Here is a 57,180-nt window from a genome sequence, read left to right on the forward strand (position 1 = left end):
TATTCTCTTATTTGTGCTATTGGCATTTGGGTTTGTTTTAACTTCATTACAAACTGTAACCATCTAATATGTGATTCATCGTATAATCTATTTCCATTTGCATTACGATTTGCAACTAATATTTTTTCCTTTTCATAATATCGTAATGTATGTGTGCTTACTCCTAATAATTTAGCTACCTCACTAATCGTGTACATAATAACCTCCGCATCTAATTCAGTACTATACATTTATTAAGATTATAAAAAACATTTGACTTAGAGTACACTCTAACTAATACAATCTAATCGTAGTACATTTACTAATAAAATGGTTTGAATTCAGGGGGAATGTATATGAAGTATACTGTTATTACTGGCGCTAGTTCAGGAATTGGTTATGAAGCCGCTCTAGCTTTTGCAGCTCGTGGGAAAAACTTAATACTTGTAGCTCGAAGAAAAGAAGCATTAGAGGAGCTAAAATTAAAAATCACCAAAATGAATCCTGATTTAGATGTTGTAATTCGAAAAACTGACTTATCTGTTACTGAAAATGTTTATAAACTTTACGAAAGCCTTCAAGATTTTCAGATTGAAACATGGATTAACAACGCAGGCTTTGGCAATTTCGACTCAATTGCTGAACAAAATTTGAATAAAATAGAAACAATGCTGCATTTAAATATTGAAGCACTAACAATACTGTCATCTCTTTTTGTCCGCGATTATTCAATGGTTGATGGAACACAACTCATCAACGTTTCATCGGGTGGCGGATATACTATTATTGCAAATGCTATTACTTACTGTGCGACTAAATTCTATGTGAGTGCATTTACAGAAGGACTTGCTCATGAACTTAAAGAACAAGGCGCAAAATTACAAGCAAAAGTTTTAGCTCCTGGTGCAACTGAAACAGAATTTGCAAAACGTTCTCTTGATATCGAAGAGTTTCAATATGATGGTGCTGTACCAAAGTTTCACACCGCAAAGCAAATGGCAGAATTTATGCTCGAACTTTATGATAATGATAAAGTTGTAGGGATTGTAGATGGATCTACGTATAAGTATGAACTTAAAGATCCTATTTTTAATTTTGGAGTAAGAAAAAATAGTTCAAATTCCTAAATGAAAACTCATTCCAGCAACCTCTATAATTTTATAAAGCCCCTTCAAATTCCTAAGGGGCTCTTTGCTTATTTTTAGATTATATTTCAAAATTCATTTTACTTGTTTTTCCTTATTTCGCTAAGCTTTCTGCCAACTGGTTTTCTTTCCACAAGACTGTAATACCGAGACCAATCATCATAATAACAGCAGAGAAAAGGTAAGGATAGTGAATATTTACATCAAATAAAATCCCTCCCATAGCCGGTCCGACGATATTTCCTAAACTCGTATAAGTTGAGTTCATGCCAGCAACAAATCCTTGCTCTTTGCCAGCTGCCTTTGATAAAAATGTCGTTAATGCCGGACGAAGCAAATCAAATGCAAGAAAGATAAACGAAGTTACAGCCAGTACGGCCCAAAAATTAGAGATTAATGTAGAAACTACTGCTAATATCGCTCCTGTAATTAAACATATTTGAATTAACATTTTTTCACCTAGTATATCTACTAACTTTCCAAACATAAATATCTGCACAATCACACCAAAGATTGAGCTGATTGTAATAATAGTGGCAATATCCTTCGGTGTGAACCCAAATTTATGATCAGAAAACAGGCTAAAAACAGTTTCATATGCTGATAAACCAAAAGCAAGCACAAACACAATAATAAATGCGATAAAGTAAAGCGGATTTAATGATTTTTTAAAATCTCCAATAAAGCTTGTTTGCTTTGTATTAGCCGAAATTTCTGCAAGTTCTTCTGTTGTTAACGGCTCTTTCAGAATAAATATGGAAGAAATACACGCTAGAAAAGCAATAACTGCCGCAAAAAAGAAAGGTACACGTATACCATATTCTGCAACAAATCCGCCGATACCGGGACCAATAATAAAACCAGTACTGATGGCAGCAGAAAGATATCCCATCGCTTTTGGTCGTTCCTGAACTGATGTAATATCTGCAACATATGCTGTAACGCCAGGCATAATAAAGGCCGCACTCATTCCCCCTAGCATCCTTGATAGATATAGCATTGATACATCCGTTCCTAAACCAAAAATAAGTTCTGAAGTACCAAAGAGGAATAAGCCAATTATGATAATTTTCTTCCTGCCATAACGGTCAACCCATCTTCCTGTAAGTGGTGACATAAGTAGTTGTGCCACTGCAAAGACGGAAACAAGATAACCCATCGTTTTTCCTGATAAGTGCATCATATCCATAAATGACGGCATAACCGGAATGATAAGACCAATTCCGAGAAACGCAATGAATATATTACTTAGAAGAATAATTAATACTGCCTTTTGTTCTTTTATTGATTTCTTCATTGATTAACACCTCTTCCTGTATAAATCATTGATGCAAAACTCCTCTCAAAAATAATCCCCAAGAGCTTTTTTATTTATCCTTTAATTCTTTGTTCATCATTGCAATACAACAAGCTCTACATATATTCGAATTGGCTAACGAAGCTAATGAATGATGAGATTGATTCATGCTACCTTAAAATGACTGACTATCATTCATTATAGGGTAGCATGAACCCATCTCTTTACTAGTATGGATTCACCTAACTGTTTATTCCCGAATGTCCAATGCATGTGTTAAAAAGTCTAGTACTTCAGCTTTCTGAAGATCGGCCTGATCATCTTTTTTATGATCATATAAATAAACCTGCTCCGCTGCGGATTCAACAAGAGCAATAAATAACTTTGCTGTTCTTTCAGCGTGAATAGAATTACGAATTGCACCTGCATCTTTTGCTTCATTTAAGAATTGACTTAACCACATATAAAGGGGTTGATATACAGTTTCCCATTCTTTTATATGCTCAGTTGATGCAAGACCAGCATACATTAATGCTTGTATTTCACGGTATTCCGCTATAAAGTCAAAAACCGCATCGATCACTTGCATAACTTTCTTTGAAAAAGGTTCATTATTTTGTACTCGTTCTTTTACTGTATGTATCATCTTTTCAACCATCACTTCTGCTATTGCAGGCATAACAGATAATTTAGAAGGAAAATACAGATAAAAAGTTCCTTGAGCAATACCAGCCAATTTTACGATATCAGAGATCTTTGTTTTTTCAACGCCTTTTTCCTGAAACACTTCAATAGCTGCATAGACAATTTTCTCTTTTTTATTCATGATCTGAGTCCTTTCACACGCGTATTGAATGACCGTCACTCATTCTATATGAAAAATTATTGTACTGTCAACAATGGAGTACTAGTTAACGGGAATTTTTCTAACCTACTTATTTGTTCAAATCACCATTAGCAACTTCCATATTTCTGGATGATAAAAGAGATAGGTACTCTACATAATCCTATCTTTATTTTCCGTATATATATCCATTTTAATTTTCCGGCATATAAGTCGCGGCTATGAAGAACAAAAAGTGACCGCTACTTATTTTCTCTTTTTGTTTTCACTTGGCATGGGGTAGGAAGAGGATCTGACCGCTTCTATGCATCGGCGGATCCTCTTTCCCCCCCAAAAAGAAAGGGGTTCTGCCAGGTTTCAATTTGAATTTATATAGAAAAACCCCCTAATAGAACATTAGGAGATTACATCACAATATATTCTTCCTTATTTGTAATAAACTTTTCCTATCTTTAAGAAAGAGCCTTTAATCCTGTCACTCCGCATACAATAAGAGCCACACTCATCATACGTGCCTTACTTTTTGATTCTCCAAATAGGAACATATTTAACAAAACAGCTCCGGCTGTTCCTATACCAATCCAAACCGCATAAGCTACACTTACCTGTAAAAATAGGAAAGATGTATATAAAAATGCGAAGGACATACCCAATCCACCTATATAAATAGCTCCATTTTTTATTGTTTTATCCTTACTATACATTTTAAGACCTACTACACCAACTATTTCACAAATTGCGGCACAAAGGACAAAAATCCATCCCATCCTTAAATAGCTCCTTTCATAACTTCTTCTACTTCTTTGTTATCAGCTAACTTTAGGCCAATAACGCCAGCGACTATCATAACTATGAAAAATAATTTCCCTAGACTAAAACTTCCACCAAAAAGAAAAACGTCCATTAAGAAAGTTCCCACAGTTCCTGCTCCAGCAAAAACGGCATATACTGTTCCTGTCGCAAGATGTTCACACGCTTTAGAAAGTATATGAAAATCAACAACAATAATCCCTACAATGATTGCCCAATGCCACCATGTGTGAGCAGTATTAAAACCAAACACCCAAAAAACTTCAAAAATACATGTTAATATTACATATAACCAAGCTTTGTTCTTCATATATTTCCACCTTTTATGACTGACTGTCATTCATTTTTAGCCTAAATTTATCTATCTTGCTATAATCAACGAATGAACATTTATTTTCTTATCTCTAATGCATATGTTAAAAAATCCAAAACTTCAGCCTTTTGTAAATCAGCTTGCTCTTCTTTTACATGATCATATAAATATGTTTGTTCTGCTGCCGATTCAACTAAAGCGATAAAAAGTTTGGAAGTTCTTTCAACATGAATAGAATTCCGTATGACATTAGCATTCTTAGCTTCTTCTAAAAAGCGTTTTATCCAAATGTAAAGAGGCTGATATAGACTCTCCCATTTTTTTATATGTTCGCTTGATGCTAAACCGACATATATTAATGCCTGTATTTCGTGGTGTTCCTTTGTAAAATCAAAAATTGCATCTACAATTTGCGAAAATGTATCTAAGAAAGAAGTGCTAGTTTGTACTTTTTCTTCAACTGCACATATCATCTTCTCAACCATAATTTCTGCAATAGCAGGCACTACGGATAGTTTTGAAGAAAAATATAAATAGAAGGTTCCTTGAGCAATACCAGCTGATTTCACAATATCCGAAATCTTTGTTTTTTCAATCCCTTTTTCCCTAAAACATTCGATAGCAGCGTATACAATTTTTTCTTTTTTACTCATTATCTACATCCTTCCACGAAATAAAATGACTGAATGTCATTCATTTATATTGTATGTGAATGATTTATAAAATGTCAATCCCTCATTTTCATTTTTCATAATTGCTCTTGTTCATACATACATTTAAAAATTTCATAAAGTGAAACTTTAATCAGTGGAGTTTTCTTCATCTTCACTGACTATTAGCCCACACCAATCGGGCTTTTACGGGCAGTTAATCTCCACATTACTTCTTTAGAAAAACGGAAGCGGCTCGCTCAGAATCGCAGGACGTTGGAGCCCCGACAGAGAGGCGCTTTTTGCCTCGTCCGAGGATGCGAAACGACCGGAGATTCTAGCCGCTAGAGCTGGACATTGCTTTCACCGAATCTTGAGGTGGGAGTATTGCTTCTCGCGGATAGTCAGATAAATAAAGGCTCATAATAATAAGTTCGCCTTTTTTTCCTATTTTGCGTACGCCTTCATCAATGAATCCACATTTTTTATATAGCGACTGTGCAGTAATGTTTTTCATATTTACCGCTAATACAATTTCACTAATATGTGGATATTTTTTGCGAACAAAGTCAGGCAGTAACAATAATGATTGTTTCGCATACCCTTTTCCTTGATAATAATAATCCGTTGAAAATGCTCGTAATAAGATAGATTTGGGATTTTCAGAGTAAGGTTTTACACCTTCATTTTCGTGAAGAACGAAGAATGTCACAAGCTCATTATTTACAAAAAACAATATAGAATGTCTATCAGCATCGGCTTTTGATAATTCTACACATTTCTTTGGTATACCTGTAAATTGTAACTGTTCCTCAGATAATACATAGCTTTCTACTTGCTTTTCAAATCGTTCTTCATACTCAAATAATTCCATAATGCCCCCCCCATTAATTCTACCCGTTTGTTAAATAGCTCTATCCCAAACATTATACCTTTATATGGAAAAAGTTGATACCCTCGTCTTTGAGAATATTGACTTTCATTTTTAACTATACCTCATGTAACATACCGAATCATCGCAACTTCATCGCAACAATCAAATTTCGGACAATGCCGACAATCAACCCACACTTTTTCAGGCAGCGATTCCTTATCAACAAAATCAAATCCACACTTCTGAAAAAACGTAGTTTGATACGTTAAAGAAATGACCCTTCTTACCTTTATTTTAGAAGCCTCACTTATTACATGATTGACTAGTATACGTCCTATCCCTTTACCTGTATATGTATCCGGTACGACTAATGATCGTATTTCGGCAAGATCTTCACCTAAAACATGTAAACCAGCAACTCCAAAAATTTCCTCTTCCTCTTTCACAACATACAAACACTGTAAGTACTGGTAAAGGGACAAAAGTGAACGCGGTAGAACGACTCCCTTTTTCGAATATGTTTCTATTAAGTTATATATTTCTTTCACATCACTTGTAATTGCATTTGAAATTTGCATGATTTATCTCCTTACATGAAATATTTATAACTTTAAATGTATATTAATTCATAAATTTATATAATAATACACCCACTCCTTAAACACGTCAATTATTATTCTGAATTTTACATATACTCATCCCCAAAAAAACAAGTCGATGCTATGAAAATAAAAGAAGACCTCCTCTCCTTTTCTCCCTTTGTTTTCACATGGCATGGGGCTAAGAAAGGCCCTGACCGCTTCTCCGCACGATCGGACCCTCTCTCCCATATAAAAAATGATTTTATATTTCACTCAGTACTTTGTTTCGAATCCCGTATTGGTAATACTGTAGAATATTTAATTTCACGCAGCGCTAAACTTGTCTGTATTCGTGTAATTCCTAGCTTATTTAGCTTCCTAATAAAACGCTCCAGTTCCTTTCGATCACGGTTCGCAACTTTTAATAAATAATCGTACTCCCCTGTTAAACAATGACATTCTAATACTTCTGGCATAGATTCTAATTCTCTTTCTAACACTTCAAGTTTTTCAGATTGATGAATATTCGTACTCATAAAAATAAAACATAATAAATCAAATCCAAGTTTTTCTTGATTCAAAATTGCAACTTGCTTATCAATAAAGCCCTCACTTTCTAGCCTCTTGATGCGCGCGTGCATAGCAGGTGGCGACAAATTGACGCGACGAGCAAGTTCTGCATTGCTTACCTGCGATTCCTTTTGCAGAATATCTAAAATTTGGACGTCTAAATCATCTAACACTTTAATAACGGATGATTCCATAAAACCTCTCCTTTCCTTTACTGACGATTCTTCGAAAAAATGCATAATACTCCTTATGAAATCGAATAAAATTCTATACTTATACTAACTGAAAGAATATTATTTCTAATTTTATTCATTATACAAAATAATATATTAGATAACTGAGAAAAATGCTAAAATTATTTACAATTCATATTATGTAAATCCATTTGAATTTTCAACATATAAGTCGATGCTATGAAAAACAAAAGGAGACCTGCACTCATTTTCTCTTTTTGTTTTCACTTGGCATGGGGCAGGAAAAGGATCTGACCGCTTCTATGCATCGGCGGATCCTCTCTCCCCCCAAAAAGAAAGGGGTTATGTCGAGTTTAAATTTGGATTTATATACTAATAAAAGGGGTTCCAAACTATGCCTTATTTTTATGTCTTTTTATTATTGTTAACAAGCTTATTATGGGGAGGAAACTTTGTCATTGGAAAATCACTTGTCAATCATGCTTCGCCGATGACGCTGACAAGTTTAAGATGGATCATTGCGATTGTTTGTCTATTCCCGATTGTTTGGTTTAAGGAAAAGAAGATTTTCCCGCCGCGTGCTGCCATCCTTCCTTTACTACTCATGGGGATTACTGGCGTTGTTCTCTTTAATATTTTTCAGTTTTTAGCACTTGAACAAACATCAGCAACGAATGTAGGTCTTATTTCCACATTGAATGCTATTTCAATCACATTATTTTCATCTTTATTCTTAAAAGAAAAAGTAAATGTACTTCAAATTCTTTCTATGATTCTTTCCTTTTTTGGCGTTATTCTCGTCCTTTCAAAAGGAAATATCGCACTTTTATTTTCGTTACATTTTAATAGCGGAGATTTATGGATGATCGCTGCAGTTTGTATTTGGGGTATCTATTCTGTTTGCAGCAAATGGGCAACTAAAACAACAACGCCGATGATGGCAACCTTATACTCAGGAATTTTCGGTGTGATCCTATTGCTTCCATTTAACGTATCTACCTTTACTGTTTCTAATATCAATACTTCATTTATTACTTCCTTACTATACACAGGGCTCATTTCAACTGTAGTCTGTATGGTATTTTGGAATATTGGTGTTCAAAAGTTAGGAGCTACTACATCAGGAATCTTCCTAAATTTCAATCCAATTTTCACCGCTATTTTAGCCTTCCTTTTCTTAGGTGAAGAACTAACATGGATTCAAATTTTAGGTACGATCGTCGTTGTGACTGGCTGTTACTTATTTTCTCATTTTAAAACGGTTGTCACTCAGGCACGTACATCATTTGTACAGAATCACTAAAAAAATCGCCGTTATTTTACGGCGATTTTTTTACCCCTCTTGAATAAGCTGAAATTTCCGTCCTGCTCCTACATAAAATAATAAAGGCACATCCTCTTCTACAACCATTCCAATTACATTCACTTTTTCATTTTCCGGTAAATCATTGATCGCTATTTGTATTTCTCCTGCATATCTACCATACAATTCGTTATCAATTGTAATGCTTCCTATTTTTCTTTGAATGGTATTTATAGGTGGTAACATAACCGTATTTCCTTCTCTTGATTCCACGGAACGAATGACATCACGCGCTGGATCAAGCCGATTCGTATGTACTCTCTCCACTTTTTCTAGTACTTCTCTTTCATTAATAAGTGGTTTATAACGGATTGGAATTACTCCTTTCCGCGCACTAGAAATTTCTTTTACACTTTGCATACTCCCACTTATATCCCCAATCAATACTTTATCGACAAAACAGTCTTGAACGAGTTCCAAATATGCTTCAAGGGGGCGCATATATCGATGTTTTTCTAGAGTTGGAAGCCCTTCATATAACGGTCCTCTTTTTTCATCATCACCCGGAATAAAAGCCATCGTTTTTATTCCGCACGTATGTAAATATTGATTTTGTTTTTGTAAAAATGATTTCGAAAGTCCCGTTTCAGGCCTTGGATAAAAATTATGCCATGCTTCTACACAATCTACTTTTACATTTTCCTGAAGTAATTCCTTCCAACAGGATTCCGTAATTGTACTCGCATTTAACGCGATCTTCATTTTATGTGATATACGTGCAATTTGCTTTGGCTCTATACCGTAGTCTATGCGTAAGCCCGTAATCCCCCACCCTACTAACTGTTCCACATTTTCATATGTAATCCCTAAATACTCTAAAGACTTTGGAGAAACATCCACCATAAGTTCCATCTCATATTTTTCCGCTTGCTTCCCAAGTATTTGTATTAACTCTTTATAAGTTGTAGGATCGTCTTCTGGAATATGAAGGGAAGTAAAAATAGACGTAAAGCCGTTTTCGCTTGCCGTTTTCAACCATTTTTCTTGCTCCTCTACTCGATCTTTTGAAAGATATATTGAAACTCCTATCATAGTAATCTCTCCTTCTACTTATCATGAAAAAAAGAGAAAGGAATCCCTTTCTCTATATGTTCTCTGCCATTTCCTCTTTAAATCCGAAGAAATACGTAAAGATAAAACCAGATACATAAGCAATGACAAGACCAAGAAAATATAATAAATATTTATTATCAGCGATTAACGGAATTAACGATAATCCTGATACACCAATTCCAAGTGAAGCCGTTTTCATAACTGCTTGAAATGCACCGCCAACCGCTGCTCCTAAACAAGCAGTAATAAACGGTTTTCCAAGTGGTAAAGTTACACCATATAATAAAGGTTCACCAATTCCTAAAAATCCAACTGGTAATCCACCTTTAATAACATTGCGAAGTCGTTTATTTTTTGTTTTTACATAAATGGCAATTGCCGCTCCTACTTGCCCAGCTCCTGCCATTGCTAACACCGGTAATAACGGTGTTACATGCGTTTGATTAATGAATTCCATATGAATCGGTGTTAAACCATGATGTAATCCTAACATAACGAGAGGTAAAAATGTTCCCGCAAGCACAGCTCCTGCAAATGCTCCGCCAACATCTAAAATTGCATTAATACCACTTGTAATTCCATCAGTTAATACACCAGCTACTGGCTGAATTGCTAACATCGTTACTAAACTCACAACTAATACCGTAATAAGTGGTGTCACAATAATATCAACTGCATTTGGCACTGCTTTTCGCACTTGTCTTTCGACTACAACCATAAGCCACGCTGCAAAAATAACAGCAAACAAGCCGCCCCGTCCCGGTACTAACGCCTCACCAAATAATTTCACATTCGCCATCGCCGGGTTAAAAATTAAAATACCAGCAATTGCTCCAAGTACTGGTGTCCCGCCAAATTCTTTCGCTGTATTCCAGCCGACTAAAATTCCTAAAAACGTAAATATACCGCCGCCGATTAAAAGTAACATTTGCAGCCATGTTGCATTCGGATCTGCACCCGCATTTTTCGCAAAGTTCGCAACCCCATTTATAATTCCTGATGCAACAAGCCCAGGGATTAATGGAATAAAAATACTCCCTATTTTTCGTAAAAAGTTTTTCACTGGTGTATTATTTTTCTTCTTCATTGCTGATTTCATTTCTTGGCCAAGGTCCTCGAGATGGTAATCAGCAACATCGCCAATTCGTAAGCCCGTTAAAGTTTCCATTTCTGCAGCTACTTTATTCACAGTCCCCGGACCAACTACGACTTGTAGCGTTTCATCTTCAATAACGCCCATTACACCCTCGACTTTTTTCAAAAGTTCCATGTTTACTTTACTTTCATCATGAAGTGTTAGACGTAATCTTGTCATACAATGTGCGATACCACGAATATTTTTTACTCCCCCAAGTTGCTCTGTAATTTCATTCGCCATCCGCTGTTCTTTCGTCATTTTAAAATCCCCCTCCCCATTCTTTATAGCGCCTTTTTCACAAACCCTTCCCCATCTGTTAATTTTTCAAGTGCTTCCCCATATTCGCACTGCAGTAATATCATGACAATCGCAGCCTTCACATTATGATTTGCTTTCACATAATATGTCGCTGCTTCCTTATACTCTACTCCTGTTGCTTCTATAATAATTCGTTTAGAACGTTCAACTAACTTTTCATTTGTCGATTGAACATCAACCATTAAATTTTTATAAACTTTCCCTATTCCAATCATAGAGGACGTTGAAATCATATTTAGTACTAATTTTTGTGCCGTTCCCGCCTTTAAGCGTGTAGACCCTGTTAGCACTTCGGCACCTGTTTCTACTTCCACGCTAATTTTTGCAAATTTACTAATTTCTGCTCCCTTATTACAAGAGATGCTAGCTGTATTTGCTCCAACGGAATTTGCATATTTCAATCCACCAATCACATAAGGAGTTCTGCCACTTGCCGCAATTCCAATGACAGTATCTTTATCATTTAATTGAATGCTTTTTAAATCTAGTACAGCCAAGTCTTCTCGATCTTCGGCGCCTTCTATCGCTTTAGTAATCGCTTTCATTCCTCCTGCTATAAATCCTTGCACCTGTTTCTCATCCGTCCCAAATGTAGGCGGACACTCAGCAGCGTCCAAAATTCCTAAACGGCCGCTTGTACCAGCTCCAATATAAATTAATCGGCCGCCATTTTTGAAAGACAAAATGACATCTTGCACAATTTTTTCAATTTGTTCAATCTCTTTTTCTACTGCTATAGCAACTTTCTGATCTTCTTGATTCATAGTTTGTAAAATCTCTTTTATACTCATCTCATCTAAATTCATCGTATTTTCATTTCGGTGTTCTGTAGATAAATTTTCTAACATAATTTCACCTTCTTTGAAATTTAATTTCATACTTTTATTATAACTTTGAGAAATTTAAAATCAACGTCTCTTTATTATTTTATGAAATTTAATTTCTTTTTATAACAAATTTGTGTCTATACGTGCAAAAAAAAAGATGAGCTCCCCCATCTTTTTCCTTACTTTAATTTGCGTAATCGTACTGCTTCTGCTCTCGTTTCCATAAATTGATCCAAAACTTGATTACCAATCTGATTAAATGTAATGACATACAAAGCATCAATCATATTTAATTGCGTCATTCTTGACGCAATACTTGCTATACGATAATCCTGCTCTACATCTGGCATACAAAGACGGATACATGATTCTTTATATAGCTGAGATGATTGATCTAACTTTGTAATCGCAATAACAGTTGCTCCTCGTTTCTTCGCATACCGCGCGAGTTCCAATACATCCTTCGTACGACCAGAAGTTGAAATCGCGACAAATATATCTCCTTCTCTTAAGTTTGTCACGAGCGGCAACATCATATGAAAATCAGGGAGCATGATTGCGGTAAAGCCAAGACGAGTAAATTTATATGCTCCATCCATTGCTGGTGCAGAGGAACCGCCCACTCCATAAAATAATATTTTTCCTGCATGCAAAATTGCGTCGGCTGCTTTTTCTAATTCTTTTTTATCAATTGCCGTAACGCTTGCCTCAATTGCAGCTTTATTTACATATGTAACTTTATTGAATAAATCAAACGGACTATCTTCTGTGTTCATCACCGAAAAATCATTAATATTATAATCAGCAATTGTTAATTCCCTAACAAGTGCTAGCTTAAATGCTTTAAAACTTCCTATACCAATCGTTTTACAAAAGCGCACGACACTTGCTTCACTGGATCCCGCATTGCTAGATACTTCTTTTGTTGTTAAATTTGGAACAATCTCTGCGTTTTCCATTATGTACCTGGCAACCTTTTTTTCAGCTGGTGAAAATTGATCCATATAATTTTCAATTTTAAATAGTAATGTTGAAGCTTTCACCATCCAACCTCCATTTCTTGCGGTTGCTTTTATTTTTCATATCTTAATTCCATATCTTTTGAATCACAAAGATAAAAGACATCTTCACCGGGAGGATGAAAAACATTTACAGTTCGATCCCCTTTTTGATAGACCGTTCTTTCTCCTTCCGACCACTTCTTTTCCCATCCATTTATCCAAATTGCAAAGTCAGGTAACAAGGAAGTGTATCTATACCCTTCCGAATCATCCCCTGCAACATAAGAAGAAAAAACAGAAACAGGGAAGTCTTTCACTTTTGATTCTTTCCACAATGTAAAAGGTAGGCACATTACGAGAATTACAACGACACATATAACTTTTTTCCATGTAATCTTCATGTATTGCTCTCCTTTTCGTCCTATCACATACATAGATTTTAACATAATTACTCCTACTAATATCGCTTTTTAATATTATATAGGTGTCTCATATAACAACAAAACAGAAGCTGTCAGGCTCCTGTTTTTTTTCGTTATACAAAATACTTCTTCAATAATGGTGGCGTAATAATGGTTGTCAATATAACAACAATTACAATGGCTGTAAAATTCTCTTTCGCTAATAAATTCGCAGTTAGCCCATTTGCTGCAATAATAAGTGCAACTTCCCCGCGCGATACCATACCAGCCCCTATACTAATTGAAGATTTTAAATTAAATCCTGTTAACCTTGCTCCTAAGCCAGACCCCACTAACTTTGTGAGAATCGCAATGATGGTCATGATCACAATAAACCACATTTGACTTCCAATCCCGTGAAAGGTGATCTCCATCCCAATGCTAACAAAAAAGACTGGTACGAAAATAGCATAAGCAATCGGTTCAATTTTATGTTCCACTTCATGCTTATATTCTGTTTGAGAAATTGCAATTCCCGCCGCAAAAGCTCCGATAATACCGGCAATCCCCATTTTTTCACTATAGTAAGCAAAGGAAAAGCAAATAATAAGTGCTGCGCTAATTAACGCCTCTGACACACGGAGCGGCACCAACATTCTCATAATCCACGGAACAACTTTCCAACCAATGAAAACAATACTTACGAAAAAGATGATTTTCTTAGCAATGACAAGCGTAATATTCACATCTTGCGTACCTAGAAAGCTCATAACAAAAGCTAACAAAATAACAACGATAACATCATCGAACACAGCTGCTCCGAGAATCGTCGTACTTTCTCGCGTGTTCATTTTCCCTAAATCCCGCAATGTTTGTACAGAAATACTCACCGATGTTGCACAAAGTAATAACCCTAAAAAAATGGCATTTGATTGTACCATTCCAAAAGCGAGACCTGCTAAGTATCCACCAAAGAAAGGAAAAATAATTCCTCCCATCGCTACTGCAAATGAAGATTTTAAATTACGATTTAATTCTTCTAAATCCGTTTCTAACCCTGCCATAAACATGAGCAGCAAAACACCAATCGCACTTAGTTCATCGATAAGTTCAGAACTATCAATAATTCCAAAGACAGCGGGGCCAATAATAATTCCAATCATTAATTTACCTAATACCGATGGTTGTCCAAGTCTAACACTAATATCGCCCGCTAACTTCGTACAAAGCAAAATAACGACCAGTTCAAAATAAAACAGCATAGCATCTTCTCCTGCTTTACAAAATACGTATATTTTTAATGATAGTCTCTCCTTACAAACAAGATTTTATTTGTTACATTTTTATTTGACAAAATATTCTGAATTATAATAAAATTACTACAGCCATTCTATATTTTTCATACAGCGAAACTTTAATTAGTGGGTTTTCTCCATCCCCCGCTGATTATTGATTTTCACCAATCGAGCTTTTACGGATAGTTTATTTCCCATCTAGCTTCTAATTTTGAGGCAGGAGCGTTACTGTCCGCAAATCGCGAGAGAAAAATACACAACTGTACCTCCATTTACGTATGAACTATTTTCCAGTGGGCTCGCATTCTATTCGCAGTTGTGAAGATTGAAGTATGAGAGGAGAGTCCAAGTGAAGTCATTATTAAGAAAGAAACCACTTACTACTGAATCACCTAGGCAATTACAAAGAACATTAACTGCACTAGATTTAACTTTTTTAGGAATCGGTGCCGTCATTGGGACAGGCATTTTCGTCTTAACAGGAATTGTGGCAGCTAAACATTCTGGCCCGGGCATTATGCTATCTTTTCTTATCGCCGCATTTACTTGTGCTTGCGTCGCCTTCTGTTACGCCGAATTCGCTTCTTCTATCCCTATTTCAGGAAGTGTTTATACGTATGCGTATATGACGGTCGGAGAAATCGTTGCCTTCATCGTAGGCTGGTGTTTAATGCTAGAATACTTGCTGGCAGTCGCGGCTGTCGCTGTAGGATGGTCAGGGTATTTACAATCATTACTTCAAGGATTTAATATTCATCTTCCCGCCATCATCGCCTCAGCCCCTGGCATGGGAAAAGGCGGATTAATCGATTTACCAGCTGTATGTATTTTACTTTTTATCACACTATTACTTAGCTTTGGTATACGTGAAAGTGCTCGTATTAATAATATTATGGTGTTAATCAAATTAGCGGTTATCATTGCCTTCATTGTAGCAGGTGCGAAATACGTAAAACCTGAAAACTGGACACCGTTTTTACCATTTGGATACGATGGTATCATTACTGGTGCAGCAACAGTATTTTTTGCCTTTCTAGGATTTGACGCAATCGCGACAGCGGCCGAAGAAACAAAAAAACCGCAGCGAGATTTACCAATTGGAATCATTGGTTCTCTTCTTATTTGTACCGTATTGTATATGCTTGTGTCCTTTGTTTTAACGGGGATGGTTCCTTACACACAATTAGATGTTTCTGATCCCGTTGCTTTTGCACTGCATTTCGTTGGTGAAGACACAATTGCTAGTTTATTAGCTGTCGGTGCAATGACAGGAATGACAACTGTTCTTTTAGTCGTTATGTATGGGCAAGTCCGTGTTTCTTATGCAATGAGCCGTGATGGTCTACTTCCAAAAGCATTAGCTCGCGTCAGTCAAAAGGCGAAAATTCCTTTATTAAACACATGGATTACTGGGATATTAGCCGCTTTATTAGCAGGAGTACTCGATCTACACCTACTCGCAAATTTAGTGAACATCGGTACACTAACTGCCTTTACTTTTGTTTGTTTTGCTGTACTTATTTTACGTAAAACACATCCTGATTTAAAAAGAGGCTTCCGTGCACCATTTGTCCCGATATTACCAATCGTTACGATTTGCTGTTGTTTATATTTAATGATCAACCTTTCGGCAACAACATGGATGGGCTTCGCTGTTTGGCTTGTTATTGGACTATGTGTATATTTCTTCTACTCTAGACGTAATAGCCACCTACTTACAGACAAAAATAGCGATGCGAAAAAAGAAGCATAAGAAAACAGCTCGCCACTAAAGCGAGCTGTTTTCATTCTCTCATATGCTTTTTCGTTAACGTCTGTAGAATGAGAAATGCACCGATGCAAGCCGTAAACCATGCCCAATCTCCTAACGGTGAAGAATAGTTGATGATGCCAACTATAACAACGATCACCATTACAACCAACTGATACACAAGCTTCCACTTTTGCATATCTATCCTCCTCGGCTATTTTGTGTCTTTCTTTTTCTTTTTCCACGCAGTTACACTATCAAAGAAAAAGTTAATAAATAACGTTCCTAATCCTGCTAATAAAAAAGTCAGTAAAAATAGCATCCATTTGCTTTTATCTTTGAATACGTAATATCCAACAAGGAGCACAACCACGATCCATACATATTCCAAAATTCTCTTTAGCTTTTTCTCTTCCAAATCATTCGCTCCCTTACCCTATCTTTCTATTATTAGTATAACAAAAAAGAAGCTTGTCATCACAAGTTGTTGTTTATTTACACTCTTTTCAACAAGTTACCTCGCATATTCAATACGCCGCTACAGTTCATGCCCCGCTGATTATTAGTTGAACCAATCGGGCTTTTACGGGCAGTTTATCTCCCACCTTACTTCTTTGCTTTCACCTAATTTTTGGGTGGGAGTATTACTGCCCGTTAATGCGGGATAAATCCATTTTCATTTTTCAACATCTAAATCCCTGCTATGCAGAATAAAAAGTAACCTACACTCGTTTGCTCTTTCTGTTCGTACTTCGCATGTGGCAGAAACAGGCCCTGACCGCTTCTATGCATGGCTAGATCCTCTCTCCCATCTAAAAAGAGGGGGTTTTTGTCGGTTTTTTAATTGATGTATATATATCATTTTGCAAGAGACACTTGTCCATGTAATGAACTACCTCCATAGGCCTTACTATATAAATCCATTTTCATTTTTTGACATCTACATCCCTGCTATGCAGAATAAACAGTAACCTACACTCGTCTGCTCTTTCTGTTTTTACTTCGCATGGGGCAGAAACAGGCACTGTCCGCTTCTATGTATGGCTAGATCCTCTCTCCCACCTAAAAAGGGGGGGATGTCGGTTTTTCAACTTGTATTTATACAGACTCCGTTTTATTTCTTTCTTTCATAATCTTATAGATTACAATCCCGATCACAGCAAAACAAACGATTCCTAATATCGGCAACATATACGGTTCAAGAACTTCGCCCGCTTTTTTCCAGTGAGGCCCTAACTTCATTCCTACATATATGTATAACGCCGTTAATGGCAGCATTGCCACAAATGTATATATACTAAATTGCCAAATATTCATTTTCGCCATACCGCACGGAACTGAAATAAGCGTCCGAATTCCAGGGATAAATCGTCCAGCAAAAGCCACAACGGGTCCGTATTTCTCAAAGAAATGATCCGCTTTTTGAATCTGTTCTTCCTTTATGAAAAAGTATTTACCATATTTCATTAGCAATGGTCGACCACCATAATAACCAAGTGCATACAAAGTTAATGGTCCTGTCGTTCCCCCAATTGTTCCAGCCAATACCGCTAACCAAAAATTCACATCTCCTTCATACACCCAGTAGCCAACAAGCGGTAAAACGATTTCGGCTGGAATAAACTCAAATGTTAGAGCTGCAATAACCCCAAAATAAGAAAATTGCTTTAAATATTCAATGATATCCAAAATAAGCTGCTCCATATTTTTAACCTCTATCCTTTATTTAAGTCATATTTTTCTTGTAAATGCGGTGGCGCCATTTTTACAATGCGTTGCAAAATAAATATTGCGACAGCAACATCATCTAACACGCCAAAAGCAAACAGAAAGTCAGGAATGAGATCAAATGGAAATACAACATATCCAATTAAAAAACCAATGGATAATATCTTTTTCTGCATAGGAACTTCTTTTGATGTAAAAAAGTCATATAAAAATGGAATGAAACGTCGAAAATGAAGCATAAATCGAAATCTGTTTATAAATTTTTTCATTTATCATCTCTCCTTTTTTGTATACAAAAAGGACCTTTACCAAATATGATAAAGGTCCTAAAAAAGACAATAAGGGGCCTTTACCATTGCTGGTAAAGGTCTCACTAACAACTAGAACGTTGCCAATAAAGCCGAGGGTTTCTCCCTGTAATGACGACTTTATTGTAATAAGTTACTCCCCTTTATATACACAATTTTATAAAATCACCTTAAAATATTTGACGAAACTTGTCAACTTTTTTATTTTGGTAATGACTGATACATACTTGCTATTGCTTTTATTTCAGAGTCTGGTGCCGGAGATAACTGATAATATCCTCTCTTCACCATATACTGCCAAATGTCATAAGCATGACGACTACTGTTTAAAAAAGCATTTTCTAACAAAGTTCTTAAATGTGGATTGGCACATTCTAATAAAGAACCTGCATAGTTGAATGCAGCAGATTTTTGATTAAGTAGATAGCCAATCGCAATTGCTCGATCAGAAGGAGGTTGTCCAGTCATACTTGGTGTAACTGGCAAATACTCTTTTGAAGGTGCTTGTATATAAGAGGATAGCACTGGATTTAGTTTAGCTAGTTGACATTTTGAGACATTTGGAATGGAATCATTTTGTACAAATTCTAATTTCAAATTATAATCCTGTACGTGAAGGGGCAAATGTTCTTGTAATATTTGTTTTAAATCCGGATCTTGTGCTTGTTTTATATATGTAGACATTGTATTAATCGTATTGTAACAACCCATAATCAGTTCACTTAAATCACGTAACTCATGTGTTGCTAACTGCATGTATGAATCCTCCTTCTTTAAGCGTCTGTTTAGTTTCTCCCAAAACGTAAAAAATAAAAGAAATGTACATGAATTTTCTTAACGCCATATACCTATCCACCTTCTTTTTATAAACGAACAAAAAGCCACATAATGCGGCTTTGTACCTGCTCCTATAGAGGGTTACATTTTGGTATCTCTAGTCCAGATGCTCTCTCCCACCTAAAAAGAGGGATTTTATGTCGTTTTTTTAATTGATGTATATATATCACATGAATAGACAGTAACCCCCTCATTAATTATGCTCATTACTTTCAATTTGAAGTGTATGTTGGTCTGGATCATGAACGATAATCACTTCACCTTCATCACAATACTCTATTCGATAGAATTCTAACTTTTTCTTTACCTTTTCTATATCAGAAATCGAAAAGGTAATCCTTTTATATGAAGGTAAATCTTCCGTAACCTCCCCCTTTCGATTTTTGTTTACTATAAAACAAATCCTTGTCGAACCAATGTCATACCATACACCCGTAACATCTAATTGCGGTCTTTGTGAACTAGGATATAACCCTAAAATGCCTTCATAAAAATATAATGTTTCTTTTAAATTTCTTACTTCTAATACAATAGAGTCTGTAATATGCTTCACATGCATTTCCCCCCCTGTACCTATTAGTTTTTCTATATGTGTCATAAAAGGTGATTATGTCTGAATACAGTATGTAGTGATGAGGTTTTTAGTTTTATATAAGGAGGTTCTGTCATGAATAAGTATATGAAATCGTATACGCCATACCATGGTCCAAAAGATCCTTGTCCTCCTATTGGGAAGAAATACTATTCTACCCCTCCTAATCTATATTTAGGATTTCAACCGCCAAATTTACCACAGTTCTCCCCAAAAGAAGCTTTAAGAAAAGGCACTTTATGGCCTGTCTTTTATGATTATTACGAAAATCCATACAAAAAAGGGCGGTGAACATAATCGTGGCTCAATCATTACCAGAAGAATATTATCAATGGATGGAAGAACTGCAAGAACTCGACTTTGTATTAGTTGAACTAACACTGTATTTAGATACACACCCTGATGATGTTACATCTATTAATCAATTTAATGATTTTTCTTATAAACGACGATTGTTACGGCAAAAAATCGAAGAGAAATATGGACCCCTTCAGCAATTTGGGAATAGCTATTCTAAGGCTCCGTGGGAATGGAGTAAAGGTCCGTGGCCATGGCAAATTTAAAGGAGAAAAACTATGTGGATATATGAAAAAAAATTACAATATCCTGTAAAAGTAAGTATGTGCAATCCAGCACTCGCCAAATTGTTAATTGAACAATACGGTGGTGCAGATGGAGAGTTAGCCGCTGCACTTCGCTATTTAAATCAACGTTATAGCATTCCTGATAAAGTAATTGGTTTACTCACAGACATCGGTACCGAAGAATTTGCCCACCTTGAAATGATTGCGACAATGGTCTACAAACTAACAAAAGATGCGACGCCTGAGCAAATGAAAGCAGCCGGACTTGATCCTCATTATGCCGACCATGATAGCGCCCTACATTATCATAATGCAGCTGGTACACCATTTACAGTCACATATATACAAGCAAAAGGTGATCCTATTGCTGATTTATATGAAGACATTGCTGCTGAAGAAAAAGCAAGAGCGACATATCAATGGCTCATCAACTTATCAGATGATCCTGATATAAATGATAGCTTACGTTTTTTACGAGAACGTGAAATCGTTCATTCCCAACGTTTCCGCGAGGCAGTCGAAATTCTAAAAGAAGAACGTGATCGCAAAATTTATTTTTAATTCCACTACATACACATATCATATCGGTATGTGTATTTTTTATCCTCATTACCTCTCTTTCTTTCAAGAGTAACATCCTCTCTATTCAAACTATAAATAGTATAATTATTCGATTTGACGCATTAATTTCTATTTTTTCAAAATTCCCTATTGCTTTATAGTCATCAGACCTTTAAAATAAAAACAGTTACTCGACAAATTGTTCGAATTTTCTACAAAATACTTCTTAGGAGGATTTTTTTTATATGCGCAACACTTTAAAGCCATCGCAAATTCTTTCCATTAGTTTATTGCTATTTGCGGTTTTTTTCGGCGCTGGTAATATGATTTTCCCGCCACTTCTCGGACTTTCTTCAGGAGAAAATATGTGGGTTTCTATTTCAGGGTTTATTATTACAGATGTAGGTTTATCCCTATTAGCAATAGTTGCTGTTGCTCTTGCAGGTGGTAGCTTTAAAAATTTAGCGAGCCGTGTTCATCCAAAATTCGCAGCAGTACTAGCCATTATTATTTATCTTTCAATCGGTCCACTATTTGTTATTCCACGAACGGGATCTGTTTCTTATGAAGTTGGAATCGCACCACTTTTCCAAGATCATTGGTATTCCATGTTAATTTTCACCTTTATTTTCTTTACGATCGTCTACTTTTTATCATTAAATCCGTCTAAATTAGTTGATCATATCGGAAAAATATTAACACCGATTTTACTTGGAATTATTGCTGTTATGGCAACGAAAGCAATCCTTTCACCTACGGGATCATTTGTAAATCCTGTCGGCGACTATAAAGAAATTCCGTTTTTTAAGGGGTTTTTAGAAGGATTCTTAACATTAGATGCAATTGGTGCTCTCGTTTTATCAACAATCGTCGTAAATGCAATTCGCCAAAACGGTGTACAAGAAAAGGCATCCATTGCTAAATATACAATTATTTGTGGAAGTATTGCGGCTTTTTTCTTAACAATTGTCTATTTCTTACTTGGATATATCGGTGCATCAAATGGAAGCCTAGGGCAATTTGAAAACGGCGGCCAACTATTAGCAACTATTATGTATCGATTATTTGGGACAAGCGGTAACATCATGCTAGGCATTGCCATTGTATTCGCTTGTTTAACAACAGCAATCGGTGTTGTTAGTGCTTTCGCAAACTATTTCACAACTATATTAACAAATGTTTCTTATAAGAAACTTGTATTATCTGTTTGTATCTTTAGCTTTATCATTTCAAACTTAGGTTTAAGTTTACTAATTAAAATTACATTACCTGTGTTAATTATTCTGTATCCAATTACAATCATTTTAATTTTTGTATCATTCATCGATAAATACACGAAGCGTAAACCTTCTGTATACATCGGTGCCATGATTGCCGCATTTATTATTAGCTGTATTCATGCACTTGATAATGTGGGAATGATCCCAACTGCCATTGCATCCATCGTAAGTACCATTCCTTTTTACAAATTAGGAATCGGCTGGATTGTTCCGGCAATTGTTGGCGGTATCGTAGGATACTTTATTCCTCAGACGCAAACAGCGGGTGAAGTTTCTACTAAATAAAAAAGAAGCAAGCATTTATACAGAAATGCTTGCTTCTTTTATTTTCTATCGCTTAATACAACTAGTTGAGAGCTTGTTTGTAGAAGTTATAAAGACCGGACAAGACGGAATCCTAGATCATCTATGCAAAATGACGGATGGCTGCGACGACGACACGAAGCCCCACAGCCTCTGTCCTCCTCAGCCCAGCTACCTCCCCGAAAAATTCGGTAGGAGCCATACACTTGTTCGTCATATAAATCCCAACACCACTCCCAAACATTTCCTAACATATCATACAGACCCCATGCATTCGGTTCTTTTCTTCCTACTTCATGGATTTTGCCGCCTGAATTTTCATTATACCAGGCAATCTTATCCAGCTCTCCGTATCTATAACCAGTAGTTCCTGCTTTACATGCATATTGCCACTCTGCTTCTGAAGGAAGTCGATAACCGTCTGATTCCCAATCACAAATAATATTTTCACCATCATTACTTATAGAATAGCACTCTTTCAGTCCCGCTTTCTGTGAAAGTAGATTACAAAAAGAAACTGCTTCATTCCAAGAAATATTCACAATTGGCTTTAGATCTCCGTCAAAAGAATGAGGTGATTGATTTGTAATCGCGTAGTATAGCCCTCTAGTTACAGGATATCGAGCAAAAAGAACCGATCTTATCTCAACTTTCCATTTTCTGTTTATTCTATCGTCTCTTAATTCTATTTCTCCCCCTGGAATTTTTACCATTGGATAGTCAATGTAACTCTTTATTTCACTTGACACTCTACCTTCCTCCTAACGATCTTCATTTTCACCGCTTCTAGAATCAGTAAATCTATACAAAAATTACGTTGTTTTTGCAGATAACTGCCCGTTAGTCATTCATGCAGTGCAAGCACTGCACCATAGGAGATGAAAATGGATAGAACCGGTTCGTACTATTATGGCTGAGAAAGGAAGATCGATTATATAAATCCATTTTATTTTTTCAACATCTAAATCCCTGCTATGCAGAATAAAAAATAACTTACACTCGTTTGCTCTTTCTGTTTTTACTTCGCACGGGGCAGAAACAGGCCCTAACCGCTTCTATGCACGGACAGGTACTCTCTCCCACCCAAAAAGAGGGGGTTTTTAATTAATGTATATATAAGAAAAACATTTTTTAGATTATATGATTTATAATTTCTCAACATCTAAATCCCTGTTATGCAGAATAAAAGGTAACTTACACTCGTTTACTCTTTCTGTTTTTACTTCGCATGGGGCAGAAACAGGCCCTGACCGCTTCTATGTATGGCTAGATGCTCTCTACCACCCAAAAAGAGGGGGTTTTTAATTGATTGCCTTAGAACCTAGTTTCCTAGGCTCTTTACATTGTATGCTTAAATGTAAACAATTCTTCTTTCGAATGCGAAACGAGCTGTACCTCTTCGACATCCTCTTTCTTTTTATTTTCTCCTAACCTTACTTTCGTTATGGCATCTTCTATACTTCTTACTATCATATTTCCTGAAAAAATAGTAAGTCCAAAAAAAGTAATTGGTACAAGCGGAATCCATGGATGCACTGTTAAAGAACGGAAATATACGCCAATTAAACCTGACCATTCATGTGTATAGGAGTCTATTTCTTTGACCAATCCACCGAATTGTACCGTTCCCCCAAAAAACACTTCAAGCAATCCTAAATGAAGAAAAATAATAAGCGTTTGAATAAACTGCTGCATTAATACAAGTACAAACGTCATATATAAGTGCGGAAACACGTGTTTAACCACAATATGTCGTTTACTTCCTCCTAGTATACGGGCAGCATCAATAAATTCTTCCCTTTGTAATTTCCGAACCTCGTTCGCAACGTAAAGGGAAATGGTTGGAATCGCAAGTACAATAAGCAATATGACTTGAAATGAAGCTCTCTCAAAAAAAGTTGATGTTTCTTGCCCATTTGCAAATCTATTTGCAAACTGCAGTAAAAAATAAGCAATCATTACTGTTGGAATCACTGTAAAGCTATCAAAAAATGCTTCAATCTTTGTGAATCCCCTTTTTATATATGTTCCTAATACTACACCAAAAAATACCCCTATTATCATACGCATGACTGCGATAAAAGCAGATATACCAATAGTCCATTTTGCTCCCTCAATAACTAGGTTTAAAAGATCATAACCTTTTCGATCTGTTCCAAGTAAAAATTGCGATGAAGGCGGGAAGGGTGGAACTTCTGGATTTCCTTGTGCATCATATTGCAAAGATACTTCACGAATATGTCCATCATTCCATATCGTATTTCCAATGCTTACAACAACTAATCCGATAAGAAATAAACTACTCAGCCAAAATCGTTTATCACGCTTTACATATTTCCACATCTTATTGCCTCTCTTTCATCGCATCTGGAACGAAATAATGAAATGATTTAAATAGGATGAAGATTGGAATATAAATAAGTAATACACTTATTGTAAAAACCTCAATCGCTTGATACCCTTTAATGAATATAAAAATGCCATGTGTATTAAACATCCATTCGATAATATACAAATTTGATAACATAAACCAAATGTTCGTTTTTGCAAAAAATAACGTACTAAGCAATACATTGCGGAAAACGTGATGATTTAAAATATGAAAACGATCCAATCCTTTTGCCTTTGCAAATAAAACATAATCTTTTTCTAATTCTGTTTCAAAGCGAAGCAGTAATAACTTCACAAACATAATAGTAGTTGGGACACTTAAACAAATAATGGGCAAACCCCGAATTGAGTCTGTTCCTAGTGCAGCGATTTTTACAGGTAAAAACCCTGTCTTTTGAAAAATCCATACAACAAAAATTTGTGATCCAAGAATAAGAAGAATGTCTGGAATAGACTCAAGAAAAAGAAGAAATGATTTTATACGACGTTGTATGCGCGGACGACTTCTAATTATGATGTAAACGATGCAAAAAGCTATAAATAGCGAAATAAAAAATGAAGCTAAAAAAATAACCATTGTTTCTTTATAATGAACAAATAGTTGCGGAAATAAAGGTTTATTCCCTGCATATGTTAAACTTGAAACATCTATCAATTTCATAAACAACATCTTTAAAGCCTGTACATATTTCGAAAAGTCAATATGTAACCCTTCAAATAGCTTTGGAAGAGCGCCTAAACAAATAATTCCTACAATTGAAAGCATAAACTGTATAACAACCTCTATACCATTTGAAATAACCTTTCTTGCCATCTTCCCCCTTCTCTCTATACAAGATTCCATTCTATTTATACTTCGCTCTATTTTATAAACAATTTTCAGAATTGTAAATATTTTCTACAAAAAAAGAATCGCTGGATTATGATCCTAGCGATTCTTTATGCATACGATTTTCATTTCTAGAAAATGGTATATACAAAAGTAAGCATCCAATAAACGCAATGATTTCTAATGAAATGATGTAGTATGGGTGAGGGCCTAACAGATCAAGTAATGAAGCCGTTTCTGGTTTATGTGCTAAAAACATATAGTTTCCCCCTGTTTTATAATTTACGAACGAAACAATCGGAACCAATATGTTTAAAAACAGCATCGTACGCTTAATGGATTGAAAAGTTGGTCTGTATCCTTCCACCCATGTCATAAATAATGGTGCCCAGATGAGTAATATATGTGCGATGAAAAATTCTATGAAGCGAAAATGCGGAAAAGCATACTGTAAGTTTGGTGTTAAAATCGCTTGTGATGCCCCAATAATTCCTGTAAAAAAGACAATTTCATATAGCTTATAGCTTTTCGTTACAATCATAATTGTTGCTAATAGTAAGCTAATCGTACATAGCTCAAATGGCAATGAAGTACTTAATTGAAAAATCCCCGCCTTTATTTGCCATACATCAAGCCCAATTTCGCTGCCAATAAATAAAAAAGCAATTGTATATCGAATCATCACATTCCATTGCTCTTGGCGAAGTAAATCCTGATATTGATACAGACAATAAATCCCTACACCGATAATAAGAAGTATAATAACATGTTGTTTTGAGTATGGAACAAACGGATCTAATGGAGCCGCTCGAAAATAAGCTTCCATGTTCCTCCCTCCTTTCCTTCATACAATATTATTGTAAGAAAGAAAAGGTTCGTCAACCAATTTGCTCTCTTCTTAAATCTCCTCTGCCTAATTTATCTCAATATGTATACCTTACAAAATTGTAAGATTATTGTAAGCTAAAACGATTTGTCACATTCTTTCACTCTTCTATACTTAAAACAGATACAAAAACGAGCGAAAAGGTGATAAATAAATGAAGAAGAAAAATAAAGTGTTAATTACTAGTGTAGTAGCAATTGGAATTGCGGCAGGTTCATACTTTGCTTTTGCTGGCGGCGGATCTAACGTAGCTATGGCATACAGCGGTTATAAAGTAACAGAAAAACAAATTGAAAATGCACAAAAATTCGGTGGTGAAGTCATTCCAAATGGAATTGAAACAATTCCATTCGATCCATCAAAGGGCACGTATGAACTAGCTGTAAAAAAAGGAGATGAAGTCAAAAAAGGACAAATTCTCTTTAAATACAATGATCCTACTATGAAGCTAGGTGTTACCGAAGCAGAAATGCAAAAGAATTTAGCCGATAAAGAGGTAACATTATTAAAGAAACAAATTGATACAGCAAAACAAAAATTACAAAAAAATAAAGATGCTGGTGCACCACAGGAAATGTTAAAAGCATCAGAAACCGATATCCAACAACTTGAAGCTCAGCTTGAAATGAAAAAGTTTGAGGTTGAAAAAGCAGCGCAAATGATTCAAGCAAACAAAGAAAAACTAAATACTCTTTCTGTAACAAGTCCAGCTGACGGCACAATTGAAGATATTGTAAAGAATGCTGATGCAAAAACAAGTATTAGCGGTATTACGCTTCGTACTGCTGGCCCTCTAAAAGTAAAAGGACAATTATCAGAATACGAACTAGCTCATGTAAAAGTTGGGCAAGAAGTGACCGTTACATCTAAAACAGTCCCAGGGAAAAATTGGTCAGGTACAGTGACAGAAATCGGCACAACTCCAGTAAAAACTATGGATGAAAATAAAACAACCTCTAACTATCAATTTACCGTTACATTAAATAATAGTGAAGGATTGCAAAATGGATTCCATGTATATGTAACAAGCAAGTCCGGTGAAGCAACTGGTACAGTGATTCCAAAAAGCAGTATTGTGAAAAAAGGAGATAAAAATGTTGTATTCATCGTGAAAGATGGGAAAGCAAAAGAACAACCAGTGACTGTTGAATTCGAAACAGATAGCGAAGCAAAAGTTTCTGGCGTGAACAAAGGAGAACAGATCATCTCTAAACCAGAAAAAGATTTAAAAGATGGCATGGAGGTTACTGTTCAATGATTGACTTAAGAGGCATCACGAAATCCTTTCAAAACGGTGAAGAAACAGTTCAAGTATTGCATGGTATCGATGTAACGCTTAACCAAGGTGAATTTACTTCCATTATGGGACCATCTGGTTCTGGTAAATCCACATTAATGAATATCATCGGTTGTTTAGATAAGCCAACCGCAGGTACTTATTCATTAGCTGGACAGAACATTTCAAATATGTCTGAAACGGAACTAGCTCATATTCGTAATAAAGAAATCGGATTTGTATTCCAAAACTTCATGCTGCTCCCTCGTCTTACAGCATTACAAAATGTAGAATTACCTTTAATTTATGCTGGAGTAGATAAAAAAGAACGTCGCGAACGTGCACTAGCGGCATTAACAAAAGTAAGTTTAGCAGACCGTGCCACGCATTTGCCAAATGAATTATCTGGCGGACAAAAACAGCGTGTTGCTGTTGCGCGTGCAATCGTGAATAATCCAAAATTCATTTTAGCTGATGAACCAACTGGTGCACTCGATACAAAAACAAGTCAACAAATTATGGACCTCTTTTACGAATTAAACAAACAAGGCTCGACAATCATTATGATTACCCATGATCGTGAAATTGGGGAAGCGGCAGCACGCCAAATTGTAATTCGTGACGGAAATATCGTCCAAGATTGGAGAGGTTAATTTTGAACTTAAATGAAAATATACGTATGGCCCTTTCCTCTATCTTCGCTCATAAAATGCGTTCCGTTTTAACGATGCTGGGGATTATTATTGGGGTTAGTGCCATTATCACCATTATCTCAATCGGAGACGGAACAAATGCAAAGTTCCGTGAACAAATAGGAAAAGAAAAGAAAGATCAGTTTTCGGTAAATTACAGAACAGAAGATTATTCGGATATGGATGGGAAAATATCTGCAAGCATGTATGACAATATCTCAAAAATTTCTGGTGTTCAAGAAGTATATCCAGACGTTAGGGGAAAAGAAAAAGTATATGCAGGAAAAAAGGAATTGGATATTGATGTAATTGGTGCGAAAGGAGATTTTTTTGAGGATACCTCTAGATTTCAACTTGAACACGGCCGATTTTTAACAGCTGCCGATCTAGATAAACCAGAACATACAATTGTATTAAATAAAGAAGCATTCAATAAATTGTTCTCTTCATGGGAGCCAAACTTATATATAGATATGAAAGGTACACCTTACAAAGTAGTCGGTGTATATTCCACCAAAGCAATGATGGGTAGTATGAAATTTAAAGAAGGTATCATCTCCGCAGAAAACTGGCCTGCTTTATTTGGTAAAAACAACTATGATAGTATGACAGTAAAAATTGCTCCTGGTCAAGATAAGCAAGCTGTGCAAGATGCAGTTGTAAAATCATTAAATGATGCGAAAAAGCCAGAGCACATAGGGAAATTCAAAGTACCAGATCCACAAGAAGACTTAAAAGAGATTGATAACTTTACTGGTATCTTAAAAGGTGTATTTGGTGGTATTGCCGCTATTTCACTATTAGTTGGTGGTATCGGCGTTATGAATATCATGCTTGTATCAGTAACAGAGCGTACACGTGAAATCGGAGTCCGTAAAGCACTCGGTGCAACGCGCGGAAAAGTATTAACGCAATTCCTAATTGAGTCTTGTATTTTAACAGCATTAGGCGGATCCATTGGATTTATGCTCGGCATTTTCTTCGCCTGGATTGTCGCTATGTTTGCTGGATGGCCACTTGTTGTCTCAGTAAAACTAGGGCTTATCTCTGTCGCACTTTCTATGCTGATCGGTATTCTATTTGGTTTACTGCCAGCTAATAAAGCTGCGAAGCTCGATCCAATTGAATGTTTACGATATGAATAAAAAAACTGCCCCCCGTTTATGGAGTATCCATGAACGGGGGGTTACTTTTATTTCGCCCCAAAATTGTTATACGATTCCAATTCAACTTTCTTGACTGTTACATTGACCACTACATATACTCGAAAGAACAGAGAAAAAATTATATAGGGGATGAATATATGGGAGAAGCAATACTCGTAAAACGAGAACCATTATGGACAAAAGAGTTTGTTGCGCTCATTCTAGCAAACTTATGTATGTTTTTAGGCTTTCAAATGTTAATTCCAACTTTGCCTGTTTACGTGAAAGAAATTGGCGGCACGAGTTCAAATATTGGGTTTGTTGTTGGCGTGTTTACTGTTGCAGCACTTTTTATTCGACCATTAACAGGAAATGCACTACAGAAGTTTAATAAAAAAATCATTTTAATGACCGGAACTGCTGTTTGTTTACTTGCTATGGGCAGTTATCTTTTTGCTTCAACTGTCTTCCTTCTACTTGCCGTCCGTATTTTACACGGAACAGGTTTCGGTATCACAACTACGACATATGGTACAATCGTCTCTGACTTAATTCCGCCTGCCCGCCGTGGTGAAGGAATGGGCTACTTCGGTCTCTCTGGAACAATGGCCATGGCACTTGGTCCCCTCATCGGATTATGGCTTATGCAAACTTATAACTTTACCATTCTTTTTTTATGTGCCCTATCTTGCACAGTTATTTCGTTAATATTAACAAAACTACTGAAAATCAAAGTAACGAAGCAACCACCTTCGCAAAAACATGAAACGTTTTTAGATGGCTTCATTGAGAAAAAAGCTTTACTTCCTTCATTATTAATATTATGTATTACACTTATGTATGGTGGCATCGGTAGCTTCATCACGTTATTCGCTACACAAGTCGGAATTACTGATATTAGTCTTTTCTTCTTATTTAATGCACTTGCAATCGCTGTAACTCGTCCATTTTCTGGAAAATTATACGATACAAAAGGTCATACATTTGTTATTATTCCCGGTGTTCTTTTAACATTTTCAGGAATTATCCTTTTATCCTATACAACAACAATACCAAGTTTAATTATCGCTGCTAGCTGTTATGGCAGTGGATTCGGGGCGATTCAACCTGCCTTACAAGCATGGATGATTGACCGGGTATCCCCGCATAGACGCGGCGTTGCTACAGCAACATTCTTCTCTGCATTCGATCTTGGAATCGGTGCTGGAGCAATCATCTTTGGATTTATTGCCCACTTTACAGATTATGCAACCGTATATCGTTATTCCTCTGTGTTATTGATCGCTTTCCTTTTTATTTACATTACAAATGTACGAAAGCAAAAACAGATGGACAAAAAACATGAAAAAGCTGCTGGATAATCCAGCAGCTTTTCTTATTGTTCTTCCTTCTTTTCCTTCGCTATTTTTTAAACATCATTTATTTTTTTACTGTTACATAAAGTGTTACTTTTTCACAAAAACATACTACATAATCCATTAAAACCAATTAAATCCAGGGGTTTCTTTAAATAAATGTAAACTTTTTATCATTTTGTAAATTTAGTGTAAATTCTATCGAGAATTCGTTTACAGTTACTCAAAGTTCAGTTAATAATTACACAGTACATGAAATTTAAGGAGTGGAATGCGTGGAATTTAATGTTCAAGACATGATCTTCCAGTTTATTGGTGGATTAGGTATTTTCTTATTCGGGATTAAATATATGGGAGATGGACTGCAACAAGCAGCCGGAGATCGTCTTCGCGATATTCTCGATCGCTTCACAACCAACCCACTTATGGGTGTACTAGCTGGTATATTAGTTACCGTACTTATTCAATCTAGTTCAGGAACAACAGCTTTAACAGTCGGACTTGTCAGTGCTGGATTTATGACACTAAGACAAGCAATTGGTGTTATTATGGGTGCAAACATTGGAACGACCGTTACAGCATTTATTATCGGAATTAAAGTTGGAGAATATGCTCTTCCAATTATGGCAGTTGGAGCAATCCTATTATTCTTCTTTAAAAATAAAAAAGTACAATCTGTAGGACAAGTTGTATTCGGATTTGGTATGTTATTCTTCGGTTTAGAATTAATGAGCACAGGTATGAAGCCATTACGTTCTCTAGAATCATTCCAAGAATTAACAGTTAGTATGAGTAATAGCCCTTTCCTAGGAGTTATTGTAGGTACAGTATTTACTTTAATTGTACAAAGTTCAAGTGCAACAATTGGGATCTTACAAGAATTATTCGGTCAAGGTGTAATCGATTTACAAGCTGCACTTCCTGTATTATTTGGTGATAATATCGGAACAACAATTACTGCTGTATTAGCAGCAATCGGTACTTCTATTGCAGCAAGACGAGCAGCATTAGTTCACGTTATCTTTAACATCGTTGGTACAATCATCTTTACTATTTTAATAGTACCGTTTACAAATTTGATTCAATATTTGCAGGACTCATTACATTTAAATCCAGAAATGACAATTGCTTTTGCACATGGAACATTCAATGTAACAAATACAATCATTCAGTTCCCATTTATTGCAGTGCTAGCGTGGATTGTAACAAAAATCATTCGCGGAGAAGATGCTGCTATTGATTTTAAACCGAAGCACTTAAATCCAATCTTTATTGAACAATCTCCTGCCATCGCCTTAACAGAAGCACAAAAAGAGATTATTCGTATGGCAGAGTTCTCACTACAAGGCCTAAAAGAAGCAAATCAATTTTTAAATACGAAAGAAAAGAAACATGCTGATATGGCAACACAATTAGAGGGCGCTATTAACAATTTAGATAAAAAAATTACTGAGTATTTAGTATTGCTTTCTGAAAAACCACTTTCACCAATGGATTCCGAAAAACATTCTGCCTTAGCATCTGTTGTCGGAGATATTGAACGCGTTGGAGACCATGTAGAAAACGTTGTAGAGCTTGTAGACTACCAAATTTCTAATCGCGTCAAGTTATCAGATGAAGCAATGGCGGAACTAAATGAAATGCTTGAATTAACAATTTCAACATTACAAGATGCAATTGGCGCCTTAACAAACTTTGATACTAAACTGGCACAAACAGTCATTACAAAAGAACGTAAAATTGATCAAATGGAGCGCGTATTGCGTAAGCGCCACGTCATTCGTCTAAATGAACGCAGCTGCTCAGGAGATGCAAGCATTATCTTTGTCGATATGGTAAGCAACTTAGAACGTATCGGTGATCATGCTGTAAATATTGCAGATGGTGTTTTAGGCGAACAAGGAAAATTCGCATTAAAACAAACATTATAATAGAAAAGAGACGCTTTTATAAGGCGTCTCTTTTCTATTGACGTAAGCCATTTAAACATCTTCTTATATGATTTTTCGACATCTAAATCCCTACTATGCAGAGTAAAAAGTAACCTACACTCGTTTGCTCTTTCTGTTTTTACTTCGCATGTGGTAGAAAAAGGCCCTGACCGCTTCTATGCATGGCCAGATGCTCTCTCCCGCCTAAAAAGAGGGGTTTTATGTCTGTTTTTTAATTGATGTATAACATATTTCAACAAATTTTACTTCTCTATTATTTTTATTTTCATTTCTAGCAAAACAAATTATACTTGGTTAGCATCCTAAAAATACTATTAATAAATCTGACTTTTTATATAATAAATTGAATTTTGGCGAAATGTAAATGATTTGTAATGTTCTTTTTCACCAAATTTCATTATAATTAGTTGATATGAGTGTCGTATTTCAATCCAAATGAAGGAGTATATGAAATGGATCAAAACCGATCTTTGCAAGAAAATACACGAAGTACAAAGAAAAAAGTGAAGAAAAAAACAAAAATTATTATAAGTGTCCTTGTATTAGTTTTACTAATAGGAGGCGGTTATACTTGGTTTTTAGTAAATAAAGCATCTTCTGCTGTTCGAAATGCCGCTCACGATTTAGAGCGCGGTGATAAATCAGATTTACGTGATAAAGCAGTAAAACCTATTTCTAATAACGTATCTGTACTAATAATGGGCGTTGATGAAAGCGATACCCGCGGTAAAGAATACGGTGCTGCGATACGGACCGATGCACTGTTACTTGCAACTTTTAATAAAGATAGTAAAACTGTAAAACTTTTAAGTATTCCACGAGACACATATACTTATATTCCAATAGAAAAGAAAAGCGATAAAATTACACATGCACATGCATATGGCTCTGCTAAAAACGGAAAAAATGGTGGACCACAGGCAAGTATTGATGCAGTTGAAAAATTAATGAATGTACCTGTAGACTACTTTGTAAAATTCAACTTCAAATCATTTATAAAAATTGTTGACGATTTAGGTGGTATTGAAGTAGATGTACCTATTGAATTTACGGAACAAGATAGCAGCGATAATGCCGAGGCTATCCATCTGGAAAAAGGCGTACAAAAGTTAAATGGTGAAGAAGCTCTTGCACTTGCTAGAACACGCCATATTGACAGTGATGCAATGCGCGGACAACGCCAACAACTTGTTATTGAAGCGATTCTGAAAAAGCTAACAAGCCTTAACTCTGTAACAAAAGTAGGTAATATTATCGATGATATTAACGGACAATTCGTTACAAACTTAACATTTGATGATATGTTATCATTCTATAAATACGGTGCAGACTCTTCAATTGAAAAATTACAAATTGAAGGTTCGGACTGTTACATGGCAAAAGGCGACGATACATGCAGTCGTTCTGCTGGTGATGGACGTACGTATTACTACATGCCAGATGAAAAAGAATTAACAAACTTAACAAATCAACTTCGTACCCATCTTGGACTACCTGAATATAAAAAAGTTGACTCAGACAAGAAAAAAACAGGTTCGGAAAAAACAGATTCAGAAAAAACAAGTTCAGAAAAAACACAACACTCTAAATCTGATAGCCAAAACAAAAATAAATCGGATAATAAAAAACAGAACGATAGCAGTAACAAAGAAGATACAGAAACAAACTCTAATGATAATTAATAAGAAACCCAGTTCTATGGAGGTAGAGCTGGGTTTCTTATTTATATATACATCAATTAAAAAACCAACATAGAATCTCTCTTTTTAGATGGGAGAGAGCATCTGGCCATGCATAGAAGCGGTCAGGGCCTTTTTCTGCCACATGCGAAGTAAAAGTGTAGGTTACTTTTTATTCTGTATAGCTGGGATTTGGATAACGAAAAATTAAAATGGATTTATATATAAGGAAAATTCTAACTTTTTAAACTATCAATTTTAATATCTTTAAATTATAATGAATTATAGAAATCAATTCCAATTAACAGGAGGCACATACATATGAAAGCCGCAGTAAAACACAACATTTCAGACTTTAAAGATTACCTAAAATCCAATGATATATATATGGAAGAAAATGTAGATGAAAATGATGGTTCTGTATTTTTCGCAGTTAATCTAGAGACAGAAAGCGGTGCACAAATCCGTCTTATTGCTGCTTTCCATAGCGATCATCCTACCGTGGACGTATATTGCTTCAATGTCGCACAATTATCTGAGTCTACATCTAAAAATGACGTTTTACATATAATCAATGAGCTAAACATGGCCTACAGATTCGCAAAATTTACACTTAATAATAGAGACGCTATCGATATTTCCACTTCTCTCGTCTTTTCCGAGCCGCATTTTAACCCTGCTCTTGTCTTTGAGCATACTAGAATGCTATACAAATTGGCTAATGATGAATATGAAAAATTAATGAAGGTCATTTGGTCTTAACGTTTACAGGTAATAAAAACTGAACTGCCCCAAATTGTTAGACACAACCTAACAATTTGGGGCAGTTTTTTGGTTAAATATCAATTGAAAGACAAATTAGAAGTAGTGTTAGCTTATCTTGAAGGAGCAGTACCTCACAAACTGAAGTAACACTGACGCTCATGTTTATATAAACAAATTCACATTTCCTTCAGAAGCATCTGCTAAATACGCTGCTACTCCTGCAAACTCTGCATCTTCCATAATTTCTTCCTCTTTTAGCCCCAATAAATCCACTGTCATTTGACAAGCGACAAGTTTAATCCCTTGTTCTTTTGCCATATCAATTAACTCTGGAAGTGACATTGCATTATGCTTTTTCATAACCTGTTTCATCATTTTAGGCCCCATGCCCGCAAAATTCATTTTTGATAAGCCCATCTTATCTGCACCACGCGGCATCATCTTTCCAAACAATTTTTCTAAAAAATTTTTCTTTACTTCTATATGTTCATCTTTCCGAAGTGCATTCAATCCCCAAAATGTATGAAAAATGGTTACTTCCTGATCATACGCTGCTGCACCATTTGCAATAATATAAGCTGCCATCGCCTTGTCATAATCTCCACTAAACAAAACGATCGTTGTTTTTTTCTTTTGTGTCATGTTGGCTCCCTCCGCACCAATTACCCACCAGGGTATTTGGTAAAGTAAAAAAACTATTTATACAAGTAATATCCATCATCATGAATTTATTCTGTCTTACCTTCCCACACTAACATACCACCTGTCATATTTATTACTTGAAATCCGTGGCTTTCTAAAAATTGAACAGCTCTTGAACTTCTACCGCCAGAAAGACATACCATAATATATTCTTTGTTTTTATATAATTCATGCATGCGAAATTCTAATAACCTAAGTGGAATATGAAGAGCTCCTGGAATTTTCCCTTCCGCTACCTCTTCTACTTCACGGACATCAATAATGTTCAATACTTCATCATTCATAAGTTTATGTTCTACTTCTTTTGCTGTAATTTCTTTCATTTGTAATAACCCCCTTAGCTCCAAGCGTTCATACCACCTGAGACATTTGTAATATGTTGAAATCCTAACTTTTTTAACATTTTCACTGCTTGTTTACTTCTCATTCCACTTTGGCATATAACAATCACTTCTTTGTTTTTATCTAAGTGACTCACTTTCTGCGTCAACTCATTCAGCGGGATATTCCGAAAACCTTGAATATGATTCCCTCTAAATTCACTCGGTGTACGAACATCAATGAATTGGTTATTTTTTTTATGAAGCGTAGCTTTTAGCTCTTTTCCATTTATATTTTTAACGCCCTTAACCGGTAAAAAACGAGAAATGATAAACCAAGCAATGAGTATAATTAAAATCATATTTAATACGACATTGGCACTCATAAACAATCTCCCTCAATCTTTATCTATATCATTCATACTTCTTTATGCCTTTTTAATCCAAAACTTTAATACACCGTTTTCTTCTATATGCTGCAATACTTCGTGCCCACCTGTTTGTGACCAAGCTGGAATATCCTTTATCGCACCTTTTTCTGTTAAGTGAACCTCTAACACTTCTCCGGACTGTAAAGCATCCATTGCTTTTTTTGTTCTTACGATTGGCATTGGGCATGATAACCCCGTGCAATCCAAAATTTCATCAACTTTTATACTCATGTTTTATTCCTCCCGTAATCCTCACTCTACATACCTATAGGGGTATTGTAAAATGATTTTTAAAATCTGCCAACACGTTCGTTTGACAGATTATCTACTTTTTACAAGTAATTGTACAGCCTCTTTAATTAAATCTTCATTTGATGTATCGCCTTTTTCAAATTGGTCGCGTAAACATTTTTCCAAGTTTGTTCCTACAATTAATCCAATGGCACGATCTAACGCAGAACGTGATGCAGTTAACTGTGTAATAACCTCTTTACAATCTTTTTCCTCTTCAATCATTCGAAGTACACCGCGAATTTGTCCTTCAATCCGCTTGAGCCTGTTTTTAATATCTTGATTATATTCCAATGTACTATCACCTCGTTATATAAATCGATATGTCTCATGTAAAAAATAACTTTTACAGTATTATAACTTAATGCAATTCTTATTTGAACTGCCAACACCATCATATACCCTTTAGGGTATGTTGTAAAGTCCTATTTTTGTTTAACCCTACCATCATAGGTAGGGCTTTTCAACGAAATCCGCTAAGACATTAATATACAACACGGTCTGGTAAAGCAGTTCCATACAATTTAAAACCACCATCTACATTCTTCACTTTATATCCTTTTTCCATTAATATACGTGCAGCAACATACCCCCTCATACCTAACTGGCATGTAATATATATTTCTTCATTTACTGGAATTTCATCCAATCTGTCACGTAATTCATCTAATGGAATATTAATTGATCCCTTAATCATCCCTTGTTTCAACTCATTGGGTTCACGAACATCAATTAAATATCCGCCTTTTTCAACAATATGATCAATTTCATGCCACTGTACTGTATTTACAAGCCCTTTAATTATATTACTTGCAGCATACCCCACCATGTTTACTGGATCTTTTGCAGAAGAATACGGCGGTGCGTATGCTAGTTCCAAATCCGGTAAATCCATTACCTTTAGCTTAGCTTTCATTGCCGTTGCAATTACATCTATACGTTTATCCACACCATCACGCCCTACAGCTTGTGCACCATAGATTTCTCCTGTCTCTTTATTAAAAATTAATTTTAATAAAATAGGATATGCATTTGGATAATAACCAGCATGAGAATTTGCTTGTACATGTACTACCTCATAGGGTATATCTAAATGCTGTAATACCTTTTCATTCCCACCTGTTGAAGCTACTGTTAATTCAAATACTTTGGCAATTGCTGTTCCCATTGTTCCTTTATATACAGAGTCTATATCCCCATGAATAATATCAGCTAACATCCGCCCTTGACGATTTGCCGGCCACGCTAACGGAATCATTGTCTCTGTTTTAGTTACAAAATCTTTCACTTCAATTGCATCACCAATGGCATAAATAGAGGAATCCGACGTTTGTAGTTTTTCATTTACTTTAATTGTTCCGCGTACCCCAAGTTCTAGTCCTGCTTCCTTTGCTAAACTACTTTCTGGCTGAACACCAATAGATAGAATAACCATATCTGTATTAATTTTCGAACCGCTTTTTAAGCGTAAAACTGCTCCACCTTCTTCAAAAGCCTCTACCCCATCTTCCAAAATAAGCTGAACACCATGCTTTGTCATATGTTCATGTACATATGATGCCATTTCATAATCAATTGGCGGCATTACTTGATTTGCCATCTCAATAAGAGTTACATCAATTCCTTTTTCTCTCAAGTTTTCGGCCATTTCAACACCAATAAATCCTCCGCCAATAATAGTAGCATGACGCGGTTTATTCTCATCAATATATCCTTTAATACGATCTGTATCTGGTACATTTCGTAATGTAAACAATGCCTTTGCTGCTTCAATTCCTGGTATAGGCGGCACAATTGGTTTTGATCCTGGTGAAAGAATTAAAATATCATACGACTCTTTGTACGTTTCATTTGTCATTACATTTTTAACAACAATAGTTTTTTCTTCTCTATTAATTTTTATCACTTCACTTAACACACGAATATCTAAATTAAAGCGCTTTGACATCTTTTCAACGGTTTGTACTAACAATTTCTGGCGCTCTTGAATCACACCGCCAATGTAATATGGCAACCCACAGTTTGCAAATGAAATATACTCCCCTCGCTCAAACATAATAATTTCATCATCTTCACTTAAACGACGAAGACGTGCTGCCACTGATGCTCCGCCTGCAACCCCACCAACTACAACAATTTTTTTACTCATCTTTCCCTAACCTCCACAATTTTTTTCTTTTCGTTTTTTGCATACAGATATGCATTAGTTCGGATTACATATACCCGTATAGGTATATAATAAACATAAAAAGATATAATGACAATATATAAGCCTCCAAATTTATACTCGTTCACAAAATTGAAACAAGATTAGATACAAAATCACATGTAATGAATCAAGCATATTATCCATTACTAGAAGAAAAAAACCGCTGAATACCTAGGTAGTATGAATGAATGCTTGTTTTTGACGGCTGAACAACCCCTGCATTTAGTTTGGCAAATTCCATTGGAGTAACATCATTTATTTTCAGTAAAATATAGAAAAAAGAGCTTAGATTAGTTCCAAGCCCTTACTCTTCATACTATATTGTTGGTTATTCCATTAAAACCCCGGTTTGTTGAATAGGATGTTTACAATTTTAGTTATTATATAGTTCCACAACTTTACTCACTATAAGCTCAGCAGTATTCTCTTCTGGAGGCATCCATAAATTTGTACTCGGTCCATAAATTACAGGATTTAGTTCCACTTCATATCCTCCGTATATATATTCTTCTTTTGTAGGTAAATAGCCAATATAACCATTCGTATAGCCACCAAAAAAAGCAAGTTCATTATTCAGTTTTTCTTTAATGTCTAGAGCTGTTTCTGAAAATGGTTCCATTGGTATTCCAGAAAACGAACCCTCATTGATTTGAAATAATTGAATTTCTAAATCAATTGTTAAATGTCTAATATTTCGTTTGTACTTATCTAACATTATAGTAAGCCATTTTTCAGTATTTACACCCCAATGTTTTTCAGCTAATAGTGCCATCCTTTTTATTCCCTCTGGTTCAGGAATATCCTTTAATTTCATTTGTAGTGTAGTTGAAATAGTTTTCAACTTCGAAATTGAGTTGTAAATAATTGTTGGCAACATAGTTAGAACGTTTCCACTCAATATGTAAGCCATTTGTTTTAATGATTCCATTGAACCACGATATTTAGCATTAACATTTCCTGCTGCCCCCTGAACAATTGTTACAGGACAGTTAAGTGTTTGTTCGAGGATTTTCCTTGTCAAACCTGGGTAATCTGCTGATAATATATCACTATCTGACTTTAAGACGTTTGGATGAGCAGTGCAAAACACAATGATTCCAGTTAAGTCCTTCGTTTGGTCGTTTCTGATTGCTAAAACCCCAATTCGTTTGTCTACAACTCCATTTGCATTTACACCCATTTTCACTGTTCCATCAGGTGTTTTTTCTCTTCGATTTACTCCTATTTCACCCATCGTTACGTTCCAACCAACTTCAGATGGTTGCATATTGTCATTCGCGATAACAGCAGCTCTTAGCACATTGGTGATTAGGATCGTTTTATAAGACTTTATTAATTTATCATCACCGACTGTTTCGGGACCAGAATGGGTATGAGTATAAACAACTGTTATTTTTTCAAATGGAACATTTAACTCATTTGCGATTTGTTCCCGAATTGTTATGGTATCTTCTATTAACATCCCTATGTTATCAATGCTAATAAATATGGTCTTTGTTTGATTACTTTCAAACACATGTGCTGTTGCATAAATACGTTCATCAATATTGCGAATCCCTGTTGATCTATGGTATCCAATAAAATCAATACCTAAAGGAGGTGTAATATCCACCTTACATATTCCTACTTTACTCATTTGAACCTCTCCAGTTATCTATGTAATTTGTTATTTCATTCAACTAAACTGCCCTTTAATTACATAAGTGATTAGCTTTCTCATATAGACTAACATAAAGTGAAACTTTAATCTGTGGGGGGTTTTCTTCATCCCCCACGGATTATTAGCCCTCACCAATCGGGCTTTTACGGGCAGTTTATCTCCCACCTCACTTCTTTAGAAAAGCGGAAGCGGCTCGCTCAGAATTGCAGGACGTTGGAGCCAAAGGCAGAGAGGCGCTTTTTGCCTCGTCCGAGGGGACGAAACGACCGGAGATTCTAGCCGCTAGAGCTGGACAACGCTTTCGCCGAATTTTGAGGTGGGAGTATTACTGCCCGTTAATGCGGGATAAAATTCCAATTTTTCATTTTACCATTTTTATACTAAACAAACTTTCCGCTTATGAAAAGGATTTAAATTATATAACGTTAAGGGAGGGCTAATCATGAAATTGATGTTCCTGTCTTTCATAAAGACAGGATTAATTACATAAAAACAATCCTTTCTAACAACGAAAAAGCCACTACATATACATAGTGGCTTTCCCTATTACACATACTTCCGATGCACCATCTTCCCATCATAAGAAAAGACTACCCCTTTACTCTCCACAACAGATTCCATATGGACCGTTCTTCCCCATAGCTGATGAATATACGGCAGTACTTTCTCTAAGTATTTCAAATCAAGCTCAATTCCTTCATAACAATGCTTAATATACAGTTCGCCATTCTTTAAATAATCACCATCTTCAACCACTAAATAGGGAAACCCACCATTTGTACGTGTGTTTACGAGCTGATCACGAACATTTTTCCACTCTTTATCAATTACTTTATACTCTTTCCCTTGACGCTGGAATAAGTACATATCTTCACGCATGACAAGTTCTTTGTTTAAGTAATTTCTAAGGAATGATACATCCCATTCAATTTCGCGCACTTCGAAGATTTTCTCTCTTCCCGAATTCGGCTTTATTCCTTGCCGCTTCATTTCTTCAGTTGGATTATTGTAACGTTCTTCAATATCTTCAAAAACTTTAATACCAAGGTAGTATGGATTAATGCTTGTTTTTGACGGCTGAACAACCCCTGCATTTAGTTTAGCAAATTCAATTGCTTCATCGGATGTTAAATCCATTTCCCTGAGTATGCGTTGATGCCAGTATGAAGCCCAGCCTTCGTTCATGATTTTCGTTTCAAGCTGCGGCCAAAAATACAGCATCTCTTCCCGCATCATCGTTAATATATCACGCTGCCATTCTTCCAGTTCGCGGCTATATTGTTCAATAAAGAGAAGTAAATCTTTTTCTGGTTGCGGCGGAATTTTTCTTTTTTTCCGCATATTAGGTAATTCGCGTTTCTTATTTCGATCCTCTAAGTTCCATAAATCATCGTATGGCGTAGAAGCCTTTCTTATTTTTTCTTCTTCTTGATCATCTGCACTCCACGACAGCTTTGGTCTCATAAGCGAAGGGTCAATGTGCTCTTGAATAGCCAATACCGCATCTAAAAACGTTTCAACTTCTGCTTTTCCGTATTTATGCTCATAATTTTTAATTCTATCCGCAGTTGCTGCCATACTTTCCACCATATCGCGTTTTGTGTTAGAAAACCGAATGTTATTTTTAAAGAAATCACAATGTGCCAATACGTGAGCAACAATAAGCTTATTTTGAATGAGTGCGTTTGTATCTAATAAAAATGCATAACACGGATCAGAGTTAATTACGAGCTCATATATTTTACTCAATCCTAAATCATAGTGAAGTTTCATCTTATAAAATTGCTTTCCAAAACTCCAATGTGAAAAGCGCGTTGGCATCCCATATGCACCGAATGTATAAATAATATCCGCTGGACAAATTTCATAACGCATCGGGTAAAAATCCAATCCAAATCCTGTGGCGATTTCCGTAATTTCCGCAATTGCATATTGCAATGTTTTATCATCACTAGTTTTCATTATTTTCCCTCCTTACACTTCCCTTTATGAAAGTGTATGAAGAAAAACAAGCTTTCATGAAGACTAAACACAGCAAAATCAAGATGCATTTATAGCACGATTAAAAGAAACATATTCTAAGTTACAAAACACACTCGAAATCTAAGCATTTTTTTCGGAGCAAAATAACATTTCTCTCTTATTAATCCTCAATCATTTCTAATTTCCCCTCAATCGGTGTACGCGCTTTTCCTTCTGGCGCCTTATCAAAATAACCAATATGAAGAATTCCAACAATACGTTGTCCTTTTGTTAATCCAATTCCTTCTATAAATAGTGGATTATAAATTAATCCACCTGATTTCCAAACACAACCTAGCCCTCGTTCCCACGCAAGTAATTGGAAGTTCTGCATAAATGCACATACCGCTGCGTAGTCTTCATCACGTTGCAATTGACGTGGATCTTCATCCATATAAACAACAATTTGAGCTGGTGTACTTAGAAAACGATTAGATAACATTTCACCTCGTTTTGCCCTTTCTTCCTCTGTAAAAGAATTTAATACAGCAGCCACTAATTTTTTACGCCCTTCTCCAATAAATAATTTACATTGCCAAGGTTCACGATGACGATGGTTTGGCGCCCACGTTGCATCATTTAATAATTCAATTAACAATTCTTTTTCTACTGCTTTATCTATAAATGTACGAATGGATCTTCTTTCCCTAATAATATTTGCAATGGAAGCATATGTAGTCATATTATTTCTCTCCCTTATTTTCGTCTATATGTATTTAAAAAACCGACATAAACCCCCTCTTTTTAGGTGTGAGAGAGCATCTGGCCATGCATAGAAGCGGTCAGGGCCTTTTTCTACTGCATAGCAAGGATTTAGATGTCGAAACATTAAAATGGATTTATATATGTATAAGTTTATTGTTGATATTGATTTTCAATTTCAATTATAACGTAGTTTTCCATCATTAATCAATGTTTTATGTTGGGAAACAGATAAAAAAAATACTCCTGCATTGTGACTAAAAAAACTTGAAATGTTCACAAGTTTTTCATAAATTACGGACATGCTATATGTAACGTTTTCCATTTTATCCAATTAGGAGGAATTTTTATGTACAAAAAAATTGCACTAAGTATAACTATGGCTGCACTACTATGTGGGGTATCCGTTTTTCCAGCTGCAGCTGCCACACAAGAAGAAGTTGTGATGCATCATCATAAGCTAATCTCAGAAGAACAAATACAGTCACTTGAAAAGCAAGGATACAAAAAACATGATATTTTGAAAGCAGCACACATTGCAAAGATTAGTAAAAAGGATATTAAAGACGTTTTATCTTACTATAAAGAAAATAAATCTTGGAAAAAAACCGCACAGCATTTTGGTGTAGATCCAAAAAAACTGCATAAACATCATATGAGTAAGGAAACGAAACAAGCATTACTACAAAAAATCGCAGACATGCAAAAATCTACACCTGATCAAATGAAACAAACGATGAAAGATAATCATATTGGTTTACGCCAACTTGCAGTTTTAACAATCATTGCCCAAAAAAGTAATACGCCACTCAATGATGTATTGAAAATGAAAAAAGATGGCATGCATGTCAAACAAATCGCGGAAAAATTAAATGTTAAAAAAGAGGATATCCGAACAGAAATGATGAAATTATTACAATCTGTAAAAGAAAATAAAGCAAACTAAACATGAAAAGGAAGGTGCATTTTATTGAATGCCCTTCCTTTTTATCCTAATCTGGTATGTATTATATTCATTTATTTTTTAACTTCATGATAGGAAAGCACTAGAGAGTCTGATACAATTTTTACTAACAGAAAAGCAAAGGGGAAAAGTATATGAAAAAACATTTATTTTCTCTCATTGTAATAACTAGCCTTATCCTTTCTGGTTGCGGTGCGGCTGATAAAAAGCAATCTTCTGAGTCAAAAGAAGAACATGCCTCACACCACGTACAGCAAGGTGACATCCAAGAAACAACAAAAGGAATTGACACACTACCAACATTTTTGGACAAACTGGATCCTCAAATGAAGGAGATTTATGCGGTTGCTGGGAAAAATGCTGAATTATTAAATTGGATACCTTGTTACTGTGGATGCGGAGAAAGTGTCGGGCATAAAAGCAATAAAAATTGTTTTATCCAAGAAATCAAGGCAAATGGAGAAGTTGTTTGGGACTCTCACGCAACAACATGTGTGAACTGTTTAGAGATTGCAGCTGAGTCTGCCTCCATGAAGCAAAAAGGCAAATCCAGCCTTGAAATTAGAAACTACATTGATGACAAATATAAAGAAGGTTATGCAAAACCAACACCTACCCTAATGCCACAGGCTTAAAAACGAGGAAATTCCTCGTTTTTTTATTTCCATTCAACATTTTCCTTAACAAATTCTTTCACGTGTATTTCTTCTCACTTGTCATACACTATATGTAACTCCCCGATAAGGAGGGTTCACAATGTACACATATAACGACTACGATAAAGCTCTCTATTACACGTATTGTTGTAATTGGGACAAGTTGCTTGTTTTAATGGTACAAACTGATGATCAATTGTTTTCTAAGCGAATTGAACATTTTTTACACGCTTATCAATACAGTAAAGAACTACAAGAAGTAGATCAACAACTGCAGCTTCTATTTCAATATATTGACCACGCCTCTCAAAAGTCACATGTAGAAGAAATAGAGCAAGTACAAATTTAAAAAAAGCGCTATTCTCTTTTGAGGATAGCGCTTTATGAACATTTTTCCATACCCCTATTTATAATTATTGATTTGACGGACGTGATGAGTTGCATAAACTTTTATACTTATTTTTCTGTATCATTACATTGCCAATGGACTGTAAAAAAACTTTTTCAATGTAATAAAAGCCGAAAATCGCTTTTAAAAACAAGGTTTATACACCTTGTTTTTTCATTTTCACTTATAAAACTTTTCTTGATAAAAATATTTTCTCTTTATTTTCTTGCTGCCTTCATACTATAATTTAGTATGTAACTATTATAAGAGAGGTAAAAATATGAACCGTGAAAAAAAACAAGAATATGCTTTATTGATTGCTTGGGGGGCTTCTTTTATCGCTACACTGGGAAGCTTATATTTTTCCGAAATCATGAAGTTTGAACCTTGTGTACTTTGTTGGTATCAGCGCATTTTTATGTATCCATTTGTTTTATGGCTAGGCATTGCTGTAGTAAAAAAAGACTATCGCATCGCTTCTTATTCCTTACCAATCGCTAGTATTGGCGCCTGTATTTCTTTATATCACTATGCCATTCAAAAAGTCTCTGCATTCTCAGCGGCAGGTGCAGCTTGTGGACGTATACCTTGTACGGGAGAATACATTAACTGGTTTGGTTTCATCACAATTCCATTTTTAGCGTTAATCGGATTTATTACAATTGCTGTTTGTAGCTTTATTGTCATCAAAAACAAATAAGGAGATGCAATCATGAAAAAGATGCTTATATTTGGCGGTATCATTATCGTCTTATTTGCAGCCATTTGGGCTGTAGCAAAAATGGAAGATAAAAACAAAACAAACAACGAAGTGAAAAATGAAACAAAAAGTGAAGAAAATTACTATGCAAATAAAATTTCTCTTGAGGATCTTCGTAAAAATATAGCGGATAAAAAAGATCAAACCATCTACTTTTACCAAACAGATTGTGTTCATTGTAAAAAAGTGTCTCCTATCGTTGTACCTCTTGCAAAAGATTTGAATGTTGACATGAAGGTAATTGATATTGAAAAAGAACCTGATGCTGTTTGGGATGAATTTAAAATTGAAGGTACACCAACAATTATTCATTATAAAGAAGGTAAAGAAGTAAGTCGTATTACAGGTGATCAACCAAAAGGTGCTTTTGAAAAATGGTTTAAAGAAACTAAAAAGTAACAAGAAAAGGAAACTTCCTCTATACATGAAACGGGTGTAAAATCCCACACTAATGTATAAGGAGGGGATTTCATGCCAGAAGTACGATGTTCCGTTTCCAACTGTTCATTTTGGGGACAAGGCAACTTTTGTCAAGCAAGTACAATTTTTGTTCAGCCTGATGACCAAAATACGAATCCATCAAGCGATGATTCTTATACAAATGCGGCTTTCACAGGTGAAACACTCGAAAGTTCCGTGGTAACAAGTGTTGAAACGTGTTGCCAAACGTTTAGACCAAAATATTAACTCAAAAATCCTCATCTCAACAGGAGATGGGGATTTTTTCTCATTCCACCTTTAATAGATACAACCAATCTCTTTTCATTTAACTTTCATATCATAATAAATCCATATTTCCAAGTATCATGCATGATAAGCATATACACAATCAATATACAAACGGTTCCCCATAAAGTGATTTGGCGATATATCCCCTCTTCTCCCTCTCTCGCTTGAATAAAGGACCAAATAAAGCCGATTAACAGGATTAAATCGATATAAGGTATATACAGAAAAAACAAAAATGATACATACAAATAAACAATAAATAAACCACTTGTTATTAAAAAGAGTTTAAAAGCAAATTCGCTGTTCCCTTTCCTCATAAAATAACCGCCCCCAATCTGTACTGTATTATATTCAACAAAGCACAATAGTTGCGATTGAGAGGCCTACGAATAAACAAGCTACCGCCTATTTACGGTAGCTATCACGGAACATTGTATTTTCTTTTGTATATATTGCTTAAAATAGAATAAGGTAATTGTTCATAGCGAATTTTTTCTCCTGTTTTATCTATAATATACAAATTATTCCCGATATAATAGTGTCCGTTCCTTTGGGAATACACCGCATAGCGTTCATTCGGCAATACAGTTTTTACTTCTGTCAATTGCCCATTCGGTTCTTGCCAGTATATATTCACGCGATCTACAAGTGTCAGCATTCCAATCTGCTCTTCATCCACTTTCCGTCCATTCCAACTTATAACACGATATCCAAGCTTATAAGCTGCATATTCTGGAGACGTATGAAACCGAGAAATAATTACTTTTGTTTGCAATGCTACCTTGTCATATAGCCACTGTATATCTCTGTCATGCATCCGGATACAACCATTTGATTCTCTTCTTCCAATCGTTCCTTCACGATTCGTTCCATGAATCCCATATTCTTTTTCATTTAATCCAAGCCACCGTGTTCCAAGAGGATTATTGGGGGCACCACCAGGAATTCTTTTACGGTGATATTCTTTATTTTTATATTTATTAATAATACAAAAGGTTCCTTCAGGAGTTGGTGTACTATTCCTCCCTGTTGTTACCGGGAATGTTCTTACATAGTTTCCATTTTCAAAAAAAGATAACTGATTTGTCGTAAGATTAATCAATATCAAATGATCTGTATCGGCAAAAGCGCTCATCGGTAGGCACAAAAAGAGGATCACTGTTAACAATACTTTCTTCATTCATATCCCCCCAGTACCATCATATACGATGGTACGATTAGCTTTTACTACACATTCGATTCTTATGAATAATTTAGCTTATCCATTCACAATTACACCACCATTTACATGAATCATTTGTCCAGATACATATGTTGAATCTCCTGAAGCTAAATATACATAGGCAGGTGCTAATTCATATGGCTGACCAGGCCTCTTCATCGGGACATCGCTTCCAAATTCCGATACCTTCTTCTTATCAAAACTTGATGGAATAAGAGGCGTCCAAATTGGTCCTGGTGCAACACCATTTACACGAATTCCTTTTTGTACTAATGATTTTGCAAGTGAACGCGTAAAAGCAACAATCGCTCCCTTTGTTGCAGAATAATCGATAAGTTGCTCATTTCCCTCATATGCAACAATAGATGCTGTATTGATAATTGCATCTCCTTCCTTTAAATGTGCAAGTGCCGCTTTTGTAACATGAAAATACGAAAAAATATTAATACGAAATGTTTTTTCAAGCTGCTGCGCTGTAATGTATTCTAAACTTTGTTGTGGGTATTGCTGTGCAACATTATTTACAAGAATATTTAAACCACCCAGCTTGGAAGCCGCTTCTTTTACAATGTGCTGACAATGCTGTTCACTACTCAAATCCCCTGGAAGCAATATACATTTTACACCTTGTTTTTCAACAAGCCTTTTTGTCTCATTCGCATCTTCTAATTCATCTAAATACGCAATAGCAATATGTGCCCCTTCTTTCGCAAAAGCAATAGATACTGCCCTTCCGATCCCACTATCTCCACCTGTAATAAGTACATTTTTCCCTTTTAATTTCTCACTACCGCGATAATTAAGGTCTTCATACTCTGGAAGTGGATTCATTACTGCTTCAATCCCCGGTTGTCTATTTTGATGTTGCGGTGGCAATGTTAAAAACTTTTTTTGCTGTGTCATACTTCATTTCAACTCCTTCTCGTTTCTCTTCCTTATCATGTACACAATTATGAAAAGTACTTATACGTTAAAAGCCGAAATATAAAGGCAGTTTGGTGATTAATATTCGAAATTAAGACATAAAATATGAATTATCATAAACTTTTTTTGTGAAACTCTTGCAAAATATTTTAAAAACGAATATTATATATAACTGTTGTGAAAATCATTCGTAAAAAAGAAAGGATGTTTATATGTTTAACCTTTCGGAGCATAAAACTTCTATTAAAACTGAAATCATGGCAGGTATTATTACCTTTTTAACGATGGCATATATTATTGTCGTAAACCCTGTCATCCTTGGAGATGCAGGCGTTCCGTTTGAACAAGCATTTACAGCGACAATTATTGCAGCTGTTGTCGGAACATTATTTATGGCAATCTTTACAAATTTACCAATTGCAATCGCTCCTGGTATGGGACTAAATGCTTACTTCTCTTACTCTGTTGTAAAAGCACATGAAGGCATGACATTTGCAATTGCATTCTCTGCTGTATTCGTAGCAGGGATGATCTTAATTTTGTTATCATTCACATCTTTCCGTACAAAGTTAATGGAAGCAATTCCTGAAAATTTAAAACACGCAATTACTGCTGGTATCGGCTTATTTATTGCTTTTATCGGTTTACGCCTGACAGGCATTGTAACAAAACATCCAACTAATTTAGTTGGACTTGGAGATCTTCATTCGCCTCCTGTACTACTAGCGTTAGCTGGACTTGGAATTACTCTAGTTCTTATGTCCTTAAATGTAAACGGCGCATTATTCATCGGAATGCTCTTAACAGGAATTATCGCTTATTTCACAGGTCAGTTAACATTTCCAAACGGGATTACATCAATGCCTGGATTACCAGAAGGAATTATAGTTTCAAATCCAATTACTGCTGTTTCTGATGTGATTCATTACGGATTATACGGCGTTGTATTCTCGCTCTTACTTGTTACACTATTCGATACAACAGGCACACTACTTGGTGTTGCCCATCAGGGTGGATTTATGAAAGATGGCAAGCTTCCAAAATCGGGACGAGCTCTTCTATCTGATTCTTTCTCAGCAACAATCGGGGCTATGTTCGGGACAACACCATCAACAGCATATATTGAATCATCTGCGGGTGTTGCAGCTGGTGGACGTACTGGTTTAACAACACTCACAGTGGCTGTACTATTTGCAGTTGCTGTATTCTTTGGCCCTCTAGTAGGTGCTGTTTCTGGTGTTGCAGCAATTACATCTCCGTCATTAATTATTGTCGGCAGCCTCATGATGGGAGCTGTACGTAACATTGATTGGGATACATTCGATGAAGCATTCCCAGCATTCTTAGTAATCTTAAGCATGCCACTTACATCAAGTATCTCAACAGGTATTGCACTTGGATTCATTTCGTATCCACTTATGAAAGTAGCAAAAGGACAATTCCGTACTGTTCACCCACTTGTGTATGTATTTGGAATTTTGTTTGCTTATCAGTTAGTTTTCTTACCGCATTAATAAAAAAGCCTTGGTTCACGGAATTTGTGAATCAAGGCTTTTTCTAATATTTCTCATTCATTCGCAATTCTTTACTATATTTTTGAATTAAAAAGGAAGAAATGAACATCATCATTCCGACACAAAACCCAATGAGTTGATCTAATAACATTTCATCATGAATCAACCAGCGAAGTAGAAATACCCCGCCAAAAATAAGCATTGCCGTACATCCAGTATGTCTAAGTCCTTTATATACATTTTCCATATGTATCATTCCTTCACATACTTTTATCCACATTATACCATATGACATATTCACTATAGATAAAAAACCCCTATTCAGAGGCTTTAACTTTGCAAAAATGCCTGTAAATCTGCAAATTGTCTCTTTGCATCTTTATATCCTTGCTCATATAAGTTTTGTAGTTTTTCTGTATCTTTTTCCATACGATCTACTTGCAGTGGTACTTCTGGCCTAATAACAAATAAATTACCAGCTAGCTCTTCTTTTTCAATGTAATGAAGTGTTTCATTATATATTTCATAACGAGTAAGCATCGTATTCACAAGGTTTGGATATTTTTTATACGCCTTCCCTGCAATCCAGCCAAACTTTGATTTTTTCTTAGCGTACCCATGATTTCTCGTTAAAATAACGACTGATTTCTTATATCCATCCTCCTGTGCTTTACGAACTGGAATTGGATCGGAAATTCCGCCATCTAACAATTGCTTACCTCGATAGTTTACAATCGGTGCGATAAATGGCAAGGAACTAGAGGCTTGTAATACATTCAATGCATCTTCATTTGTGCCTTCTTTTTCAAAATAAACAGGCTGTCCCGTTTCGCAATCTGTCGTCCCTACAAGAAAGCGCTCTGGAGTATTAAAATAGGTGTCAAAATCAAACGGTACATGCTTTTCTGGAATTTCACGAAAAATGAAATCCATATCAAATAGCTGACGTTTTTTCCATAGGTTTTTATAAGATAAATATCTTGGATGTTTTGCATAATCAATATTTACTGTCTTATTTCTATTTCTTTGTCTGGAAAGATACGACGCTGCATGACAGGCACCAGCTGAAACACCGATTACATATGGAAAATATAAATCTTGTTCCATAAAGTATTCTAGTATCCCACCAGTATATACACCGCGCATACCGCCGCCTTCTAATACTAATCCCGTATTTTCAAGCATGTTCTTCTCTCCTCTTTCTATATATATTGACTCTTTAATTATTCACTATGTGAAGTATATCTTTCTATTATATATGAGATGTTTCAGAAACCATATTCAGAAGGCTTGGTGTGAACGAAAAATTATTCTTCTACTTATCTAAATGCAATCCTACATCCTTTACAAACCTTTGAATATATATTAATTCCTCTTCTGTATACTTATCTAAAAGTAACAACCACTTCTCTTCAGCTTGTTGATGTAATTTTTCATGTGCTATATAAATCTCATTTCCTTTGTCCGTCAAACGAAAAAATATTTCCTTTTGATTATCTAACATTTTCATCTTCTCAACGAATTGTTTATTAAACAGCTTTGTACAAATTTTAGAAATTGCTCCCTTCGTCATCCCCATCTCTGTTGTAATTGCTGTTACATTCATCAAACCATTTTTTCCGATACATTGAATAACATGTAACTCTGATAAAGACATGCCGCTTACACCTGTCTCGCGAAGAAAGCGCTCTTCATTATCCTTCATATGCGCTTCCCTTTTATGAAAAAGTGTACGAATATCCGAAAGTATTTCCATTTGTTTAGCTGTACGTTCCAATCCGTTCCCCTCCATCAATTTTTATAAGTTTCCAAAGAAACAATTTAACTATATACCATTGTAAATTTATTTTTTTATCTTTACAAGTGAGAAAATAATGTTAAAATTATTTTTGTTTCCAAGGAAACAAAAATAAGGAGGTTTTATGATGAATCACTCATTATCTTCATCAAAATTAAAATCTATTTTGTATATCGTTTGTATTAGCGCTCTATTAGGTTCCTTTGCTCAAAATATTTACACACCTATCTTACCAATGATTCAAAATTCCTTTCACACCTCTCTTTATCTTGTAAATTTAACTGTTTCTATTTTTACTTTTGTTCTTGCAATTATGCAGCTTGTTTACGGACCATTGATTGATGCAAAAGGACGAAAATATATTCTCATTCCTAGTCTAATTATTAGTACGATCGGTTCAATCGGTTGTGCTTTTACGACAGACATCTATTTATTCCTTTTCTTTAGAGCTGTTCAAGCATTAGGAATAGCCGCTATACCTGTAGTTGCTGCTACTATTATCGGTGATTTATTCGAAGGAAAAGAACGCGGGAAAGCAATGAGTCTCTATCAAATGTTACTTGCTCTTGCTCCAGCGATAGGCCCTCTCATGGGAGGCTATCTTGGAAACATAAACGGTCACGTATCTATTTTTCTATTTTTATCTACGATTGGTATAGCCCTATTAATTGTAAATATTGTATTGTTGCCAGAAACAAAACCAGACGTACTCAAAAAAGACAAAATTACAAATAATTATTGGAGTATTTTAAGAAATAAGACTGGATCTTCTATTGCAATCATTGGTTTTATGCAGTTTTGTATCTATTTTTGTTTCCTCGTTTTTTTACCTAGCATCTTAACAAATGTATTTCATCTAAACGCAGGTGAAATCGGACTTATGTTTGTACCAATGTCCCTCTGTATTATGCTAGGAAGTTATTGCTACAAATTTTTGCAAACATTACTCACAGCAAAACAGGCTTTACTTATCACTAGCTTTTTTAATATCATATGCGTAATTTTATTTTCTTTCACCTATCATATAAGCATCCCGATCTTGATTATTATTACATCCGTATACGGTTTCAGCATGGGATTATCCATGCCAACTCATACAACTTTATTAACAGAAGAATTTGTAGGAGAACGAGCAACTGCCATTGGTATCTACAACTTTATCCGTTATATCGGAATGGGTACTGGACCGATCGTAGGTAGTTTTCTACTCTTTCATCAAAATTACTTTTGGATTTTCTTTGTAGAGGCAATTGTTTTTCTGATTGTGGTCTTATATGCTATGAAAAAGCTAACTTCTCATCCTGTAAGAAAAGCTGGGATTCCAAAAACTAAATAATATTTTATATAAATCCATTTTAATTTTTCGACATCTACATCCCTGCTATGCAGAATAAAAGTAATCTACACTCGTTTGCTCTTTCTGTTTTTACTTCGTATGTGGCAGAAAAGGGCCTTGACCGCTTCTATGCATGATCAGATGCTCTCTCCCACCTAAAAAGAGGGGTTTTATGCCGGTTATATATAACGTACAAACAAAAATAAAGAATGTCCGAAAACAGCTACTTTGCTACATTTGGACATTCTCTCTTTATACTCTCTGATCAGCCACAATATGAATATCAATATGTTTCGTCTGCCTCATAATCTCATTTACAATGGACCCTTTTCGAATCTCTTCCCATCTTGTTCTTGCTGATTGCCCAAGTAAGATTTGTGTCACTTGTAATCGGCTTGCCACTTCAATGATGACATCAGCTGGCTTTCTTCCTTTCGCCTCTTCTAATAAAAAAGTTGCATGAAATTGATTCGTCAAAGCTTGCCATTCGTCAATTGTTTGTCTTTTTCCTACCGAGATTGATTCTATATTTTCTCTTTCAACATTTAATACATACAATTCAGCATTTAATCGGTCTGCCATACGCCAGCCGCGCCGTATTAATTTCTCCGCTGTTGAGCTGTACTGCACACATACGAGAATCTTTTCTTTTACACCAATTGGTTCCATCACCAATTGACTAATTTTCTCGTCCATGTCGTCTGCAACTTCGCGAAGTGATAGTTCTCGTAAAGCTCCTAAATTATTAACTGTAAAAAAGTTTTGTAAGCTTTGCTGAATTTTTTCTTCCTTATATATCTTCCCATCTATTAATCGTTTTCGTAATACTTCTGGTGTTGCATCAACCAGTTGAATCTCATTTGCTTTTTGTAAAATAAAATCGGGAATACGCTCTCGTACTTTTACATTCGTGATTTGCGCTACAATATCATGAACACTCTCTAAATGCTGAATGTTAAACGCCGATAATACTGATATTCCAGCGTCTAATAATTCTTCTACATCCATGTAGCGTTTTTTATGTTTTGATCCAGGTATATTACTATGTGCCAATTCATCCACAACAACGACTTGAGGCGCTCGCTTTATAATCCCCTCTACATCAAGCTCATAAAATACTTTTCCTTTATAATTCATTTCTTTTAAAGGAATTTTTTCTAAATCAGCAATTGCCTCTTCTGTCTCTTTTCTTCCATGTGTTTCAATTAAACCGATTACAATATCAACGCCCTCTTTTTTCATCTCTTGCGCGTCAAACAGCATTTTATAACTTTTTCCTACTCCCGGAGCAGCCCCTACATATAACTTTAATTTCCCGCGATTTTGCTTTCGAATATATTCTAAATATTCCTCCGGCGTACGTCTTTGAAATGTCGGTTTATAGTCATCTGCATACATTACACACACAATCCTTCCTAGCAAACAACGCTACCTCAATCCATTCGATTGAGGTAGCGACGGTACTATTTCATTAGTTTCTGTAACTCTAAATTTAATTTCAAAACATTCACACGATCTTCTCCAAATAACCCTAATGCAGCACCTTCTGTTTGATCTTTAATGATTTGATTTATTGTTTCTTTCGGAATATTCGTTTTTTTAGAAATTCGATCCACTTGTACGTAAGCTGCCTCTGGACTAATATCAGGATCTAACCCAGAACCTGAATTCGTCACTAAATCCATCGGTACTTCCGTAACTGGAACAGCCGGGTTTTTCTCTTTCCAATCTGTTACACTTTTTTCTACACGTTTTACTAAATCAGTATCAGATGGTGCATAGTTATTTGATCCCGATGCTTCAGCTTTATATTCTATACTTGAAACACGTCCATGAAAATAACGTGGATCTGTAAAGTTTTGGCCGATTAATTTTGAGCCAATCACTTCATTTTTTTCATTATATATAAGACTTCCATCCGCATTGTCCTTCATTACCGCTTGTGCAATTCCAGTTACAAGCAATGGATATAAAAGCCCGCACAGGACAAGAAATGTAAAAGTAACACGAATGACCGGTGAAAGTATACTTTGTTTGTTAGCCATCTTCTTTTCCCCTCTTCCTTATATAAACAATCCCACAATCATATCAATTACTTTAATTCCAATGAAAGGAACAATCACTCCTCCAAGACCGTAAATGAATAAGTTACGACCAAGTAAGGCATTGGAACTCATCGGTTTATATGCAATCCCCTTCATCGCCAAAGGAATGAGTAATGGGATAATAATTGCATTAAAGATTAATGCTGATAAAATGGCTGAAAGCGGCGAAGTTAATTTCATTACATTGAGTGCTTCCATTTGCGGAATTGCTAATGTAAACATCGCTGGGATAATTGCAAAATATTTCGCTATATCGTTCGCGATACTAAATGTTGTTAGCGCACCGCGCGTCATTAGTAGCTGCTTCCCAATCCCTACAACCTCAATAATTTTTGTTGGATTGGAATCTAGATCAATCATATTCGCTGCTTCTTTCGCAGCTGTTGTTCCGCTATTCATCGCTAACCCTACATCAGCTTGTGCTAACGCTGGTGCATCGTTCGTACCATCACCCGTCATTGCTACAAGTTTTCCTTTATCTTGCTCTGCTTTAATAACTGCAATTTTATCTTCCGGTTTACATTCTGCAACAAACTCATCTACCCCTGCTTCTTTCGCAATTGTTGCTGCTGTTAATGGATTATCACCTGTACACATAACTGTTTTGATTCCCATTTGGCGAAGCTGCTCAAAACGTTCACGCATACCAGGTTTTACAGTATCTTTTAAATAGATTAATCCATAAATACGACTATCCACTGCAACTACAAGTGGCGTTCCACCTTCTTTTGAAATAAAATCAGCTTTTTGATTTAAATCTTTTGGTATCGTTCCACCTTGTGCTTGTACCCACTCAATAACCGCATTAACTGCACCTTTTCTTACTTTTGTCCCATCAGGTAAATCCACACCGCTCATTCTTGTTTCTGCTTTAAATGGAA

The 57,180-nt window shown here is 35.6% G+C and carries 65 protein-coding genes and 1 pseudogene (2 of these 66 only partly in view); 22 read left to right on the forward strand and 44 right to left on the reverse strand.

Annotated features, from left to right (window positions below):
- Positions 1 to 197, reverse strand: partial view of a MerR family transcriptional regulator gene (locus ACIQ7L_RS06160; RefSeq protein WP_400567544.1) — the 5' portion only. The gene continues 163 nt to the left of window position 1, outside the view; 197 of the gene's 360 nt are visible here — the first part of the coding sequence; its start codon is at positions 195 to 197; its stop codon lies beyond the left edge, outside the window.
- Positions 198 to 335: 138 nt separating this feature from the next.
- Between ACIQ7L_RS06160 and ACIQ7L_RS06165 the strand changes: the two genes are divergently transcribed.
- A complete protein-coding gene (locus tag ACIQ7L_RS06165) occupies positions 336 to 1,106 on the forward strand; it encodes an SDR family NAD(P)-dependent oxidoreductase (RefSeq protein WP_400567546.1) in 771 nt (256 codons plus the stop codon).
- Between the two features lie 112 nt (positions 1,107 to 1,218).
- Here the strand turns inward: ACIQ7L_RS06165 and ACIQ7L_RS06170 are convergent, their stop codons facing one another.
- The 8 genes from ACIQ7L_RS06170 to ACIQ7L_RS06205 form a co-directional block, all read right to left on the reverse strand.
- Positions 1,219 to 2,421: an MFS transporter gene (locus tag ACIQ7L_RS06170; RefSeq protein ID WP_400567547.1), complete on the reverse strand. Its 1,203-nt coding sequence runs from the start codon at positions 2,419 to 2,421 to the stop codon at positions 1,219 to 1,221.
- Between the two features lie 250 nt (positions 2,422 to 2,671).
- Complete coding sequence (locus ACIQ7L_RS06175) at positions 2,672 to 3,250, reverse strand: TetR/AcrR family transcriptional regulator (protein ID WP_097894640.1); 579 nt, start codon at positions 3,248 to 3,250, stop codon at positions 2,672 to 2,674.
- 467 nt (positions 3,251 to 3,717) lie between these two features.
- A complete protein-coding gene (locus tag ACIQ7L_RS06180) occupies positions 3,718 to 4,032 on the reverse strand; it encodes a DMT family transporter (protein ID WP_400567549.1) in 315 nt (104 codons plus the stop codon).
- A 2-nt stretch (positions 4,033 to 4,034) separates the two neighbouring features.
- Positions 4,035 to 4,385, reverse strand: a complete 351-nt coding sequence (locus ACIQ7L_RS06185; RefSeq protein WP_400567550.1) for a DMT family transporter — start codon at positions 4,383 to 4,385, stop codon at positions 4,035 to 4,037.
- Between the two features lie 80 nt (positions 4,386 to 4,465).
- Complete coding sequence (locus tag ACIQ7L_RS06190) at positions 4,466 to 5,044, reverse strand: TetR/AcrR family transcriptional regulator (RefSeq protein WP_400567674.1); 579 nt, start codon at positions 5,042 to 5,044, stop codon at positions 4,466 to 4,468.
- A 331-nt stretch (positions 5,045 to 5,375) separates the two neighbouring features.
- Positions 5,376 to 5,912, reverse strand: a complete 537-nt coding sequence (locus ACIQ7L_RS06195) for a GNAT family N-acetyltransferase (protein WP_400567552.1) — start codon at positions 5,910 to 5,912, stop codon at positions 5,376 to 5,378.
- A 122-nt stretch (positions 5,913 to 6,034) separates the two neighbouring features.
- Positions 6,035 to 6,490: an N-acetyltransferase gene (locus ACIQ7L_RS06200; protein WP_400567553.1), complete on the reverse strand. Its 456-nt coding sequence runs from the start codon at positions 6,488 to 6,490 to the stop codon at positions 6,035 to 6,037.
- A gap of 272 nt (positions 6,491 to 6,762) precedes the next feature.
- Positions 6,763 to 7,257, reverse strand: a complete 495-nt coding sequence (locus ACIQ7L_RS06205) for an Lrp/AsnC family transcriptional regulator (RefSeq protein ID WP_097894593.1) — start codon at positions 7,255 to 7,257, stop codon at positions 6,763 to 6,765.
- A 394-nt stretch (positions 7,258 to 7,651) separates the two neighbouring features.
- Between ACIQ7L_RS06205 and ACIQ7L_RS06210 the strand changes: the two genes are divergently transcribed.
- Positions 7,652 to 8,560: a DMT family transporter gene (locus ACIQ7L_RS06210; protein WP_400567554.1), complete on the forward strand. Its 909-nt coding sequence runs from the start codon at positions 7,652 to 7,654 to the stop codon at positions 8,558 to 8,560.
- 30 nt (positions 8,561 to 8,590) lie between these two features.
- Here ACIQ7L_RS06210 and ACIQ7L_RS06215 read toward each other — a convergent pair whose 3' ends face one another.
- The 6 genes from ACIQ7L_RS06215 to ACIQ7L_RS06240 form a co-directional block, all read right to left on the reverse strand.
- On the reverse strand, positions 8,591 to 9,652 hold the full coding sequence (locus tag ACIQ7L_RS06215) for a DUF871 domain-containing protein (RefSeq protein ID WP_400567556.1): 1,062 nt from the start codon (positions 9,650 to 9,652) through the stop codon (positions 8,591 to 8,593).
- A gap of 52 nt (positions 9,653 to 9,704) precedes the next feature.
- On the reverse strand, positions 9,705 to 11,069 hold the full coding sequence (locus ACIQ7L_RS06220; protein WP_400567557.1) for a PTS transporter subunit EIIC: 1,365 nt from the start codon (positions 11,067 to 11,069) through the stop codon (positions 9,705 to 9,707).
- 23 nt (positions 11,070 to 11,092) lie between these two features.
- Positions 11,093 to 11,977: an N-acetylmuramic acid 6-phosphate etherase gene (gene murQ / locus ACIQ7L_RS06225; RefSeq protein ID WP_400567558.1), complete on the reverse strand. Its 885-nt coding sequence runs from the start codon at positions 11,975 to 11,977 to the stop codon at positions 11,093 to 11,095.
- Positions 11,978 to 12,135: 158 nt separating this feature from the next.
- Positions 12,136 to 12,999 (reverse strand): MurR/RpiR family transcriptional regulator, encoded by an 864-nt coding sequence (locus ACIQ7L_RS06230; protein WP_097894641.1) that lies wholly within the window; start codon positions 12,997 to 12,999, stop codon positions 12,136 to 12,138.
- A gap of 29 nt (positions 13,000 to 13,028) precedes the next feature.
- Complete coding sequence (locus ACIQ7L_RS06235) at positions 13,029 to 13,358, reverse strand: outer surface protein (RefSeq protein ID WP_097894642.1); 330 nt, start codon at positions 13,356 to 13,358, stop codon at positions 13,029 to 13,031.
- Between the two features lie 134 nt (positions 13,359 to 13,492).
- A complete protein-coding gene (locus ACIQ7L_RS06240; RefSeq protein WP_400567560.1) occupies positions 13,493 to 14,620 on the reverse strand; it encodes a cation:proton antiporter in 1,128 nt (375 codons plus the stop codon).
- A 382-nt stretch (positions 14,621 to 15,002) separates the two neighbouring features.
- Between ACIQ7L_RS06240 and bcaP the strand changes: the two genes are divergently transcribed.
- The gene (gene bcaP, locus ACIQ7L_RS06245) at positions 15,003 to 16,406 is read left to right on the forward strand and encodes a branched-chain amino acid transporter BcaP (protein WP_400567561.1); all 1,404 of its coding nucleotides are present in this window, start codon (positions 15,003 to 15,005) and stop codon (positions 16,404 to 16,406) included.
- Positions 16,407 to 16,437: 31 nt separating this feature from the next.
- On the opposite strand, the gene ACIQ7L_RS06250 is transcribed toward bcaP, so the two are convergent.
- The 6 genes from ACIQ7L_RS06250 to ACIQ7L_RS06275 all read right to left on the reverse strand — a co-directional run bounded on the left by ACIQ7L_RS06250 (position 16,438) and on the right by ACIQ7L_RS06275 (position 19,829).
- On the reverse strand, positions 16,438 to 16,602 hold the full coding sequence (locus ACIQ7L_RS06250; protein WP_400567563.1) for a hypothetical protein: 165 nt from the start codon (positions 16,600 to 16,602) through the stop codon (positions 16,438 to 16,440).
- Positions 16,603 to 16,617: 15 nt separating this feature from the next.
- Positions 16,618 to 16,821 (reverse strand): hypothetical protein, encoded by a 204-nt coding sequence (locus ACIQ7L_RS06255; protein ID WP_097894599.1) that lies wholly within the window; start codon positions 16,819 to 16,821, stop codon positions 16,618 to 16,620.
- Between the two features lie 680 nt (positions 16,822 to 17,501).
- Positions 17,502 to 18,107: a DedA family protein gene (locus ACIQ7L_RS06260; RefSeq protein ID WP_400567565.1), complete on the reverse strand. Its 606-nt coding sequence runs from the start codon at positions 18,105 to 18,107 to the stop codon at positions 17,502 to 17,504.
- Between the two features lie 11 nt (positions 18,108 to 18,118).
- On the reverse strand, positions 18,119 to 18,400 hold the full coding sequence (locus ACIQ7L_RS06265; RefSeq protein ID WP_400567566.1) for a YkvA family protein: 282 nt from the start codon (positions 18,398 to 18,400) through the stop codon (positions 18,119 to 18,121).
- 240 nt (positions 18,401 to 18,640) lie between these two features.
- A complete protein-coding gene (locus tag ACIQ7L_RS06270) occupies positions 18,641 to 19,195 on the reverse strand; it encodes a spore coat protein (RefSeq protein WP_400567568.1) in 555 nt (184 codons plus the stop codon).
- A gap of 274 nt (positions 19,196 to 19,469) precedes the next feature.
- Positions 19,470 to 19,829 (reverse strand): VOC family protein, encoded by a 360-nt coding sequence (locus ACIQ7L_RS06275; protein WP_400567569.1) that lies wholly within the window; start codon positions 19,827 to 19,829, stop codon positions 19,470 to 19,472.
- A 114-nt stretch (positions 19,830 to 19,943) separates the two neighbouring features.
- On the opposite strand from ACIQ7L_RS06275, the gene ACIQ7L_RS06280 reads away from it, so the two are divergent.
- From ACIQ7L_RS06280 to brnQ2, 4 genes are all read left to right on the forward strand, one after another.
- Complete coding sequence (locus ACIQ7L_RS06280) at positions 19,944 to 20,159, forward strand: spore coat associated protein CotJA (RefSeq protein ID WP_097894604.1); 216 nt, start codon at positions 19,944 to 19,946, stop codon at positions 20,157 to 20,159.
- A gap of 8 nt (positions 20,160 to 20,167) precedes the next feature.
- The gene (locus ACIQ7L_RS06285; RefSeq protein WP_141523289.1) at positions 20,168 to 20,431 is read left to right on the forward strand and encodes a spore coat protein CotJB; all 264 of its coding nucleotides are present in this window, start codon (positions 20,168 to 20,170) and stop codon (positions 20,429 to 20,431) included.
- Positions 20,432 to 20,443: 12 nt separating this feature from the next.
- Positions 20,444 to 21,013: a spore coat protein CotJC gene (gene cotJC / locus ACIQ7L_RS06290; protein ID WP_097894605.1), complete on the forward strand. Its 570-nt coding sequence runs from the start codon at positions 20,444 to 20,446 to the stop codon at positions 21,011 to 21,013.
- Between the two features lie 245 nt (positions 21,014 to 21,258).
- Positions 21,259 to 22,578: a branched-chain amino acid transport system II carrier protein BrnQ2 gene (gene brnQ2 / locus ACIQ7L_RS06295; RefSeq protein WP_400567571.1), complete on the forward strand. Its 1,320-nt coding sequence runs from the start codon at positions 21,259 to 21,261 to the stop codon at positions 22,576 to 22,578.
- A gap of 86 nt (positions 22,579 to 22,664) precedes the next feature.
- On the opposite strand, the gene ACIQ7L_RS06300 is transcribed toward brnQ2, so the two are convergent.
- The 4 genes from ACIQ7L_RS06300 to ACIQ7L_RS06315 all read right to left on the reverse strand — a co-directional run bounded on the left by ACIQ7L_RS06300 (position 22,665) and on the right by ACIQ7L_RS06315 (position 26,642).
- On the reverse strand, positions 22,665 to 23,309 hold the full coding sequence (locus tag ACIQ7L_RS06300; protein ID WP_400567676.1) for a formylglycine-generating enzyme family protein: 645 nt from the start codon (positions 23,307 to 23,309) through the stop codon (positions 22,665 to 22,667).
- A 625-nt stretch (positions 23,310 to 23,934) separates the two neighbouring features.
- Positions 23,935 to 24,939 (reverse strand): ABC transporter permease, encoded by a 1,005-nt coding sequence (locus ACIQ7L_RS06305; protein WP_400567573.1) that lies wholly within the window; start codon positions 24,937 to 24,939, stop codon positions 23,935 to 23,937.
- A 1-nt stretch (position 24,940) separates the two neighbouring features.
- Positions 24,941 to 25,801 carry an ABC transporter permease subunit gene (locus tag ACIQ7L_RS06310; protein WP_400567575.1) on the reverse strand — a complete coding sequence of 287 codons (861 nt, stop codon included), beginning with the start codon at positions 25,799 to 25,801 and terminating at the stop codon, positions 24,941 to 24,943.
- Positions 25,802 to 25,907: 106 nt separating this feature from the next.
- Positions 25,908 to 26,642 carry a YwaF family protein gene (locus tag ACIQ7L_RS06315; protein WP_400567576.1) on the reverse strand — a complete coding sequence of 245 codons (735 nt, stop codon included), beginning with the start codon at positions 26,640 to 26,642 and terminating at the stop codon, positions 25,908 to 25,910.
- A gap of 214 nt (positions 26,643 to 26,856) precedes the next feature.
- On the opposite strand from ACIQ7L_RS06315, the gene ACIQ7L_RS06320 reads away from it, so the two are divergent.
- The 7 genes from ACIQ7L_RS06320 (at position 26,857) to ACIQ7L_RS06350 (ending at position 35,563) form a co-directional block, all read left to right on the forward strand.
- Complete coding sequence (locus ACIQ7L_RS06320) at positions 26,857 to 27,960, forward strand: efflux RND transporter periplasmic adaptor subunit (RefSeq protein ID WP_400567578.1); 1,104 nt, start codon at positions 26,857 to 26,859, stop codon at positions 27,958 to 27,960.
- Positions 27,957 to 28,631: an ABC transporter ATP-binding protein gene (locus ACIQ7L_RS06325; protein ID WP_400567580.1), complete on the forward strand. Its 675-nt coding sequence runs from the start codon at positions 27,957 to 27,959 to the stop codon at positions 28,629 to 28,631. Before ACIQ7L_RS06320 ends, ACIQ7L_RS06325 begins: the two co-directional genes overlap by 4 nt.
- 2 nt (positions 28,632 to 28,633) lie before the next feature.
- Complete coding sequence (locus ACIQ7L_RS06330) at positions 28,634 to 29,815, forward strand: ABC transporter permease (protein ID WP_400567582.1); 1,182 nt, start codon at positions 28,634 to 28,636, stop codon at positions 29,813 to 29,815.
- Positions 29,816 to 29,973: 158 nt separating this feature from the next.
- Entirely contained in the window at positions 29,974 to 31,176 is a 1,203-nt protein-coding gene (locus ACIQ7L_RS06335; protein WP_400567583.1) for an MFS transporter, read from the forward strand.
- 269 nt (positions 31,177 to 31,445) lie between these two features.
- A complete protein-coding gene (locus tag ACIQ7L_RS06340) occupies positions 31,446 to 33,101 on the forward strand; it encodes a Na/Pi cotransporter family protein (protein ID WP_400567585.1) in 1,656 nt (551 codons plus the stop codon).
- A 437-nt stretch (positions 33,102 to 33,538) separates the two neighbouring features.
- Positions 33,539 to 34,804 (forward strand): LCP family protein, encoded by a 1,266-nt coding sequence (locus tag ACIQ7L_RS06345; RefSeq protein ID WP_400567587.1) that lies wholly within the window; start codon positions 33,539 to 33,541, stop codon positions 34,802 to 34,804.
- A gap of 318 nt (positions 34,805 to 35,122) precedes the next feature.
- Positions 35,123 to 35,563, forward strand: coding sequence for a hypothetical protein (locus tag ACIQ7L_RS06350; protein WP_097894618.1), 441 nt, complete (start codon positions 35,123 to 35,125; stop codon positions 35,561 to 35,563).
- A 165-nt stretch (positions 35,564 to 35,728) separates the two neighbouring features.
- On the opposite strand, the gene ACIQ7L_RS06355 is transcribed toward ACIQ7L_RS06350, so the two are convergent.
- From ACIQ7L_RS06355 to ACIQ7L_RS06400, 10 genes and pseudogenes are all read right to left on the reverse strand, one after another.
- Positions 35,729 to 36,208 (reverse strand): DsrE/DsrF/DrsH-like family protein, encoded by a 480-nt coding sequence (locus tag ACIQ7L_RS06355; RefSeq protein WP_400567589.1) that lies wholly within the window; start codon positions 36,206 to 36,208, stop codon positions 35,729 to 35,731.
- 86 nt (positions 36,209 to 36,294) lie between these two features.
- On the reverse strand, positions 36,295 to 36,591 hold the full coding sequence (locus ACIQ7L_RS06360; RefSeq protein ID WP_400567591.1) for a rhodanese-like domain-containing protein: 297 nt from the start codon (positions 36,589 to 36,591) through the stop codon (positions 36,295 to 36,297).
- A gap of 14 nt (positions 36,592 to 36,605) precedes the next feature.
- A complete protein-coding gene (locus ACIQ7L_RS06365; RefSeq protein ID WP_400567593.1) occupies positions 36,606 to 36,974 on the reverse strand; it encodes a rhodanese-like domain-containing protein in 369 nt (122 codons plus the stop codon).
- A 42-nt stretch (positions 36,975 to 37,016) separates the two neighbouring features.
- A complete protein-coding gene (locus tag ACIQ7L_RS06370; protein ID WP_400567595.1) occupies positions 37,017 to 37,250 on the reverse strand; it encodes a sulfurtransferase TusA family protein in 234 nt (77 codons plus the stop codon).
- A gap of 90 nt (positions 37,251 to 37,340) precedes the next feature.
- Positions 37,341 to 37,604, reverse strand: a complete 264-nt coding sequence (locus ACIQ7L_RS06375; protein ID WP_097894623.1) for a metal-sensitive transcriptional regulator — start codon at positions 37,602 to 37,604, stop codon at positions 37,341 to 37,343.
- 190 nt (positions 37,605 to 37,794) lie between these two features.
- On the reverse strand, positions 37,795 to 39,459 hold the full coding sequence (gene cdr, locus ACIQ7L_RS06380; protein ID WP_400567597.1) for a CoA-disulfide reductase: 1,665 nt from the start codon (positions 39,457 to 39,459) through the stop codon (positions 37,795 to 37,797).
- A 217-nt stretch (positions 39,460 to 39,676) separates the two neighbouring features.
- A pseudogene (locus tag ACIQ7L_RS06385) lies at positions 39,677 to 39,760 on the reverse strand (hypothetical protein); the annotation flags it as partial.
- Positions 39,761 to 39,892: 132 nt separating this feature from the next.
- Positions 39,893 to 41,155 carry a neutral/alkaline non-lysosomal ceramidase N-terminal domain-containing protein gene (locus tag ACIQ7L_RS06390; protein WP_400567599.1) on the reverse strand — a complete coding sequence of 421 codons (1,263 nt, stop codon included), beginning with the start codon at positions 41,153 to 41,155 and terminating at the stop codon, positions 39,893 to 39,895.
- Between the two features lie 570 nt (positions 41,156 to 41,725).
- A complete protein-coding gene (locus ACIQ7L_RS06395; RefSeq protein WP_400567601.1) occupies positions 41,726 to 43,141 on the reverse strand; it encodes a SpoVR family protein in 1,416 nt (471 codons plus the stop codon).
- A 181-nt stretch (positions 43,142 to 43,322) separates the two neighbouring features.
- Entirely contained in the window at positions 43,323 to 43,883 is a 561-nt protein-coding gene (locus ACIQ7L_RS06400; protein ID WP_400567603.1) for a nitroreductase family protein, read from the reverse strand.
- A gap of 369 nt (positions 43,884 to 44,252) precedes the next feature.
- Here ACIQ7L_RS06400 and ACIQ7L_RS06405 point away from each other — a divergent pair, with 369 nt between their 5' ends.
- From ACIQ7L_RS06405 to ACIQ7L_RS06430, 6 genes are all read left to right on the forward strand, one after another.
- Positions 44,253 to 44,849, forward strand: a complete 597-nt coding sequence (locus ACIQ7L_RS06405) for a hypothetical protein (RefSeq protein ID WP_400567605.1) — start codon at positions 44,253 to 44,255, stop codon at positions 44,847 to 44,849.
- A gap of 152 nt (positions 44,850 to 45,001) precedes the next feature.
- Positions 45,002 to 45,502 carry a PCYCGC motif-containing (lipo)protein gene (locus tag ACIQ7L_RS06410; protein WP_400567607.1) on the forward strand — a complete coding sequence of 167 codons (501 nt, stop codon included), beginning with the start codon at positions 45,002 to 45,004 and terminating at the stop codon, positions 45,500 to 45,502.
- A 121-nt stretch (positions 45,503 to 45,623) separates the two neighbouring features.
- On the forward strand, positions 45,624 to 45,872 hold the full coding sequence (locus ACIQ7L_RS06415) for a YhdB family protein (protein ID WP_400567609.1): 249 nt from the start codon (positions 45,624 to 45,626) through the stop codon (positions 45,870 to 45,872).
- 319 nt (positions 45,873 to 46,191) lie between these two features.
- Complete coding sequence (locus tag ACIQ7L_RS06420) at positions 46,192 to 46,611, forward strand: disulfide formation protein C (RefSeq protein ID WP_400567611.1); 420 nt, start codon at positions 46,192 to 46,194, stop codon at positions 46,609 to 46,611.
- A gap of 12 nt (positions 46,612 to 46,623) precedes the next feature.
- Positions 46,624 to 47,070, forward strand: coding sequence for a thioredoxin family protein (locus tag ACIQ7L_RS06425; protein WP_400567613.1), 447 nt, complete (start codon positions 46,624 to 46,626; stop codon positions 47,068 to 47,070).
- A gap of 72 nt (positions 47,071 to 47,142) precedes the next feature.
- Positions 47,143 to 47,358: a DUF1540 domain-containing protein gene (locus ACIQ7L_RS06430; protein ID WP_400567614.1), complete on the forward strand. Its 216-nt coding sequence runs from the start codon at positions 47,143 to 47,145 to the stop codon at positions 47,356 to 47,358.
- Positions 47,359 to 47,444: 86 nt separating this feature from the next.
- Here the strand turns inward: ACIQ7L_RS06430 and ACIQ7L_RS06435 are convergent, their stop codons facing one another.
- The 3 genes from ACIQ7L_RS06435 to ACIQ7L_RS06445 form a co-directional block, all read right to left on the reverse strand.
- The gene (locus ACIQ7L_RS06435; RefSeq protein WP_400567616.1) at positions 47,445 to 47,717 is read right to left on the reverse strand and encodes a hypothetical protein; all 273 of its coding nucleotides are present in this window, start codon (positions 47,715 to 47,717) and stop codon (positions 47,445 to 47,447) included.
- Positions 47,718 to 47,821: 104 nt separating this feature from the next.
- The gene (locus tag ACIQ7L_RS06440; RefSeq protein ID WP_400567618.1) at positions 47,822 to 48,580 is read right to left on the reverse strand and encodes a L,D-transpeptidase; all 759 of its coding nucleotides are present in this window, start codon (positions 48,578 to 48,580) and stop codon (positions 47,822 to 47,824) included.
- A 78-nt stretch (positions 48,581 to 48,658) separates the two neighbouring features.
- Positions 48,659 to 49,525, reverse strand: a complete 867-nt coding sequence (locus ACIQ7L_RS06445; RefSeq protein WP_400567620.1) for an SDR family oxidoreductase — start codon at positions 49,523 to 49,525, stop codon at positions 48,659 to 48,661.
- Positions 49,526 to 49,758: 233 nt separating this feature from the next.
- Here ACIQ7L_RS06445 and ACIQ7L_RS06450 point away from each other — a divergent pair, with 233 nt between their 5' ends.
- A complete protein-coding gene (locus tag ACIQ7L_RS06450) occupies positions 49,759 to 51,060 on the forward strand; it encodes an NCS2 family permease (protein ID WP_097894637.1) in 1,302 nt (433 codons plus the stop codon).
- A gap of 43 nt (positions 51,061 to 51,103) precedes the next feature.
- On the opposite strand, the gene ACIQ7L_RS06455 is transcribed toward ACIQ7L_RS06450, so the two are convergent.
- The 3 genes from ACIQ7L_RS06455 to ACIQ7L_RS06465 all read right to left on the reverse strand — a co-directional run bounded on the left by ACIQ7L_RS06455 (position 51,104) and on the right by ACIQ7L_RS06465 (position 52,837).
- A complete protein-coding gene (locus ACIQ7L_RS06455; RefSeq protein WP_335358747.1) occupies positions 51,104 to 51,316 on the reverse strand; it encodes a hypothetical protein in 213 nt (70 codons plus the stop codon).
- Positions 51,317 to 51,390: 74 nt separating this feature from the next.
- A complete protein-coding gene (locus ACIQ7L_RS06460; RefSeq protein ID WP_400567622.1) occupies positions 51,391 to 52,245 on the reverse strand; it encodes a patatin-like phospholipase family protein in 855 nt (284 codons plus the stop codon).
- Between the two features lie 130 nt (positions 52,246 to 52,375).
- Positions 52,376 to 52,837, reverse strand: coding sequence for a MarR family transcriptional regulator (locus ACIQ7L_RS06465; RefSeq protein WP_400567624.1), 462 nt, complete (start codon positions 52,835 to 52,837; stop codon positions 52,376 to 52,378).
- A gap of 148 nt (positions 52,838 to 52,985) precedes the next feature.
- On the opposite strand from ACIQ7L_RS06465, the gene ACIQ7L_RS06470 reads away from it, so the two are divergent.
- A complete protein-coding gene (locus ACIQ7L_RS06470; protein WP_400567626.1) occupies positions 52,986 to 54,194 on the forward strand; it encodes an MFS transporter in 1,209 nt (402 codons plus the stop codon).
- Positions 54,195 to 54,446: 252 nt separating this feature from the next.
- Here the strand turns inward: ACIQ7L_RS06470 and kdpDN are convergent, their stop codons facing one another.
- The 3 genes in view from kdpDN to kdpB are tightly spaced (at most 56 nt apart) and all read right to left on the reverse strand, a layout consistent with a single transcriptional unit that may run on beyond the window.
- The gene (gene kdpDN, locus ACIQ7L_RS06475) at positions 54,447 to 55,601 is read right to left on the reverse strand and encodes a KdpD-like non-kinase potassium sensor (RefSeq protein ID WP_400567628.1); all 1,155 of its coding nucleotides are present in this window, start codon (positions 55,599 to 55,601) and stop codon (positions 54,447 to 54,449) included.
- 56 nt (positions 55,602 to 55,657) lie between these two features.
- Complete coding sequence (kdpC, locus tag ACIQ7L_RS06480; RefSeq protein ID WP_400567630.1) at positions 55,658 to 56,239, reverse strand: K(+)-transporting ATPase subunit C; 582 nt, start codon at positions 56,237 to 56,239, stop codon at positions 55,658 to 55,660.
- Between the two features lie 18 nt (positions 56,240 to 56,257).
- On the reverse strand, positions 56,258 to 57,180 hold the 3' portion of the coding sequence (kdpB, locus tag ACIQ7L_RS06485) for a potassium-transporting ATPase subunit KdpB (RefSeq protein ID WP_400567631.1). It continues 1,177 nt past the right edge of the window; only the last 923 of its 2,100 coding nucleotides appear in the window; its start codon lies beyond the right edge, outside the window; the stop codon is at positions 56,258 to 56,260.

It is taken from the genome of Bacillus sp. NPDC094106 (assembly GCF_044764345.1).
GTDB lineage: Bacteria > Bacillota > Bacilli > Bacillales > Bacillaceae_G > Bacillus_A.

What these genes read in the sequence shown, in the direction of transcription:
- ACIQ7L_RS06410 (WP_400567607.1), top strand. Translation starts at nt 45,002, where the DNA reads ATGAAAAAACATTTATTTTCTCTCATTGTAATAACTAGCCTTATCCTT.
- ACIQ7L_RS06210 (WP_400567554.1), top strand. Translation starts at nt 7,652, where the DNA reads ATGCCTTATTTTTATGTCTTTTTATTATTGTTAACAAGCTTATTATGG.
- ACIQ7L_RS06335 (WP_400567583.1), top strand. Translation starts at nt 29,974, where the DNA reads ATGGGAGAAGCAATACTCGTAAAACGAGAACCATTATGGACAAAAGAG.
- ACIQ7L_RS06195 (WP_400567552.1), bottom strand. Translation starts at nt 5,912, where the DNA reads ATGGAATTATTTGAGTATGAAGAACGATTTGAAAAGCAAGTAGAAAGC.
- ACIQ7L_RS06235 (WP_097894642.1), bottom strand. Translation starts at nt 13,358, where the DNA reads ATGAAGATTACATGGAAAAAAGTTATATGTGTCGTTGTAATTCTCGTA.
- ACIQ7L_RS06205 (WP_097894593.1), bottom strand. Translation starts at nt 7,257, where the DNA reads ATGGAATCATCCGTTATTAAAGTGTTAGATGATTTAGACGTCCAAATT.
- ACIQ7L_RS06250 (WP_400567563.1), bottom strand. Translation starts at nt 16,602, where the DNA reads ATGCAAAAGTGGAAGCTTGTGTATCAGTTGGTTGTAATGGTGATCGTT.
- cotJC (WP_097894605.1), top strand. Translation starts at nt 20,444, where the DNA reads ATGTGGATATATGAAAAAAAATTACAATATCCTGTAAAAGTAAGTATG.
- ACIQ7L_RS06240 (WP_400567560.1), bottom strand. Translation starts at nt 14,620, where the DNA reads ATGCTGTTTTATTTTGAACTGGTCGTTATTTTGCTTTGTACGAAGTTA.
- ACIQ7L_RS06180 (WP_400567549.1), bottom strand. Translation starts at nt 4,032, where the DNA reads ATGGGATGGATTTTTGTCCTTTGTGCCGCAATTTGTGAAATAGTTGGT.
- ACIQ7L_RS06350 (WP_097894618.1), top strand. Translation starts at nt 35,123, where the DNA reads ATGAAAGCCGCAGTAAAACACAACATTTCAGACTTTAAAGATTACCTA.
- ACIQ7L_RS06325 (WP_400567580.1), top strand. Translation starts at nt 27,957, where the DNA reads ATGATTGACTTAAGAGGCATCACGAAATCCTTTCAAAACGGTGAAGAA.
- ACIQ7L_RS06425 (WP_400567613.1), top strand. Translation starts at nt 46,624, where the DNA reads ATGAAAAAGATGCTTATATTTGGCGGTATCATTATCGTCTTATTTGCA.
- ACIQ7L_RS06435 (WP_400567616.1), bottom strand. Translation starts at nt 47,717, where the DNA reads ATGAGGAAAGGGAACAGCGAATTTGCTTTTAAACTCTTTTTAATAACA.
- ACIQ7L_RS06170 (WP_400567547.1), bottom strand. Translation starts at nt 2,421, where the DNA reads ATGAAGAAATCAATAAAAGAACAAAAGGCAGTATTAATTATTCTTCTA.
- murQ (WP_400567558.1), bottom strand. Translation starts at nt 11,977, where the DNA reads ATGTTAGAAAATTTATCTACAGAACACCGAAATGAAAATACGATGAAT.
- ACIQ7L_RS06440 (WP_400567618.1), bottom strand. Translation starts at nt 48,580, where the DNA reads ATGAAGAAAGTATTGTTAACAGTGATCCTCTTTTTGTGCCTACCGATG.
- ACIQ7L_RS06390 (WP_400567599.1), bottom strand. Translation starts at nt 41,155, where the DNA reads ATGAGTAAAGTAGGAATATGTAAGGTGGATATTACACCTCCTTTAGGT.
- ACIQ7L_RS06280 (WP_097894604.1), top strand. Translation starts at nt 19,944, where the DNA reads ATGAATAAGTATATGAAATCGTATACGCCATACCATGGTCCAAAAGAT.
- ACIQ7L_RS06305 (WP_400567573.1), bottom strand. Translation starts at nt 24,939, where the DNA reads ATGTGGAAATATGTAAAGCGTGATAAACGATTTTGGCTGAGTAGTTTA.
- ACIQ7L_RS06415 (WP_400567609.1), top strand. Translation starts at nt 45,624, where the DNA reads ATGTACACATATAACGACTACGATAAAGCTCTCTATTACACGTATTGT.
- ACIQ7L_RS06200 (WP_400567553.1), bottom strand. Translation starts at nt 6,490, where the DNA reads ATGCAAATTTCAAATGCAATTACAAGTGATGTGAAAGAAATATATAAC.
- ACIQ7L_RS06165 (WP_400567546.1), top strand. Translation starts at nt 336, where the DNA reads ATGAAGTATACTGTTATTACTGGCGCTAGTTCAGGAATTGGTTATGAA.
- ACIQ7L_RS06395 (WP_400567601.1), bottom strand. Translation starts at nt 43,141, where the DNA reads ATGAAAACTAGTGATGATAAAACATTGCAATATGCAATTGCGGAAATT.
- ACIQ7L_RS06450 (WP_097894637.1), top strand. Translation starts at nt 49,759, where the DNA reads ATGTTTAACCTTTCGGAGCATAAAACTTCTATTAAAACTGAAATCATG.
- ACIQ7L_RS06430 (WP_400567614.1), top strand. Translation starts at nt 47,143, where the DNA reads ATGCCAGAAGTACGATGTTCCGTTTCCAACTGTTCATTTTGGGGACAA.
- ACIQ7L_RS06220 (WP_400567557.1), bottom strand. Translation starts at nt 11,069, where the DNA reads ATGACGAAAGAACAGCGGATGGCGAATGAAATTACAGAGCAACTTGGG.
- ACIQ7L_RS06370 (WP_400567595.1), bottom strand. Translation starts at nt 37,250, where the DNA reads ATGAGTATAAAAGTTGATGAAATTTTGGATTGCACGGGGTTATCATGC.
- ACIQ7L_RS06320 (WP_400567578.1), top strand. Translation starts at nt 26,857, where the DNA reads ATGAAGAAGAAAAATAAAGTGTTAATTACTAGTGTAGTAGCAATTGGA.
- ACIQ7L_RS06455 (WP_335358747.1), bottom strand. Translation starts at nt 51,316, where the DNA reads ATGATACATATGGAAAATGTATATAAAGGACTTAGACATACTGGATGT.
- ACIQ7L_RS06470 (WP_400567626.1), top strand. Translation starts at nt 52,986, where the DNA reads ATGAATCACTCATTATCTTCATCAAAATTAAAATCTATTTTGTATATC.
- ACIQ7L_RS06360 (WP_400567591.1), bottom strand. Translation starts at nt 36,591, where the DNA reads ATGAAAGAAATTACAGCAAAAGAAGTAGAACATAAACTTATGAATGAT.
- ACIQ7L_RS06405 (WP_400567605.1), top strand. Translation starts at nt 44,253, where the DNA reads ATGTACAAAAAAATTGCACTAAGTATAACTATGGCTGCACTACTATGT.
- ACIQ7L_RS06270 (WP_400567568.1), bottom strand. Translation starts at nt 19,195, where the DNA reads ATGCAGTTAGCAACACATGAGTTACGTGATTTAAGTGAACTGATTATG.
- brnQ2 (WP_400567571.1), top strand. Translation starts at nt 21,259, where the DNA reads ATGCGCAACACTTTAAAGCCATCGCAAATTCTTTCCATTAGTTTATTG.
- ACIQ7L_RS06400 (WP_400567603.1), bottom strand. Translation starts at nt 43,883, where the DNA reads ATGACTACATATGCTTCCATTGCAAATATTATTAGGGAAAGAAGATCC.
- ACIQ7L_RS06265 (WP_400567566.1), bottom strand. Translation starts at nt 18,400, where the DNA reads ATGAAAAAATTTATAAACAGATTTCGATTTATGCTTCATTTTCGACGT.
- ACIQ7L_RS06260 (WP_400567565.1), bottom strand. Translation starts at nt 18,107, where the DNA reads ATGGAGCAGCTTATTTTGGATATCATTGAATATTTAAAGCAATTTTCT.
- ACIQ7L_RS06355 (WP_400567589.1), bottom strand. Translation starts at nt 36,208, where the DNA reads ATGACACAAAAGAAAAAAACAACGATCGTTTTGTTTAGTGGAGATTAT.
- kdpC (WP_400567630.1), bottom strand. Translation starts at nt 56,239, where the DNA reads ATGGCTAACAAACAAAGTATACTTTCACCGGTCATTCGTGTTACTTTT.
- ACIQ7L_RS06460 (WP_400567622.1), bottom strand. Translation starts at nt 52,245, where the DNA reads ATGCTTGAAAATACGGGATTAGTATTAGAAGGCGGCGGTATGCGCGGT.
- ACIQ7L_RS06185 (WP_400567550.1), bottom strand. Translation starts at nt 4,385, where the DNA reads ATGAAGAACAAAGCTTGGTTATATGTAATATTAACATGTATTTTTGAA.
- ACIQ7L_RS06420 (WP_400567611.1), top strand. Translation starts at nt 46,192, where the DNA reads ATGAACCGTGAAAAAAAACAAGAATATGCTTTATTGATTGCTTGGGGG.
- ACIQ7L_RS06445 (WP_400567620.1), bottom strand. Translation starts at nt 49,525, where the DNA reads ATGACACAGCAAAAAAAGTTTTTAACATTGCCACCGCAACATCAAAAT.
- ACIQ7L_RS06315 (WP_400567576.1), bottom strand. Translation starts at nt 26,642, where the DNA reads ATGGAAGCTTATTTTCGAGCGGCTCCATTAGATCCGTTTGTTCCATAC.
- ACIQ7L_RS06215 (WP_400567556.1), bottom strand. Translation starts at nt 9,652, where the DNA reads ATGATAGGAGTTTCAATATATCTTTCAAAAGATCGAGTAGAGGAGCAA.
- ACIQ7L_RS06310 (WP_400567575.1), bottom strand. Translation starts at nt 25,801, where the DNA reads ATGGCAAGAAAGGTTATTTCAAATGGTATAGAGGTTGTTATACAGTTT.
- ACIQ7L_RS06365 (WP_400567593.1), bottom strand. Translation starts at nt 36,974, where the DNA reads ATGAGTGCCAATGTCGTATTAAATATGATTTTAATTATACTCATTGCT.
- cdr (WP_400567597.1), bottom strand. Translation starts at nt 39,459, where the DNA reads ATGAGTAAAAAAATTGTTGTAGTTGGTGGGGTTGCAGGCGGAGCATCA.
- ACIQ7L_RS06300 (WP_400567676.1), bottom strand. Translation starts at nt 23,309, where the DNA reads ATGGTAAAAATTCCAGGGGGAGAAATAGAATTAAGAGACGATAGAATA.